Annotated in this window: 43 protein-coding genes, 1 tRNA gene and 1 rRNA gene (1 of these 45 running past the window's edge); 27 read left to right on the top strand and 18 right to left on the bottom strand. The window is 45.3% G+C overall.

Features of this window, described 5'->3' with window-relative positions; translation table 11 throughout:
* The 15 genes from H8706_RS04570 to H8706_RS04500 form a co-directional block, all read right to left on the bottom strand.
* Positions 1-3218, bottom strand: partial view of a hypothetical protein gene (locus tag H8706_RS04570; RefSeq protein WP_262431683.1) — the 5' portion only. Its footprint begins 463 nt before the window's first position; the window shows 3218 of its 3681 coding nt (coding positions 1-3218); its start codon is at positions 3216-3218; the stop codon falls past the left edge of the window.
* 11 nt (positions 3219-3229) lie between these two features.
* Entirely contained in the window at positions 3230-4465 is a 1236-nt protein-coding gene (locus tag H8706_RS04565; protein WP_262431682.1) for a hypothetical protein, read from the bottom strand.
* A gap of 18 nt (positions 4466-4483) precedes the next feature.
* Positions 4484-5791: a hypothetical protein gene (locus H8706_RS04560; protein ID WP_262431681.1), complete on the bottom strand. Its 1308-nt coding sequence runs from the start codon at positions 5789-5791 to the stop codon at positions 4484-4486.
* A 114-nt stretch (positions 5792-5905) separates the two neighbouring features.
* A complete protein-coding gene (locus tag H8706_RS04555) occupies positions 5906-9367 on the bottom strand; it encodes a stalk domain-containing protein (protein ID WP_262431680.1) in 3462 nt (1153 codons plus the stop codon).
* A 15-nt stretch (positions 9368-9382) separates the two neighbouring features.
* A complete protein-coding gene (locus tag H8706_RS04550; protein ID WP_262431679.1) occupies positions 9383-12001 on the bottom strand; it encodes a hypothetical protein in 2619 nt (872 codons plus the stop codon).
* A complete protein-coding gene (locus tag H8706_RS04545) occupies positions 11998-13782 on the bottom strand; it encodes an S-layer homology domain-containing protein (protein ID WP_262431678.1) in 1785 nt (594 codons plus the stop codon). Before H8706_RS04545 ends, H8706_RS04550 begins: the two co-directional genes overlap by 4 nt.
* 25 nt (positions 13783-13807) lie before the next feature.
* On the bottom strand, positions 13808-14665 hold the full coding sequence (locus H8706_RS04540; RefSeq protein WP_178347350.1) for a carbohydrate ABC transporter permease: 858 nt from the start codon (positions 14663-14665) through the stop codon (positions 13808-13810).
* A gap of 13 nt (positions 14666-14678) precedes the next feature.
* On the bottom strand, positions 14679-15629 hold the full coding sequence (locus H8706_RS04535; protein WP_262431677.1) for a carbohydrate ABC transporter permease: 951 nt from the start codon (positions 15627-15629) through the stop codon (positions 14679-14681).
* Positions 15630-17012 carry an ABC transporter substrate-binding protein gene (locus H8706_RS04530; RefSeq protein ID WP_262431676.1) on the bottom strand — a complete coding sequence of 461 codons (1383 nt, stop codon included), beginning with the start codon at positions 17010-17012 and terminating at the stop codon, positions 15630-15632.
* A 15-nt stretch (positions 17013-17027) separates the two neighbouring features.
* The gene (locus tag H8706_RS04525; protein ID WP_262431675.1) at positions 17028-19205 is read right to left on the bottom strand and encodes a polysaccharide deacetylase family protein; all 2178 of its coding nucleotides are present in this window, start codon (positions 19203-19205) and stop codon (positions 17028-17030) included.
* Between the two features lie 185 nt (positions 19206-19390).
* On the bottom strand, positions 19391-20068 hold the full coding sequence (locus tag H8706_RS04520; RefSeq protein WP_262431674.1) for a response regulator transcription factor: 678 nt from the start codon (positions 20066-20068) through the stop codon (positions 19391-19393).
* 37 nt (positions 20069-20105) lie between these two features.
* Complete coding sequence (locus H8706_RS04515) at positions 20106-21575, bottom strand: sensor histidine kinase (protein ID WP_262431673.1); 1470 nt, start codon at positions 21573-21575, stop codon at positions 20106-20108.
* A gap of 100 nt (positions 21576-21675) precedes the next feature.
* The gene (locus H8706_RS04510; RefSeq protein ID WP_262431672.1) at positions 21676-24414 is read right to left on the bottom strand and encodes a glycosyl hydrolase family 2 protein; all 2739 of its coding nucleotides are present in this window, start codon (positions 24412-24414) and stop codon (positions 21676-21678) included.
* Between the two features lie 14 nt (positions 24415-24428).
* Entirely contained in the window at positions 24429-24980 is a 552-nt protein-coding gene (locus H8706_RS04505; RefSeq protein ID WP_262431671.1) for a TIGR01440 family protein, read from the bottom strand.
* 37 nt (positions 24981-25017) lie between these two features.
* A complete protein-coding gene (locus tag H8706_RS04500; protein WP_262431670.1) occupies positions 25018-25521 on the bottom strand; it encodes a DUF1836 domain-containing protein in 504 nt (167 codons plus the stop codon).
* Between the two features lie 253 nt (positions 25522-25774).
* On the opposite strand from H8706_RS04500, the gene H8706_RS04495 reads away from it, so the two are divergent.
* The 9 genes from H8706_RS04495 (at position 25775) to H8706_RS04455 (ending at position 36256) form a co-directional block, all read left to right on the top strand.
* On the top strand, positions 25775-26860 hold the full coding sequence (locus tag H8706_RS04495) for a PucR family transcriptional regulator (RefSeq protein WP_178347341.1): 1086 nt from the start codon (positions 25775-25777) through the stop codon (positions 26858-26860).
* 10 nt (positions 26861-26870) lie between these two features.
* Complete coding sequence (ftsE, locus tag H8706_RS04490) at positions 26871-27557, top strand: cell division ATP-binding protein FtsE (RefSeq protein ID WP_178347340.1); 687 nt, start codon at positions 26871-26873, stop codon at positions 27555-27557.
* Positions 27547-28449: a permease-like cell division protein FtsX gene (gene ftsX, locus H8706_RS04485; RefSeq protein ID WP_178347339.1), complete on the top strand. Its 903-nt coding sequence runs from the start codon at positions 27547-27549 to the stop codon at positions 28447-28449. Before ftsE ends, ftsX begins: the two co-directional genes overlap by 11 nt.
* Positions 28449-29585 (top strand): murein hydrolase activator EnvC family protein, encoded by a 1137-nt coding sequence (locus tag H8706_RS04480; RefSeq protein WP_262431669.1) that lies wholly within the window; start codon positions 28449-28451, stop codon positions 29583-29585. Before ftsX ends, H8706_RS04480 begins: the two co-directional genes overlap by 1 nt.
* A 65-nt stretch (positions 29586-29650) precedes the next feature.
* On the top strand, positions 29651-30844 hold the full coding sequence (locus tag H8706_RS04475; protein WP_262431668.1) for a S41 family peptidase: 1194 nt from the start codon (positions 29651-29653) through the stop codon (positions 30842-30844).
* A 207-nt stretch (positions 30845-31051) separates the two neighbouring features.
* The gene (locus H8706_RS04470; RefSeq protein ID WP_262431667.1) at positions 31052-32419 is read left to right on the top strand and encodes an MATE family efflux transporter; all 1368 of its coding nucleotides are present in this window, start codon (positions 31052-31054) and stop codon (positions 32417-32419) included.
* 71 nt (positions 32420-32490) lie between these two features.
* The gene (locus tag H8706_RS04465; RefSeq protein ID WP_394354519.1) at positions 32491-34422 is read left to right on the top strand and encodes an aconitate hydratase; all 1932 of its coding nucleotides are present in this window, start codon (positions 32491-32493) and stop codon (positions 34420-34422) included.
* Positions 34423-34443: 21 nt separating this feature from the next.
* Positions 34444-35604 (top strand): isocitrate/isopropylmalate family dehydrogenase, encoded by a 1161-nt coding sequence (locus H8706_RS04460; RefSeq protein WP_262431666.1) that lies wholly within the window; start codon positions 34444-34446, stop codon positions 35602-35604.
* A 19-nt stretch (positions 35605-35623) separates the two neighbouring features.
* Complete coding sequence (locus tag H8706_RS04455) at positions 35624-36256, top strand: redox-sensing transcriptional repressor Rex (RefSeq protein WP_262431665.1); 633 nt, start codon at positions 35624-35626, stop codon at positions 36254-36256.
* An 81-nt stretch (positions 36257-36337) separates the two neighbouring features.
* On the opposite strand, the gene H8706_RS04450 is transcribed toward H8706_RS04455, so the two are convergent.
* The gene (locus H8706_RS04450) at positions 36338-37366 is read right to left on the bottom strand and encodes a 3D domain-containing protein (protein ID WP_262431664.1); all 1029 of its coding nucleotides are present in this window, start codon (positions 37364-37366) and stop codon (positions 36338-36340) included.
* A gap of 916 nt (positions 37367-38282) precedes the next feature.
* Here H8706_RS04450 and H8706_RS04445 point away from each other — a divergent pair.
* From H8706_RS04445 to H8706_RS04360, 18 genes are all read left to right on the top strand, one after another.
* Complete coding sequence (locus H8706_RS04445) at positions 38283-40004, top strand: MGH1-like glycoside hydrolase domain-containing protein (protein ID WP_262431663.1); 1722 nt, start codon at positions 38283-38285, stop codon at positions 40002-40004.
* Positions 40005-40085: 81 nt separating this feature from the next.
* Positions 40086-40739 carry a bifunctional 2-keto-4-hydroxyglutarate aldolase/2-keto-3-deoxy-6-phosphogluconate aldolase gene (locus H8706_RS04440; RefSeq protein ID WP_262431662.1) on the top strand — a complete coding sequence of 218 codons (654 nt, stop codon included), beginning with the start codon at positions 40086-40088 and terminating at the stop codon, positions 40737-40739.
* 111 nt (positions 40740-40850) lie between these two features.
* On the top strand, positions 40851-41978 hold the full coding sequence (gene recA, locus H8706_RS04435; protein ID WP_262431661.1) for a recombinase RecA: 1128 nt from the start codon (positions 40851-40853) through the stop codon (positions 41976-41978).
* A complete protein-coding gene (locus H8706_RS04430) occupies positions 41978-42589 on the top strand; it encodes a regulatory protein RecX (protein WP_262431660.1) in 612 nt (203 codons plus the stop codon). The genes recA and H8706_RS04430 overlap by 1 nt, the downstream gene beginning before the upstream one ends.
* A 12-nt stretch (positions 42590-42601) precedes the next feature.
* Positions 42602-43930 carry a 30S ribosomal protein S12 methylthiotransferase RimO gene (gene rimO, locus H8706_RS04425; protein ID WP_262431659.1) on the top strand — a complete coding sequence of 443 codons (1329 nt, stop codon included), beginning with the start codon at positions 42602-42604 and terminating at the stop codon, positions 43928-43930.
* A complete protein-coding gene (gene pgsA / locus H8706_RS04420; RefSeq protein WP_262431658.1) occupies positions 43927-44469 on the top strand; it encodes a CDP-diacylglycerol--glycerol-3-phosphate 3-phosphatidyltransferase in 543 nt (180 codons plus the stop codon). Before rimO ends, pgsA begins: the two co-directional genes overlap by 4 nt.
* A gap of 157 nt (positions 44470-44626) precedes the next feature.
* Positions 44627-46120, top strand: a complete 1494-nt coding sequence (gene thrC / locus H8706_RS04415) for a threonine synthase (protein WP_262431657.1) — start codon at positions 44627-44629, stop codon at positions 46118-46120.
* 224 nt (positions 46121-46344) lie between these two features.
* Complete coding sequence (gene aroB / locus H8706_RS04410) at positions 46345-47397, top strand: 3-dehydroquinate synthase (RefSeq protein ID WP_316636531.1); 1053 nt, start codon at positions 46345-46347, stop codon at positions 47395-47397.
* The gene (gene aroA / locus H8706_RS04405) at positions 47385-48647 is read left to right on the top strand and encodes a 3-phosphoshikimate 1-carboxyvinyltransferase (protein ID WP_262431655.1); all 1263 of its coding nucleotides are present in this window, start codon (positions 47385-47387) and stop codon (positions 48645-48647) included. Before aroB ends, aroA begins: the two co-directional genes overlap by 13 nt.
* A gap of 3 nt (positions 48648-48650) precedes the next feature.
* Positions 48651-49709 carry a chorismate synthase gene (gene aroC, locus H8706_RS04400; protein WP_262431654.1) on the top strand — a complete coding sequence of 353 codons (1059 nt, stop codon included), beginning with the start codon at positions 48651-48653 and terminating at the stop codon, positions 49707-49709.
* A gap of 15 nt (positions 49710-49724) precedes the next feature.
* On the top strand, positions 49725-50825 hold the full coding sequence (pheA, locus tag H8706_RS04395; protein WP_262431653.1) for a prephenate dehydratase: 1101 nt from the start codon (positions 49725-49727) through the stop codon (positions 50823-50825).
* Positions 50822-51595: a shikimate dehydrogenase family protein gene (locus tag H8706_RS04390; RefSeq protein WP_262431652.1), complete on the top strand. Its 774-nt coding sequence runs from the start codon at positions 50822-50824 to the stop codon at positions 51593-51595. The genes pheA and H8706_RS04390 overlap by 4 nt, the downstream gene beginning before the upstream one ends.
* Entirely contained in the window at positions 51592-52035 is a 444-nt protein-coding gene (aroQ, locus tag H8706_RS04385) for a type II 3-dehydroquinate dehydratase (RefSeq protein ID WP_262431651.1), read from the top strand. Before H8706_RS04390 ends, aroQ begins: the two co-directional genes overlap by 4 nt.
* Entirely contained in the window at positions 52028-52528 is a 501-nt protein-coding gene (locus H8706_RS04380; protein WP_262431650.1) for a shikimate kinase, read from the top strand. Before aroQ ends, H8706_RS04380 begins: the two co-directional genes overlap by 8 nt.
* A gap of 28 nt (positions 52529-52556) precedes the next feature.
* A complete protein-coding gene (locus H8706_RS04375) occupies positions 52557-54065 on the top strand; it encodes a 2-isopropylmalate synthase (protein ID WP_262431649.1) in 1509 nt (502 codons plus the stop codon).
* Positions 54066-54081: 16 nt separating this feature from the next.
* Complete coding sequence (gene cimA, locus H8706_RS04370; protein ID WP_262431648.1) at positions 54082-55662, top strand: citramalate synthase; 1581 nt, start codon at positions 54082-54084, stop codon at positions 55660-55662.
* 1 nt (position 55663) lies between these two features.
* Positions 55664-56206, top strand: a complete 543-nt coding sequence (locus H8706_RS04365) for a ComEA family DNA-binding protein (protein ID WP_262431815.1) — start codon at positions 55664-55666, stop codon at positions 56204-56206.
* Positions 56207-56558: 352 nt separating this feature from the next.
* Positions 56559-57200: a CatB-related O-acetyltransferase gene (locus tag H8706_RS04360; protein ID WP_262431647.1), complete on the top strand. Its 642-nt coding sequence runs from the start codon at positions 56559-56561 to the stop codon at positions 57198-57200.
* Between the two features lie 275 nt (positions 57201-57475).
* Here H8706_RS04360 and H8706_RS04355 read toward each other — a convergent pair.
* Both H8706_RS04355 and rrf read right to left on the bottom strand, forming a co-directional pair.
* Positions 57476-57551 (bottom strand) — tRNA-Asn (locus H8706_RS04355).
* 7 nt (positions 57552-57558) lie between these two features.
* A 5S ribosomal RNA gene (gene rrf, locus H8706_RS04350) occupies positions 57559-57671 on the bottom strand; the annotation flags it as partial.

The raw sequence follows: 57671 nt of genomic DNA, 5'->3' as shown, positions 1-57671 counted from the left end.
GAAAACGCGGTGATAATGTCCGCACCTGCCTTGAAATTCTGAAGATACGACACCGCAAACGCCCTCGCGCCGTCGTATTTGTCGGTCAAAACTCCGCTTTTATAGTAATTTGCAAAATATCCCTCGCTGTTCCACCACTTTTTAGGTGCAAGTCCGTGCGCGCCCGCAATCTCATTGTTCAGCTTGGTGTTTACGTTATACGTCCCGTGAAAAGCCATTACGTCGTAATAGTTATAAATATCCGCGTCGTCCAAAAGATTGTCGTAAAAAGAGTAGTACAAACTGTGATTTGCCATTCCGCCGAGCGAAACGACAATATTTTCGTCCGCCGATTTTATGCTGGTGTACGCGGTTTTGAGCATCTTTGAAAAATTTTCGGTGCCGTCCGCCCAAAACGCAGTATTGCCCGACTGCGGTTCGTTCCAAAACTCTATAATGTCGGTATCCTTTCCATAACGCTCAACAAACGCGGTGAGAAATTCGTCAAGATATTCCTGTTTTTCGGGCGCAAAATTGTTGTAGCGTATGCTCCCTGCAATGGTGTAATCGGTCTTGTTTCGGTTTTCCGCCTTAACCGCCCAGCGCGGTGTGCCGTAAATGTTCGCCGCAATTTTGCGGTATCCGCTGTTTTTCACGTTTTGATACTGCTTGTCGATGTTCGTCCAGTCAAACGTACCCGGTGCGGTGTGCGCGCCCTTCACCGTCGCACTGTCGCCCCACCTTATCCAGTGTATGCGCGCGCCGTAAAATCCCAAAAGCACGCCTGCCTCCAAGTCGTCGCTGTCGGTCGAATGTGATGATACAAAAAGTTTTTGATTGCGTTCGTCAAAATCCTTTGCCATACCGTCGGTCACCGCAAAACTGCGGCGCGAAAGTTCAAAATCGCCCGAAATACCGTCGTAAACCTTGTTGTAATAGCTCACAATCGGCACCTTTGCGCCGTCACTGCGCACGGCGAAAAACTGCACCTCGTAATATCCCGGTTTGTCGGGCGTATAAACAAATCCGCTGTTTGAAAACGTGTATGCCGACACGGTTTTTCTGAAAATTTCCGCACCGTCGGAATAAATAACTCCCTCGATTTTGTCCGTTCCCGAAAGGCCGGCGTCGGTCGTATAAATAACGTTTTCGCCGAGCGTGTACCACGAAAATTTGTCGTTCGCGGTGACATTTATCTTGTACGCGTCGGATATGTAATCGGTAAATTTCATCCTTGCGTTGTCAACGTAAATTCCGCCCGACACGCTCTCCGCCGACGCGTCCCTGCGCGTGTAAATCAGCACACGGAAAGAGGTGTTTCCGTTTTCCTCAACAGCGTCTTTCGCAAAATTCGCCGTGACGTGCATCCATTTTCCGTTTTGCGCCATTGTGTCAACCGTGCCCGAAATCATCTTCGCAAAGGTGTTTCCCTTTCGCATCATCAGCGCAATTCCGACATTGTTGCCGGCGTAATTTTCGCCGTAAACTTCGACGCTCACGATGTAGCCCGTGCCGTTTTTGTCAATGTTTATAACGTCGCTCTGCACACCTGCATACGACTTTTCAACCGCGCCGAGATATACGCTTTTCTCGGTATTTCCGAATTCCGAAAACGCAAAATTTCCCTTGTTCGAGCTTGTTCCCCAGTCGAAAAAGCTCCAGCCCTCGGGGATTTTCTGCCAGGTGAGTTTTCCCGAAAAATCGTCCGAAATGATGTATTTTTCAAAATATTCTTTGTATTCCTCCGCCGTTTCCTCGTTTGTTCTGTCATTTGCCGACATAACAAAAACGCCGTTTTTGTCAAAATAATGCGCAAGTCCGAGCGCGTCCGCCAATTTTTCGAGCGATACAAGCAACGCGCCGTCCGCGGAAACAAAATCGCCGTCGGACAACTCGAATTTTTCACCGTTTATGCTTAAAAATCTGCCGTCTTTAACGTCAATTCCGAAGTTTTTCCGAAGCACAAAATCCGCAAGATAAATTTTTGAATTTGCATAAAACGGCACAAATCCGTCCTCGAAATTTTTCTCATTCTCACCGCAGAAATACTTTTCGCTCCCCACCGAAAACGCGTAAAATCCGTCGTTTTTGAAAACGCAAAAACTCTCGTCGGCAAACGGCGCGCGGTATTTTCCGTCATATTCGATAAAAACGTTTAATTCGTATGCACCCTGCGAAAACGAGGTCAAATCAAGCTTTATGCCCTCGCCCTCTGCACTGCTTCGCGATACTTTTTTATTTATAATTTCCACTCCGTCTTTTTTCACCGTGTAAAAATATCCGCTCACCTTGCTCTGAAGCGGTTTTCCGGCGGTGAAAACATACCTGTTTCCGCTTTGCGAAACCGTGTAATTTTTCAAAAATACAATGTCCGACAAAAATATTCCCTCTGCGGTTTTTATATCTTTCACCGCCTCGGGCGTAAGATGCCCCGACCACAAAAACGCGCGGTATTCGCAGTCTTTGCTATAGTCAAGATACACTCGCTGAAGCGACGCTTTGTCAAAATTTTTCACCGAAACGTCCGAAACACTGCCGTCACTTGAATATTTTGCAAGCACAAGCGACTTTTCGCCGTCATTTTCCGTAACACACTCTGCTGCAGCAAACGCGCCGTTTCTGTATAAAACGGGGTTTGAACCTACGGCAAAAACATTGTGCAAAACCGTAAAACCGTCAATGTAAAAATCGCTTTCCGACACAAATCTTACCGATTTTATAACGTCATTATCCGCAATGTTAAAGCTTTTCACGCCGAATTTTTCAATGCCGATGTAAAACTTTTTTGCGTCCAAATCAGCTGAAATTCCGAATTTGTAATGCTTGCCCGAAAGGATTTTGAAAACCTCGTCATCACCGCATTTAACCGAAATTTCGCCGTTATTCTCATAAAAATCAAAAACTTTTGCGCCGTTTTCAAGATTTACGGTTATATTCGTTCCGACCGCCGTGCCGGGGATAAAAATATCAAACACCGCGGATGATTTCGCGTGCGAAATATCGGACGGAAAATCAAATACCGTGTCGGAAACTTTTAAAACTCTGCCGTCCGCGCCGAAAATTCCGTCCTTAAATTCAAAGCTTCCCGTAAAATCGGAAAGCTCTGAAATTTCGTCAAAATTTATGCTTTTGTAAACGTCGGACAGTGAAAAAATCTTGTCAAATCCGCCGTCCCCGGCAAGCGCCGAAACCGACAGAATAACGGTAAACATCAAAAGAAAAATTAACGTTTTTTTCACTTTTTCACCTCTTAATACGGCAAAAAGTCAAACAAATTATTCCATACAAAAACCTTTGCCGTGTACGGTTTTTTGTATTTTGCAGCCGAGAGATTTATGGTCTTTTTCTCGCCGCCCTGTGAGAAAACCGGCACCCTGTCCGCAGGCGTTGAGGACAATGTGCGCGTATGGTTTTCAAATCCCGCGGTTTTAACGTCAAAACCGACAAGACGGTTTGTTTCGTTATCATACACCGCGAGCACCGCCGTCGGCGATACCTCGGGCGCATTGTCACCATGACCTAAGTCGTTGTAAATGTAGTTTTTAACGTCAACGCTTGCGGTTATTTCGTCGCCCGAGTCGTCAATAACAGGCTCGGAAACCGAGAAAGCCTCTTTTGTAACCTTAACGTTGTCGATGTAATAATCACGGCACCAGCCTATGGAAATATCAAAATTCGTAAGCGCGTAACCGCATTTGTTCAAAAACGGAATTTCACCGCTGTTGCCGTATTCGGTACCGTCAGTGTCAAAGCACTGATAAACCGCCGTCTGCTTTTCAACGTCTATTGAAATGCGCAGTTTATACCATTTATTTGTATCTTCAAGTTTCGGAAAACCCTTAAACGTGTCTTTTCCGCCGTTCTTAAAACAATACGACGGATACCATGACATAGCGGTTTTGTCCCACGAATCTACCGACATTTTTGCAATGTCAACCATTTTGTTATTCTCGGTGTCCCAGCCCCAAACGCTCAAAAGACCGTTTTTGTTGTTTGAATTTGCAAAAGAATCGCTCCATTCGCCGGGCTGAAGCTTGATGTCAAGCTCATACACCGCGGTTTTGAAAATCGCACCGCCGTTTGAGTGCGACGCAGTTTTGTTTGAGCTTATGTTGTTCGAGTTAAAATAAACCGTCCCCTGACGAGTCGCGGTGTTTGCGCTCTGGTGGAAATAAAGGTAGTAATCGTCCTCCGCGCCCGAAACGCTGTCATAGATAACCTCGCCCGTTTCGGGGTCGGTGCCTGAATTTTTTATGTACGCAGTCGTACCGCTCATTCGCATAACGTTGCAGTATGTGGAAATCCACGCGCTTTTGTAGTTTACGGTGCAAGCCTCGTCTGTAAGCAGGCTTGACGGCGCAAATTCAAGCGACGTCGACCACGGCGACATTATGCTTACGGGCAAAAAGTCTTTTGCGTAAGCATTTGCCGTCAAAACCGAAATTATGATAAATAATGATAAAACAATTTTCTTGATGTTTTTCACTTTATTCCTCCGAAGATATTAGTTCGACGAACCTTTTAAATCATCGCCGACGGTATACGGGAACATATCCGTCATATTGTTCCAGACAAAAACTTTTGCGTTTATCACATCAGCTGTCTTGGGTAATGTCACGGTAACGTCTTTGTAGTCTAAATCTTTTGTGAAAAATGCCTGTCTTTCCGTATCGGTCAAACCTGATGCAAGTTCGTGACCCGTAAATTCAACGTCCGCAAAGCCGGCGTTTATAAGCGCATTGTTTTCGCCGTATGCTGCAAGTATAACTTTAGGTGATTTTGCCGCAATAGCCGTACCGACGTTTGCATTTGCATAAACGTCATTTGCGATTTTAACCGTTGCGGTAATATTGGTGTCATCTGCGGTTATGTTCTTCTCGCCGATTGCAAATATTTCTTTTGTAACAGATACGTTATCGATAGATGTGTCACACCAAGCCGAGCCTGTAACTCTCATAGTCGTTAAGACAGGAGCGTCCGCCAAATCTGCTTTTTCAAGTCCCCAGTCTTTGCTTCCGTTAAGTTTCAGCGTTCCGTCGTCATTGTACTGATACAATTCATATCTTACATTATTTTTGCCGACTTCATAAGTTACCTTCAAATGGCACCATTTATCCTTAACTATAGTTGCTCCCAAAGACTCATAACCCGGTTCAGCATTGCCCGTTTTTGAATTTACTCTGTTCGGGTTGTATGCCTGAAAATAATAAGACCCCGTATCGCCGTGCTGCATTTTTACCTTAATAAATTCGGTACGCGCGTTGTTTGACAAAGCAAAAATATCTACAACCCCAACTCCGCTGTAATCTGATTTTGTAATATTGTTCAGTCTTAAGTCAAGTTCATATGTAACCTTTCCGTGACAAATACCGCCGTTAATTCCTGTAAATTTGCTCGGGCTTTCTGCAATATTGTGGAAGAAATATCCGGGTCTGCCGGCAACACTTCTGTTGTTATCAAAATACAAATACTTGTTTCCTTCGGTTTTTGTAACATTGTCATAAACAGGTTTGCCGTCAGCATCTGCAGACGAATGATCCTGAACCACCGCTCTGCAATCTTTAACTATGCCGTAAACGGTAGAATACACCGACATATAATCATATTGTTCATCGGCTGTCAGACCGCTATCTTTGGGATAAACGTCGGTTTTCGAGGTGTTATTGGTATAATCAAACGTCACTGTGTCAAAATTAAATGTACTGTTCCAAGGAGTAATAAAACCGTCTGCCGCGAAAGAAACAACCGGCAAAACGAGCATTATACCGCAAACTGCAAGTGCGGTAAGTTTTTTAAACATTTCTTTTTTCATTATTTTTCCTCCTCAAATAATTTATGCTTATTTCATTATGCTTTATAAATTAAGAATAACATTAAGCGCAGGTTTTGCAAAGGGTGAACTTTTGTCACCCTTTGCGCATAAAATCTAATCGGCAAGCGCGCCGTAAAGCGTCGGGTCTTTTTTGTTTCCGATACCGCTCGACCATTCAAGATAACCCAGTCTGCCCTCGCCGTCGTTGTTGTTTACAAGCAGTGAGAAACGTATGCAGTCGTACGGATTGGGATAACTCATCGGATACATCTCGCTTATCGGCACAAAAACTTTATAAAGCTTGCCGTTTTCGGTGTCCGAAATGTTTACGCAACCCTCAATAGGTATGCCCTTTTTGGTGTAATCGGTGATAAGCTCCGGTCCGAAATCGGGCGTTGTCGATTTTATAAAATACGTTCCGCCCGCGGTTTTTGCGGCGGCACATTCCATTCGGTCGTCCGCACTGCCTACCCCGACGGTGTCAAACGCAAACTGTATGCCGTCGTAATTCCAGTACGACTGCATTATGCCGTCAAGGTCATTTTCACAAAATGCCTTATCCGCAACGTCAACCATAAGATAAAATCCCTTGTCGGTGTACGACGCGGCAAATTTTGCGTTAAATCCGTCCGCCTTTGCGGTGTTTTTAAACGTTCCTGTGCCGACGTAGTTAAAGCCGTCCTCAATCCAGTTTATGTTATTGTTTACAACTTCAAACGTGTTTTCGTCAAACAGTTTTCCCTGCGTGAACGCGCCTTTTGCAACTTCAAGTTCGTCAAACGGCGTGCGTTTTGCCTCCTCCGCCGTCGCCGCCGTGTAGTAAGGCTTGATATTGTTCGGGTTAAGCACGCTGTTTTCTTTGCTTTCAATTTCCGCAAGCTTATCTTCGTCAACGTCAACAAGCCAGTACAGCTTTTCGCCGTTCAAAAACACGTTGGCGCTCACCGCGTGACCCTCAAAATCCATAATTTTTGTGTTTTCGGTTATCACGGACTTAATTTTTTCGTCCATATATGCCGATTTTGTGTCGGCATTCCACAGTGCAACCGCGGTTTTGCCGCCGTTTTTAAAGCTTAATGCAACAAATGAATTGTCTAACCGATATTCCTTGTCAACGGTGAAATCTTTTCCCATAATGTCAAAGAAAACGTTTAAAATGCCTGCAAGCGGAAGGGGTTCTGTGTGCGTTCCGCAATCGTTTGAAAGTCCCCAGAAGTTGATACTTCCGCCGTTGTTTAATATCGCCGCAGCATATTCGTCCGACACGTCCGACGTTGCGCGGAATTCGTAAATTTCCTTTGCGCCGGCTTTCATATGATAAAAATAGTTCATCAGCGCCGACAGTGCATTGAGCCTGTAGTTTGTATATCCGCCCGTTTCCTTGCTTCTGCCGTCGTTCATCTGCGCAGAATACGTTTCGGAATTTATCCATTCTTTTTTGTCAAGCCCCAGTGTTTCATACGCGTAGTTGTAAACCTTTTGAGGCGGACTGTAGCTTCCGTGGATTGAAAAAATATCGTAATAGCTTTCGCTGTTTGGGTCAATCGACATAAACTTTGTAAGCCAGGTTTCCTGTGTTGTCATAAAACCTGCAAACGCGATTTTTATATCGGTGCCGTTTTCTTTGTTGTATTTTTCAACACAATCGTGCGTTGTTTTGAGCATTTGTATCAGCACCGCGTCGTTATCGTGGTCATACCAGAACGCGGACGCCGAGCCGGGCTCGTTCCAGAATTCTATAACGTCGGTGATTTTGCCGTAACGCTCAAGATACGCGTTGATGTATTCCGCGACGTATTCCTGATTTTGAATACCGTAACCGTTGTATTTCATACCGCCGGCAACCATACCGCCCGTAATGCCCTGAAACTGTGCAGGTAGCGCCCATTTCGGCGAACCGAAAATGTTAACCATAAGCTTCATATCGTTTTTGCTCATCGACTCCGCCATTTTGTCTGTCTGCGTCCAGTCAAACTGCCCTTTTGCTGTGTGCGTGCCCTTTTCAAGCTGGGAGTCGCCCCAGCGGATATAGTGATAGCGAACCGCACTGTAGCCGATTTTGTCGGCAAGACGCATACCTATGTCGGTTGTCGCGTTAATGCCGGGAAAACCGTTTCGCTCGCTTTGCGGTTTTGTTTCCTTTGACGCAACGACAAAACGGTGCTTTGTGATGCCTGCCTCATACACTTTTTCGCTCACCGGCGCGCGCTGAAAATATTCAAATGCCGACTTTGTGCCGTCGGCGCGAACACCGTAAATTTCCGCGGCGAAATTTCCCGAAAATCCGCTTGTGTCAAAGTCAAAACCGTCTTTTTTAAACTTTTTCGCCGAGATTGTGTTTTTGTAAACAATTTCGTCATCAAGGTTGTATATAAGCCCCTCAACCTTTTCAAATCCGTCCAAAACATCTTTGTCCGCGCCGGCCGCGCGATAGTTTACCGTGTCGCCCGTCACATACCACGACAAATCGCTGTTCGGAATAAGCTGCAGTGCGGTGTTTGACGTTGACGGCTCTGCAAACGAAAGACGAACGTTGTCAAAATAAATTCTGCCCGACGCTTTGCTTGTTTCGGTGACGTTTTTCGCGCGCGTGCCTATGCCGAACGAAAACGAATCGGTGGGATTTGCGCGCACAATGTCGTTTCGGTAAACATTTCGGTATATAAATTTAAACGTAATCTCGCACCACTCGCCGGGGATAGGTTCTCTGTCCGCCGACGCGTATGCAAGACGTTTGTATGCGCCGTCTTTTTTCATAGAAAACAGTGCGAACGGCTCGTTGTTTTTGTAGTCCTCGGTGACGTACACATTCGCCGTGACGTCGTATTCAAGGTGCGTTCTCTCCTCATACGGGTCGGGCTGAACGTGCGGAAACATAAATGCCGCCATACTTTTTTGCACCGCGTCTATATATCCGCTTTTTTCGCCCTCGAAAAATATCTTGCCGTCAGTGCCGTTTGAAACGCTGTCCGACCACGTCTGAAATTTTGCCGAGCCGTCCTCAAAGCCGTTTTTGTAAAATCCGTCAAAAAACATTGCCGACGCTTTTTGCAGTGCGGTGTTTTTGTAATCCGCATTTTCAATATCGTATTTTGAAATTACCGTTACTTTCTCAAAACCGTAAACGTAAAATCCCAAAAGACGCGCCGTTTCGCCTATCGGCAAAAGGGTTCTCACACCGTTGAAAACTGCAGGGTGAGTATAGCGCACATTTTTTCCGTTCACATTTGCCAAGTCCTCGCCGATTTTTACAATAACCGTGTTTCCGCCGTTTTTCAGCGTCAGCAAATTGCCCGCTTTTCCATAGGTGTAGCCTATATTCAAAAGCTTTTTAATCTGCGTTACCGACACATAAATTTCACCGTCATCATACTGCGGAGCATATTTTTTGTTTGACAAATCAAAGTAATTTTTTATGCCGTTTGCGTAGTAATACGGCTTTTTTGCACACAGAATAACGGAATTTTTCAAAAATCCGTCCGCGGTGTCATAATCTAAAGCGTTTGCAAAAACGCACTGCGAAAAAAGCATAAGCAAAAGCAGTGCAAATGCGGTAAAACGTTTTGCGTACTTCAAAAAACCACCTCCGATTTATCTTTTAACAATAAACGAATAGGACGGAACCCAGTAAGAATAGCGGATAACCACCGCGTCCGCGTCGTGTCCGAAATTTTTATATCCCTTAACCGTGTCCTGTGCCGTGTTAACGTCCAAAACACCGTATTTTACCGTGCCGTCATTTAATTTTTCAACGGTGTAATTTATGTTGCTTCGGAGCATAAGCACGCTCAAATTATCGGGATTGTCAATGTAGTAGTAAACATACGAAATTCCGCTGTTTTCGTCGGTTTCCACCGAATAAACCGTTCCCGTAACATAGCGCGCGGTTTCAATTCGGTTTACGCTGTAATTCTGACTTCCGATAAACGGAACGCCCTTTTTGAAATTATCATAGCTGAAAACCGCCTCACCTGCCGAAAGAAGTCTGTTTTTGGAGTCAAGGCTTATCGGCACAATATTTCCCTCTTTAATTCCGCTTATCGGGTGAGCCGCGAGGTCGCGCGTGTTAAAGGTAACCTCTTTTCCGCCGTACACCGCGCTCACCTTGTAAATTTCGTCCTCGTCGCTGTTGAGCGTGCGCCTAACCTTTGTGATCAGCGCAAAATTATCCTCATATTCATCCTCGCTCGCACTGCTTTCCGCAACCGCGATAACGCACTGGAGCGTGTCTGTTCCAAGCGAATACAAATCAAGCGCAAGCGCCTTTTCGTTGGGATACGACGTGTGGTAAAACTCGTCGGGGCTCGCCTTTTCGTAGCCTATATGCATAGCGTCTTTCGCGGTGTAATATTTAAGGTCAAATGTATATCCTGCGTTAAAGGTATTCATATTTTTAACAAGCATAGTTCCGTCCGCAGACGAACGGCGCCTTGTGAGAGTTTCACTGCTTTCTTTCGCACCGCGGTAGGGCGTGTCGATTGTCACAACCTCGCCGATTTCGTTCAGCGTGTAGCAAATTGCGGTGGGCGCAAACTCGGTTTTGCCCTGTGAAACGCTCCATTTTTCCAGCGCCTCCTCCGCCTTGTCGCCTTTTAGTCCGCTCTCGCCGTCTACCGTCACTTTTTTTGCCGTTTTAAACGCAACCGTGTCATCAAGCTCGGAGTCGTTCGTGAGTATTTTAAGGGTTAAAATATCCCTGTCTTTAAGGTTTTCGCCCGTGAATTTCTCGGTGAGATAACCCAAAAGTCCGCCCGAATTTTTGGTTGTGCGCATAACGCCGATTTTTCCGAACGCGTTTATATAGCAAATGTATAATCCGTTGAGATTAAGCTTGTTATTATCGTCAAAAACCTGTGTAACCTCGTAGTTTTCGCCGTCAACGGTGACAAAAGTTTTGCCGTTTGCGGTTTCTTTTTCGGTAACCGTTCCGACAATTTTTCTGTCCGAAACGTATGCTTTTGCAAATTTGCCGTTTGCGCTCTGCGCATATGTCAAAACGCACCCCGTCTTTATGCCCTCAACACCGCACTCGCCGTCCGCGTTTTCAATGCTCAAATATCCCGACGTGTCAAGACGCACCTTTTTGTCCGCGTCGTATTTATCGGCGACCGTCACAATGTCACCGCTCACATTCACCGCGCCGACCGCAATGTTTTTGTATGCCTCGATTTTTATAACCGAATAACCCTCGCCGTAATCTGTGAGGCTTACTTTTCCCTCGTTAAAGCTGAAAAGATTTGACGAATACGCACTGCCCGTCACGTTTTCGCCGTTGTAAATTATCACCGTTCCCGTTTTGGTTCTTATGTTTTTCTCTTTTCCGTTTTTGTCGGTGTAATTAAAAACGCTGTTTTTGTAACCGCCGACGTCACACGCGTCGACCTCAATAATTTTTTCGTCATCGGCATAAGCGTAAATAAGCTTTTTTGTGCCGTTTTCGTCTTTGTACGCGCCCTTAATTCTTCTGCACGCAAGGTTAACAAGCGAAATATCGTCAATTTTGTATTCCGTGCCGTCTATAACAACAAAACCGTCCTCGCAGTATGAACCCGTAAGCGACGCATAATGCGTTTTTTCCATAACGCCGTCAACGGTGTAAATGTCAAGATAATGCGCGGCAACCGATTTTCCCTTCTCGGTGCGGTAGTCGATATATCCGCCGTCGGTGCCGTCCGCGGAATAATAGTCCACTTCAAGAAGATTTGTAAGCATAGTCACAAACGCGCCAAAATCAAGATTTTTTCCGCTTACGCCCTTTGTGATTTCTCTGTACTGCGAAAGCGAAACGTAGTTTTTAACCGCCCTCGCCTTGTCGCCGTAACCTGCCGCGTTGACAAACACCTTTGCCGCAAACGCAACGGTTGAAACGGTGTCGGGCGAAAGCGCGTCGCTCTCGTCAATAAGCTTTGTGATGTATGCAAAATTTATAACGTTCAAATGCTCATAGCCCGGCACAATACCGCCGTACGGAAGATTTGCACTGTATGTAAATTCCGCGTTGTAGCCGGTAAGGCGCGACGCGGCATATATCACGTCAATCTGATTTACGTTTTCGTTTTTGCCCAAAATTCCGTCAATAATTCCCATTGCCGAAAGAAGGCGCGCGTCGTTTTGATACTCCTCGCCCTCGGCAAACGCAAAAGACGGAACTGCGGTTAAAACGAGCATAACAGCAAGCAAAACCGACGTTAATTTATTAAAAATTTTCATCTTTCCACCTCCGAAAACGAAAGCAATTTGCGGATTACAACCGCACATTCCGCTCTTGTAAGACTGTTTTTCGGTTTAAAAGTTTTATCTTCGTATCCCGAAAGAAGACCGATTTTCAAAAGGCGCTCAACACTCTTTAACGCATACGGCGAAATGTCCTGTGCGTCGGTTATTTCAGCGGTGTTTTTGATGTCCGCTTTAACGTTTTGACAGTCCAGCGCACGGCAGATGATAACCGCCGAATCCTCGCGCGTGATGTTTTGCCCCGTGCCGAATTTATCCTTTGAAATTCCGCTTATAACAGACGCTCTCACCGCCGCGGCAACAGGCGCATAAAACCAGTCGTCCGCCGAAACGTCGGTAAAACTGCACTCCGCGTCTGCGCCTTTAAGACCGATTGCGCAAGTTACCATTTTCACAAATTCCTCGCGTGTAACATAGTCGGACGGCGCAAATTCCTTTTCGTTTCTGCCCGACACAATGCCTTTTTGATAGAGATAATCAACCGCGTCTTTTGCCCAATCAAATCCCGTCAAATCGGCAAAATCAGCCTTTTTTTCCGTGTCGGGAACAACCGTTTCGGGCACGTTGTCACTCGGAACGGGAGGGAGCGTCGCGCTGATTGAGCTTCCCTTTGACGACGAGCCTTTTGACGAACCTTTAGATGATGAATTGTTATTGTTGTTTTCGTTTTTCTTTTCGTCCTCGCTTTCTTTCTGCTCCGATGCAAGACTTGCAAATTTTTCGCGGAATTTGTCCATATCCTCCGCTGTTTGAACATAGTCAAAAAGCTTTGACAACACCGCATTTTTGTTGTCCAAACCGTTATAGGTTTCAAGACTTTCCTCCGAAAATCCCCAAATGTTGTTTTTGTCCTCAACAATTTCGGAAAGACTTGCAAAATATTCAAAATTTTCGGTGTATGCCTTAAAAACCGCAAAATCGAATTTTGTCCTGAACGCACTGTCCGCCTTTGACGGAATGAGCGGATTTATAATTTCAAGCTGTTTTTCTTCTTTAAGTTTTTTAACAAACACGCTTGAAATTCCATCCGAAAACGACGAATTTTCCTTTGCGTTAACCGCTTTAATGTATTTTAAAACGTCACTGTCCGCGCACGTTTCAAAAACCGCGTCCTCAAGCGCAAGATTTTCAAAAAGCGCGTTAAAATCCTCCGCGTTGTTTACCTCGCCTTTTTCGGTGAGGATTTTTGCAAATTTCAGCTTTTCGTCCTCGCTTATAAGTGAAAAAGCGTCGTAATTTATCGGAATATACGGCGCGTTTTCCTCGATAAACGAAATCACGCCCTCTTCACCGTCTGTGAGCGCGTCGTTGTAATCGAAATAAAGCTTGGTTTCAAAATTAAAGCTTTTGTAAATCTTGTCAAAATACGGATTTGTTATCACAACGGTGTAAACTCCGCTCTTTGACGGAATACGGAACGACGCACTGCCGTAGCCCGAATCGTCCAAATCACCGCCCGTTACAAACACCGTCATATTTTTTATTTCGTCCTGCGATAACGCTGAAATATCGCTTATTTCCGCGTCGGACAAAAGGCACAGAACGGCAAATTTCTTCGCGTCCGCACCCTCGTACGGCACAAAATTTTCGCTGCCGTCTTTAACCATTGTGTATCCGAGATTTGACAGGTCAAAATCAAATGTAAGCGAAACGTTTCCCCTCTCGTTTACACTTAAATCCGCGTCGGCAAAAACGGGCGCGGACAGTGCAAAAACCAAAACCGTCAGTATAATAAACGTAAAAATTCTTTTATTCATATTCTCCCTCTTTCAGCTTTCGGATTTATCCTTTCACCGCACCGCTTGCAATGCCCTTGACAAAATATTTGTTGCCCACAGCGTATGCAAAAAGCACGGGTATGAGCGCAACCGTGGTGCCTGCAAGCATAAGGTTCCAGGACGACGCCGCCTCGCCCGAAGTTTTGAGCGCCATAACGCCGACAATAAGAGTCCTCTGCTCGGGGCGAGTCAGGGTAAACAGCGTCGGCATAAGATATTCGTTCCACGAACCCTGAAACGCAAGTATGCCGATTGTTGCGATTATCGGCTTTAAAAGCGGAAAAATTATATACACAAACGTTCTGAAAAATCCGCAGCCGTCAATCTCGGCAGACTCGTCGAGCGCGGTTGGAAGCGAATTTACAAATCCGCGCACAAGATAAATCTGCACAATGTTTATACCGAAAAATTTCATCACGATAAGTCCCCACAGCGACGACGAAAGATTTATAAGGTTAAGTACGTCAAACAGCGGATAAATCGTGATTGTGCCGATATTTACAAACATCAGCGCCGAAAAAAGCGTGAACAAAACCTTTTTTCCCTTAAATTCACCGCGCGCGAAAACGTATCCGCCCATCGACGCCAAAAATATAACCACCGCAACGCATATTACCGTGTAATAAGTCGAATTTAAAAACATTCTGCCGATGTTGAAATCTTTCGACGAAAACGCGGTTTTGTAGTTGTCAAACGTCGGCTCGACGGGGAAAATATATTCCGGGTGAACCATAATTTCGGAATTGCTCTTAAACGACGAACTTATAACGTATACAACAGGAAACAACGCAATAAGCGCGACGATAAGAAGAAAAATATGTATGAAAAAATTCGGCATCGTCTTTTTTAATTTTAAACTCACGTCATTCCCCTCCTTAATACATATTCTGCATTTTGTTGCTCAATTTTGAATATACAACCGCCGCCGCAGTCATAATCACCGAGGTGACAAGCGACATTGCACAGCCGTAGCCGATATTTACAATACCGGTGGAAAATCCGGGCACAAACTGGCTTACCTGATACGACATCACCGTGTAGGTCGAGCCTGCCGGCGCGCCGTTTGAAAGCGCAAGCACAATTTCATTTGTCTGGAGCGTTCCGTTGAGCGACAAAAGAAGTATCGTCTGAAAAACCGGCGCAATCATAGGGAGCGTCACGCTTGTGAATTTGCGCATCGCGCCCGCGCCGTCAAGTTCCGCCGCCTCATACAGCTCCTCGGGAACGTTTGAAAGCGCCGCGATAAAATACAAAACATTTATTCCGAAGGTAGACCAAATTCCTGCCGTCACCAGCACCGAAAGCGAAGTGAACGTTTCGGAAAACCACGAAATCTCCTGTTTTATAATTCCGAATTTTAACAAAATTGCATTCACAAAGCCGAAATAGTCGAACAAATTTGAAAAAATAAGTCCCACAATGGCAACGCTGACAATGTGCGGTAAAAAGTAAACCGCGCGGTAAAAGCCTTTGAATTTGATGTTTCGGTTTAAAAATATCGCAATAACCAGCGCAAGAATAATTTCAACCGGCATTTTGTAAAGCGCAAATTTAAGCGTTGTGAGCCAGGTGTTCCAATACGTCGGGTCGGAGGTGATTACCCTTTTAAAATTCTCAAGTCCCGCAAAACGGGTGTCGTTCGGAATTGTGTTGTAATAATAAAACGCTTTTTGCGCCGCCCACAGAATGGGATAAAGCGAAAACACGAAAAATCCGATAATCTGGGGCGAAAGCATAAGATACGCCATTCTCCCCTTCGCTTTTTTTCTCGACGCGAAACCGCCGTTATGTACGGCAGGATTTGCATTTTTAACCTTCAAAATCAATCAACCTTCCTGTCTTTTAACGTTGTAATCGGGATTTATCACCGTGCTTGTGTCATAGTCGGGGTGCAAATCTTTGTATTTTTTCGCACCGTCGTTGTAAACCTTGTTTGCGTCGGCAATAAGCGCATCAATGCTCATTTTGCCCGTCCAAACGCTGTTTACAAAGTTGTTTGCAATGGTGGTTTTGCCGTCTGTGTCGGTTTTGATTGTGGGTGAAAGGTCAGTGGAAATTTTTAAAAGCTCACCGAATTCCTTCCAGCCTTTTTTAACGTCCGAACCAAGCTCAATACCGTCTATAACCGAATAATCAAACGGAATCTGCACGCCGCGCTTATAAAGCTCGCGCGCCAAATCGTCACCGACAAACCATTCAAACACCGTCATAATCTTTTCTTTGTCCTTTGTTTCGAGCGACTTTTTGCTTATGCTCGGCGACCAGCTCGGCTGTGTCGGCTGAAGATATTTTTCGTCCGCGGTGTATGTGGGAATGGGCGCAACACCCCAGTCGCATTTTGCCGGGAACTGGTCGTTCAAAACGCCGACGTCCCAAGAATAGCCGATTTTCATACCGATATTGCCCTCTGCGAAACGTGCGCGTGCAGGGTCGTTGTCAATGCCCTCCGCACCGGGATAGTAGCTTTCGTCGCTCTTAATCTGCATAATTGCCTCCAAAAGCGGTTTGTAGCCCGAATAGTCAAACGTGCCGTCTTTGGGATTGTAGCCCGAAAAACCGACCGACGGCATAACAACTCTGTCAACGTCGTAGCCGAACCAAGCCGACCATTTGAGCGGAAGAATAATTCCGTATTCTCTCTTTTTCGCGTCGGTGAGTTTTTTTGCATTCTCAACCATTTCCGCAATGGTTTCGGGGGCTTTCGCCTCGCCCTTTTCGTCTACAATGCCTGCCGATTTAAACATATCTTTGTTGTAAATAAGTCCCATAGTTGTAACCGATACGGGAAGTCTGTAGGTTTTGCCGTTGTATGTATGCCAGCCCTCGGTAAGTCTGCCGTCATATTTTTTAATAAGCTCGTCACCGCCGGGCAAATCCTCGATAGGCGCAATGTAGTCGTTCTGCACACCCTTTTCAAGGTCAACACCGCCGAAAAAGTCGGGCGCCTGATTTGTGGAAAGCGCGATTTCAACTTGTTTTGCAAGGTCGTTTTCCTTTATGATATACTCAAATTCAATGCCTTTTTCCTTGCCGATTGTGCGGTTAAATTCGTTCACCAAATTTTCCATTTCAAGCTTTGAGTGCGAATTTGCCGTCCACATTGTGATTTTTGTTACGTCCGTTTTTGATGTTTCCTTGCTTTTGCAGCCGCTCATACACGAAACCGCGGTAAATCCTGCAAGTATAACCGCCAAAATTCTTTTTTTCATTTTAAAATCCCCCTTTTAATTAAAATCGGCAAAACCGCCTGCCTCAATTTTGATGTTTTCACCGTTTGCAATTACATAAACGTCGGTATCCGACGGATTGTATAAAATATTGTTTTTCATATTAAGCTTTTTCATTGCCGTTGTGTATTCGCATACCTCGGCGGTTGTCGCTTTCCAAACGTCGTTTCTCGCGCCTATGGTTTTGCAGAACGTTTCCATTTCGTCCCAGCCGAACGTTTCGCTTGTGTCAAGGTCGCTCGAATGTCCCCAAGCCGACAAAAGTTTTAAATCTTCACTGTCTTTCAAAAAATCGCCAAGATAGCCGTTAAGCTCGGTAATAAGGCACGTTGTCCTGAAATCGTACCAGTCGGTCGGAATGTCAAAATTCTTGCTTGTCAAAACTGCGCGTGCGTACGAATAATTTTTCTTCACCGCCGACAAAAGCTCGCTGTAGTCACTGCGCGTAATCGGCACGCCGTACGGCCACGCAAAGCCCGTGCACGAACCCGTGCCGAACATACTCTCAACCAGCGTTTTGCCGTTTTCTATGGCGGAAATGCATTCCGCCGTCGTCTTAACCTCCGACGCGTTCGCGCTCATATTTATATGACCGTCCGAATGGCTCGCAACCTCGTGGCCGGCATATCTTTTTGCATAATTTCCGTTTTTGTAGTAGACGTTAAACGTCGCCTTTATGCCGTTTTCATTAAAAATTTCCGCAAGCTTTTCATCTTGAGGCTTGCCGTCGTCAATGCTCAAAACAAGCGCCTTTTTGCAGAAATTCGGGAAAACTGCGGTGTATTCGGTTTTGCCTGTTCCGCCGTAGTATGTTTTTCCTGCGCCGACAACCGTTTCAACTCCGTCCGCATTGATATACAAATCAACGTTTGACGGATTATACACCGCACCGCCGTTGACAACGAGCTTTTCGCTCGCCTTAACGTAGTTGTAAATTTCGGAATTTGTCGCTTTCCAAACGTTGTAGTTTGAAATAAACTCTGCAAAATCTTCTATTAAATAACGGTTGTTGTTGTAATTTTCGTTAAATTCAAAGGTGTGTCCCCAAATGTAGAAAAGTTTCAAATCTTCGCCGTCGCCGTTAACAAAATCGTTCGCATATTTAAACATATCGTCGTGATGGCACGTCGGGTTCCACTCATACCAGTCGCCGGGGAGGTCAAAACTTCCCGTCGATTTCACCGTGCGCGCCCAGTCGTAGTTTTGCTTGACGGTGTTTAAAAGCGTGCTGTAGTCGGCGCGGTCAACGGGCGCGGTGTAGGGCCAGACAAATCCCTGACACTTGCCGAACATTTTTGCAACCGATTTTTTGCCGTCGGTTATAGCCGAAATGCAGTCGTCGGTTGAATACTTTTCGTCGCGCATATCAATGTGCCCGAACGAATGACTCGCCGTTTCGTGGTTTTTGTAAATTTCCTTGTATTCGTCTTTTTCGTCAATAAGATTGAACGTCGATTTTATGCCGTATCGGTCGAAAAGGCTGATAATTCCCGCGTCGGACGACGGGCCGTCATCGTAGCTGAATGTAAGCGCCTTGTTTGTAAATCCGGGGAACTGAACCTTTACGTTTCGGACAATTCCCTTTCTTATTCTGTGCATTTTCATATACGGAACAAGCGTGCCGTTTTGCCAGACGAAAATTTTTGCAGTATCGGTATTTTTGGGAAAAGCAACGCTTCCGTCACCGTCAAAAATATTTGCCGACAAAAGAAGTCCGTCGTCGCCGAAAAACGCAATGTATGCCTGTTTGCCGTTCGTGCCGTCTGTTTTGTAAACGACGTTTGCACCGTCGGAATATGCCGTTACACTGCCGTATTTTTCAGTGACGTACGATTTTTGCAAAAGTCCCGTAACGTCGCGCCCGTTGCAGTTTACGAAAACCTCCAGATTGTCAAAATCGAGATCTTTCCCTGCCGAAAAATTAAAACTGTATTCGCCGTTTGAATTTGCGGTTGTCTGCCCTATGTACGCAAGGTCGGACGGTTTTAGATTTTCGCGTTCGGCGCCGGATTTTATAAGCATCGCGGTGACAAAATCACCGTCGGTGCAGTTATCCGCCGTGCCCGACAAAACAACCGTCCTGTCGGTGTCTTTGTAAGAAATATCCGACGCAAACACGCACGGGAATGTATTTATCAGTAATATGAATGTCAAAAGCAAACAAATTTTTTTCATAAAATCCTCCTTCAGCCTGTTTTATATAATAATGATAGCATTTCGCGCATTTTTTGCAAAGGGTGATATTATCTCACCCTGCCGAACAAAACATTGTGCAAAATTCTTACGATACGACACACGAATTTTGATAAAAAAACGGGGCGATGCGGGCATCGTCCCGTTAAATATTCAATTCAAACTCCTCACACATCAAATTCGTCGAAAATTTTGATTTTCTTCAAAAACGCCGTAAGCTCGGCGGCGGAATGAAAACCTAACTTTTTAAGAATATGGCTGATATGCGTTTTCACCGTTTCCATCGACACAAACTCCGCCTCTGCGATTTCGCGCCGTTTCTTGCCTGCGTAAAGATGTTTTGTAATGCGCTTTTCCGCGTCGGTAAGACGCGAATAGTTGTTTATAAAAAACAGAAGGCTCTCCTCGCGGTTACGCGCAAGGGTAAGACTTTCTTTTAACTTTTTCGCAAGCAGAGGGCCGAGAAAAAAGTCATTTTTGTAAACCATTCTTATGGTGCTCAAAATATTCGCGCCGTCGTCATTTTTCAAAATGTAGTCCGACGCACCGGCAAGGTATGCGTCCATCATAAATTTGTCGTTGTTGTGCACCGTCAGAATAATCACTTTAGCGTCGGGCATAATCTCTTTAATTCGCTCCGTTGCGCGTATTCCGGCGGTTTCGTCCTCAAGCTGAATATCCATTAAGATGATGTCGGGTTTTGCCGATTTTGCGCGCTCTATTGCCTCTCTTCCGCTTTCCGCCTCGCACACAAGCGTCATATCGGCGCACTCCGACACAAGTGTGCAGAAATGCTCTCTTATGCTTTCAAGGTCGTCAACCACCATACATTTTATTTTTTCCATTTCAATCTCCTTTTGTGCGAAATTGCAGAGGATTTTTCTAATCCGCCGGCAGAATTATCTGAAATTCGGTGTATTCCGAAAGCTTGCTGTCAACGTCGATATATCCCAAATGAGCCTCGGCAACGTTTTTGACGTAAGCAAGCCCCAGCCCCCAGTTTTTGAACGACTTTTTGGTAGAATTAAACGGCTTGAAAATGCCGTCTATATCCTTTTTCGCAATGCCCGTGCCGTTGTCCCTCACACTCACGCAAAGCCACGGCTTTTCAAACCAGATTTTAATTTCGATTTTCTTTTCGTCTTTCGGCACTGTTTCCAAAACCTCTTTCGCGTTTGCCAAAAGATTGTAAAACATCTCCTGAAGATAGTCAAAATCGCCGTACACCGCCGCCATATCGTCATAATACGATTTTATAACTTTAATATTTGAAAAATCTATTCTTCCCACCGCAAAGTCCATACATTCGTCAAGGCAGACCGACGTCAGATTAAGCTCTAAATTATTGTTGTAAATTTCAAAAAACTTGCTTGCCTGTGCCGAAAAAGCGTCTATATTGCTCTTGATGTCGCAGAGCGCCTTTCTGCATTTTTCGGTGCCGAAATTTTTCATTGCCTTGTCCTGCAAAAAATCTATCGAAAGCATAACGTTTTTGTAGCTGTGGAACAAATGGCGCATATCGCCGAACAGAATTTTAAACTTCTGATTTGCCTTTCTGCGCCGTAAAAACAGGTATTCCTCGGGAAGATTGAACCGAAGTATCACATACGACGCAACAATCAGCGATGCCGCAATAATCACCGGCACGTAGATATACAGCGTTTCGTCGTATATTAAATTTATGCTTGTATAATCGTAAATATCGGTGTTGTCCATAAAAAATTTCAGCGGTGTAAAACGTATGATAAAAACATATAAAATCTGCAAAAGCAGTATCGCCGCGAAAATTGCCTTCAGATGCCGTTTTTTGAAAAGAAGCACGGTAGAAAAATAATTCTGCATTATCGAAATGTAGGGACAGAGCGAAAAAATGAGCATATACACCGTGCCGTAAAGCGAAATAAACCGCCGTGCAACGCACGCAAATGCAAGATTTTTGTTCACGCCTATGTAAACGTATTCCGAAACGGCGGTGGAATTTACAAAAATGTATATAAGGCTCATCACCGCATAAAGCACGAAATACCGCCGTGTAACCCCCTGGCGCGCGGTGTAAACGTCGCGCACGGTGACAAGCACCATTGCAAGCTGAAAAATCACCACCGCGATAATTAAAATCCATTTTATATCGTAAAAACTTATTTTTATATTGCTGATAAAACGGTAAATTATAAACTCAATCTGAAAAAAATAGCGGTAAACCGTCATTTTCGTTATGTAGAGCATAAGCGACAAAAGCAGGAGAACAATGGAGAAAAACGCCGTGACAAATCCGAGCGTATATCTGCCTTTTATTTTCGTTATGCCCACAAGAAGAATAAGCAAAACCGCAATAATTATGCCGATAAGCACGCGTCTTTCCTCCTTTTGATATGATGTTTTCCGCCGTCTTTATTATACAATATTTGTACATAATTAACAAAGGGTGATTTTTTGTCACCCCTTGCAAAATTTATTTTTTAAATTCAACCGACGTTTCGGTTATGCAGTAATTATCGTCCCATTCGGGCGCCCTGAAATGGTTCCACAAATCGGCGGTTTTAAAGAACGACGCAGGACCTACGCTGTAGCTCTCGCCTGCCTTTAAATGGTGCGGTCCGAGAAGATTTCTCAAGTTGTTTGTAATCGTTATTTCAAGCTCGTTTGCACCCTCTTTCACATACGGCGAAATATCCGCCTCGTACGGGTGCCAGATTATTTTTGACGCACTTTTGCCGTTAACGCCGACCTCGCAGACGTTTATGCCGTGCGCAGTGTATTTAAGTTTGAGATTTGTATTTTTCGCGTCAAACTTTTTCGCAAGCGTGATTTTTCCGGCAAAGAACAAAAATCCCTGCTGTTCGATATTCTGCAAATTCACGCATTTTTGCGGTGCGTCAATGTAAATTTCGCCTTTCGTTCTCACTGCGTTTTTGTCAAGCTTTTCAAACCCTCCGCGCGCCTTTGCCGAAAAGTTTCCGACAAGATACATCGCCTCGATTTCGTTGTCATATGTAAGCTTGTTTTTCTCGCTTTCAAAAATACGCGATTTTTCAAGATTTTCGTAAATTTCATCGCGCTGAACAAAATCGCACTCGGTTTCGATAACGTTTCCGCCCGTTTTAAGATGCTTTGAAATGTCCGATTTTCTAAAGGAAATGTCAATGTAATTTCCAACATCGCAAAACTTGTATTCCGCGCCGTTGACGGTAAATTTGAACTTTTCGGGAGTTTCGCATACAAGAAAAATTTCGTCGGGAACAGCGTCGCACACAAAATCGAAAACGCACTTAACGTTTACGCGTTTTTTAAATCCGCACGCAATTTGCTGAACCGAATTTATATGCACTCTGCCGTAGGATTTTCCGTCTATATAAAGGTCGCAGAAATCGAGCACAAACGCGTTTTCATCCGCCTTTTTTATCTCCCATTCGCCGTTTAAAACAAGGTTTTCAAGCGGTTCTTCCTCGGTTTTTTCTGTTTTTTCGCCCGTATCGAAAAGCACAATGCTGTCGGTCGGCGCAAAGGTGTATTCACCGCAAAAATCCTCGGTTTTGCCCGTCATAATGTCAAATTTTTTGTTTCCTGCAAAGAATTTGCACTTTTGCTCTTTGCCCGTGCTGTTCACAAAATAGTGCATTGTAAAACCGTCAAATTCGCGCTTTGTATAGGTGATTTCCGCGGTGTCGCACACCCTGTTTTCAGCTAAATTTTCAATGTCCTCAAAACGCACGATTTTACCGCCGTTTTTCTCAAACTGTGCAAGAAGATTTTTCGTATTTTCAAAAAAGTCTTTGTGCGCCGGCAAAACCACCGTTTTGTAGCGCTGATTGCCGATAATAAAGGTGTTGCCGTCAACGCGCGCGTGACGCTCCATCATAATTTCGTCGCCCAAATCAAACAAAATGTGCTTTTGTTCAAGCACCGAAATTGCCTTATCCAGTGCGTCCTGATAATATTCCAAACCCTCATTTTCACCGTTGTCAAACGTAATCCACGCGCTTGTCTGGGGGTGGATTAAAAGCGTGTCAAATTCCGCACCGCCCTCCGCCAAAAGCATACCTATTCTGCTCATTGCCGAGGTGAACATTTCGTAATCGCCCCACCACGGCTGTTGATAATACATAGCCGGCGGATAGTCGCGCTTGCGTATTCCGCGCAGAGAATATCCTTCAAGATGCGGACACAAAAGATTTACACCGCGCACCGTCTGCCACTCGACAATCCATCTTAACTCCGCAAAACTTACGCTGTGACCGCACAGCCCGAAAACCTCGGTCAGCACCTGTTTTTTGCCCGTCTGGCGCGCAGCCGACGCAACCTGAATTTGAGGAAGAGGCGACGAAATGCGTCTGCCCAGCCAATCCATTGCAGGAATGTGATAATACTCGTAACTCGGCATAACCGCGCCGTTTGCGTTAATCTGAATACGCATATTGTCCTCAAGCACCAAATGCCCCGTAAATTTCAAGCCGTGCTTATCGCACCACTCAAAAATCTGCTTTGAATAGCTCTCGCTGAACAGCTTTGCAATAAGACGCCAAAACTTTTTGCGCGTATCCTCATATCCGTCCGTCTTTTTAAAAAGATGAACAAGCCTGTCGCACAAATTTTCGCCGTATTCCTTAAAATACTCGTCCGCAAGCACAAAACTCCACGGAATACCCTTTCGCGACACCTGCGGTTCGTCGGTGAAAATTCCCTCCAAACGGCCGCCGAACCTGTCGTAATACGGCTGATAAATCCTTTTTATAAACTCGGCAACCACGTTTTTGTCCAGTGTGTCAACGTAGAACGGGTTTATTTCATAGTAAAAATGATAGCCGTCCCTGTTGCAGATTGTGTGCTCGGTCTGTTTTTCGCCCTCCTCCATTCGGAGGTATTTCTGCTGATATTTTATACCCAGTCCGTTCACAATTCCACCGCCGAATCCGCTCGGCCAGCCGTTTTCGTCGTATGCCCACGCATACATTCCGCGCTTTTGCGCCTCCGACACACCGATTTCGACGTTTTCAAACCATTCGTCACCCATATATTCGGTCAAAAGACCGCCGCGCGCGTGCATAAAATATCCGCCGAGGCCCGCCTTGTCCATAAGGTCAATCTGACGCGCGGTTTCGGTTTTGTCAAGTTTTTCGTTCCACGACCAAAACGGCACGGGACGGTATTTTTTCGGAGGATTTTCAAGCATTTTGCCGGTTATTTTCGTCATAATTTTTCCCTCGTCTACATCAAATTTTCGTCGTAATGAGCGCGCACACCGCCGATGAATTTAAGTCGAGAACGTGCGCAGATAACGTTTGCCTCGCCGATTTTTTTAACCGAAATGCGGAGTGGAACGCAAACGGGCGCAATGTGCATACCGATGAGGGTTTCGCCGATGTCAATTCCTGCTTTTGCGCTTATTTTTTCCACAACGCACGGATTTTCAAATCCGCCGTATGCCGCGGTTGCAAACGAACCGCCCGCCTTTACGAACGGTACCGCGTTAACGCACGGATAGAAATATTTTTCCGCGGTTTCTTTCTCAACTACAAGCGCGCGGTTTAAATGCTCACAGCACTGCGCCGCAAGATAAATTCCCTTTTCTTTCAGCACCTCGTATGCCGAGCCGAACACCGCTTTTCCCACTTCTTCGCTGGAATTTTTGCCGATTGTACCGCCCGTTATTTCGCTGGACGAACAGCCGATTACAAAAATTTCGCCTTTTTGTATTTTCGACGCCTCGCATACCTCGCGCACCGCCGATTTTACCTGTTCTTTTATTGTTTCAAGCATAAAAACACTTCCTTATAATGTATGTTGATATTTTATTTTATCTTCGTTCCTCAATCAATTTCTGCGAATACAACTTATACGCCGCGGCGAGGGATACCGATTTTAACAACGGGTCAAATCCGTCAAGACGGGGAATTTTTTTATCCCCGAAAACCGACGCGCACGCACACTCCGCCGAGTCGCAGAAATCGTCGTAAACCGTGCTTGCTATGCCGTTTGCCGTCATTTTTTCGATAATCATTTTTATTTCGGACATCGTAAACACTTTTTTGAGCGTGATTATCACAAACAGATACGCGAGATGCTCGCGCGAATATTTCTTTTTGACGGGCGGCATAATCAGCTTGTGCTTGACGTAATTGTTAATCATTGTGGACGTGACGCCCTTTTCGTCCTTATCAAACAAAAACGCAAGCTTTTTTTCAAAAAAACTTATAAGCTGGTCCATATAAAGGTCGATTTCGGGCAGTTCCGCCCACCTGGGAAACACAATTTTTTCGTTTTTTTCTTCCAAAATCATCACCGCCTTATTTTCGCCCATTATACCACCAACACCCGAAAAAGTCAATCGCACGGCGCATTTGCACACCCTGTAAATTTTTGCCTTTTGTGCAATTTTACCAAAAATTTCGCCTTTTGAAAAATTTACAGTTTGTTAATACATTGACATATCGGAAGTTGTATTATATAATAGACATAATGAAATAGTATATTTTCACGTTTTTTGTCAAAATTGCTTTAAAAAAGCGTAAAAATAATATTGCTATATATTTTGATTTTAGAGGTGGTACAAAGTGAACGCAAGATTTTTCCAGCAGCTTATTCTCCAGATGAAGGACGTAATGAACAGGCATCTCGGAATGATTACCGACGGCGGATTTGTTATTTCCAGCAAAGAGGGCTGCATTTCGCCCAACGACCTCAACTGCGTTTTGAGCTTCACCGAGGAAAACACGGACACATTCACTTACAACGGCTTTACATACAAGCCCGTGCTCAATATGAACAAGGTTGACTATATAATTTTCATTCAGGGCGACGACACGCTTGCAAAAAATTATATAAACATTCTTCAGGTCAGCTTTTCGGGCGTAAAATCGCTTTACGACGACAAGCACGACAGGGTTAACTTCATCAAAAACATCATTCTCGACAACATTTTGTCGGGTGATGTTTTGGCAAAAGCCGCCGAACTTCACTTCCCCATTGAGGGCAAAAGGGCGGTTTATCTTATCCGTTCGGACAAAGATACCGATTTTTCGTCGTTTGAAATTATCGAAAATATGTTTCCCGACAAGCAGAACGATTTTATCGTCAGCATAGACCAGTCGTCAATCGTGCTTGTAAAAAGCTTCCCCGACGACGCGGAAAACATTGTGCTTGAGGACATTGCGCACGAAATTCACAACAATCTTATGAGCGAAAATCTTATGAAGGTGACAATCGGCATAGGCACGCTTATAAACAACGTAAGAGAAATTGCGCGTTCGTTCAAAGAGGCACGCGTTGCGCTTGAAGTCGGCAAGGTTTTCGACAACGAAAAATCTATCATCAGCTACGACAATCTCGGCATAGGCCGTCTTATTTATCAGCTTCCCACAACGCTCTGCGAGCTTTTCTTAAGCGAGGTGTTCAAGCGCGGTTCAATCGACGATTTGGACCAGGAAATTGTGTTTACAATTCAGAAATTCTTTGAAAACAACCTTAACGTTTCCGAAACGTCAAGACAGCTTTACGTGCACAGAAACACACTTGTTTACCGTCTTGACAAAATCCAGAAAATCACGGGTCTTGACCTTCGTATTTTCGACGAGGCTATTATATTTAAAGTTGCGATGATGGTTAACAAATATTTGCAGTCGAATGCCATCAGAATTTGAGGTGTAAAAATTGATTTTATTCAACAATGTGTCTATGGTTTATGAAAACGGCACAAAAGCGCTGGAAAACATAAACTTCTACATCGACAAGGGAGAATTTGTTTTTCTCGTAGGCTCGTCCGCCGCGGGAAAATCAACCATTATAAAGCTTATTATGCGTGAACTTGTGCCCTCTGAAGGCACAATCATCATAAACGAAACAAACACGTCGTTTCTCACGCACAAGCAAATTCCGTATTTCAGACGCAAAATCGGCGTGGTTTTCCAGGATTTCCGCCTTTTGCAGAACAAAAATGCGTATGACAACGTTGCGTATGCAATGGAAATAGTGGGTGCGTCGCGCCGTGAAATACGCAAAAACGTGCCGAACGTCTTATCGCAGGTAGGACTTACGGCAAAAGCAAAAATGTTCCCGTCACAGCTTTCGGGCGGCGAACAGCAGAGGGTTGCGCTTGCAAGGGCGATTGTAAACAGTCCGGCGGTGCTTATCGCGGACGAGCCTACCGGCAACCTTGACCCCGAAACCACAATGGAAATTATGCAGATTTTGGACGACATCAACAAACGGGGAACGACGGTCGTTATGGCAACACACGCGGAAAAAATCGTTAATATGATGCAAAAGCGCGTTATAGAGGTTGACCACGGCGCAATTTCCCGTGACGAGAAAAAGGGTGGCTACAATTATGTTAATTAGAAATTTAAAGAGAATGTTTACCGACGCGGTGCGCTCGGTTGTGCGCAACGGCTTTATGTCCATTGCGTCAATTCTCGTTTCGGTTGCGTGTCTTTTTGTGTTCGGCGTGTTCACAATGCTCACCATAAACATCAACTATATGGGCGAGCAGGCAGCAAACCAGTGCCAAATTCAGGTTTTTGTGGACGAGTCAATCACCGATGAGGCTGTTATAAACGGCATACGCGACCAAATAAAGAAAAATCAATATGTAAAAGACTTAACCTATCAGTCGGGCGACGACCTTTTCAACGAATATGTCGCAAGTATTCCAAAAGACCAGCAGGCATATTTTTCGGGCGTTCCGTCCAGCATTATAAGCGATATTTTTAAGGTTACGCTCACCGATATTTCGCAGACAAAATCGGTTGCGGACTACATTGCGAAAATCGACGGCGTAAAATCGGTTAAAAGCTTCGACAAACTCACGACAAACGTTCAGCGCATAACCAAAACCGTGCGCAACATTTCAATCTGGGTTGTAATAATTTTCGCATTTATAAGCATATTTATTATATCGAACACAATTAAACTCACCGTTCACAACCGACGAAAAGAAATCAACATTATGAAATACGTCGGCGCGACCGATTCGTTCATACGCGGGCCTTTCGTGACCGAGGGTATGCTGGTCGGCTTTATCGCGGCGGTTATCGCGTTTTTCCTCACCGAATACTGCTACAATTCGCTCCTTAAATTTATCGGCGGTTCGGCGGTTTCGGGAACGACAATTATCGCGTTTAAAACGTTCTCCGATATGGCTCTCATTATTGCCGGCGGATACCTCGCAATCGGCATAGGACTGGGCGCTATCGGCAGTGCGGTGTCTATGAGAAAATATTTGAAGGTGTAATGATGAAAAAAATGCAGACAAGAAAAATTTTAATAAAAGTTTGCGCGTGGATTGCTCTTGCCGCGTTTGCGGGGCTTACCATTTTAAGCGCGGCAATGTCGTCGGTTTACGCGGCAAAATCGTCGTCGCAGATTAAAAAAGAAATGGACGCGGCAAAAAAAGAAAAAAGCGCGGCGGCGTCACAGCACGAGGCTTTGGACGCGGAAATCACAAAAGTTTCCGAAAAAATTCACTCGCTTGAAGTGGATATTGACGCAAACCAGGTGAAAATCGACCAAACCGCGAAAGAGCTCGAAGAAGCAGAGGCGAAAAGCGCCGAGCAAAACGAGTCGTACATAACGCGCGTCAAATATATGATTGAAAACGGCGACCAGACGTATCTTGAAATGCTTTCAACGTCGAGCTCGCTCACTGATTTTTTGAACAGAATGGAAATCGTCAAAATGGTGTCGGAATACGATAAAAACCTTTTGGACACATTAAAAGCGACGGAGGAGAAAATCCGCACGCTCAAAGACGATTTGGACAAAACACAGGCAACGCTCAACGCAAATAAATCAAGCCTTGAGTCCAGCAAAGCGACGCTAAATACGAAAATAGCGCAGAATGAGGAACGCCAGAAAAAGCTTGAATCGGACATCGCGGCATATCAGAAAGCCTATGAGGCGGCGCAGAAACAAGAGGCGGCGGCTTGGGCGAGCGCACAGGCAAAAGTTTCAACAAACACAAAATTCGTCGGCGGACGGTTCGGCTGGCCGTCAGCGTCGTCAACGATTATCACGTCGCAGTACGGCAGACGTCTGCACCCTGTTCTCGGTACATACCGCGGACACGCCGGCATTGACATCGGCGCAGGCTACGGCACAAACGTTCTCGCCGCAAACGACGGAACGGTTATCGTTGCCGGCTACAATTCGGGCGGTTACGGCAACTACGTAATCATCGACCACGGCGGCGGATACACCACGCTTTACGGTCACAACAGCTCGCTTTGCGTGTCGGCAGGACAGAAAGTTACGCGCGGAACAGTCATTGCAAAATGCGGTTCTACGGGACTTTCAAGCGGTCCGCACATTCACTTCGAGGTGCGCGTAAACGGTTCGCCCGTAAATCCGCTTCCGTACGTTCAGAAGTAACACAAAATTAACGCAAACGCATTGCAAATGCAATGCAAATATAATTTCGGGAGATTTTATTTTTAATGACTAACAAACAAAAAACAGTCTATACAGTGCTGATAACCGCAGTTTTGACGTTTATCTCGTCAACTGTTTTGTACTTTGCGCTCGGCAGTAATATTGTTTATTTTCTCTCAAATAACCAAACCGCCGACGGAATTGCAAAGCTGAACCGTATCGATAAGCTTGTGGATAAGTATTTTTACGGCGACATCGATAAAAAAGAAATGCAGGACTGGGCATATGCCGGCTATCTTGCAGGTCTTGACGACCCGTATACCGAATATATTTCGTCCGGCGAATACGATTCGTTTACCGAAACCAGCACAGGAAATTACACAGGCATCGGTGTTGAGGTGACGAAAAACGGCGAAGAAACGGTGATTTCGGACATTTTCGAGGGCACTCCTGCCGAAAAAGCAGGATTTTTGCCGAATGACATAATCAAAAAAATCGACGGCAAGGATATGGCCGGCAAAGCTCTTTCGGAGGTTTCGTCGGCAATTAAAGAATACGCAGGTAAAACTTTTGCCGTTACCGTTGAACGCGGCGGCAAAATGATTGACATAAATGTTGAGCCGGGCGAAATTGAAACGGTTCAGGTTTCGGGCAAAATGCTGGACGGCGGTATTTCGTACATCAGAATTTCTATGTTTGAAGGACACTGTGCGGAACAGCTTAAAACCGCGCTTGACAACGCAAAAAATTCGGGCGCAAAGGGAATTATTTTCGATGTCAGAAACAACCCCGGCGGTGCGCTCGATATTATCACAAACTGCGTCGACCAAATTCTCGACGAGGGAATAATTCTCACTGTCCGCGACAAAAACGGAAAGGAGAACGTCTATAAAGCGAAAGACAAAGAAAAAATTGATTTGCCGATTGTAATTCTCACAAACGCGCAGACCGCAAGCGCGGCGGAGGTTTTCACAAGCTCTCTGCACGACAACGGCAAGGCGTACACCGTCGGCACAAAAACCTACGGAAAAGGCGTTGTTCAAACGATTTTTGACCTCGGCGACAAGTCGATTGCAAAGATTACCACGGCGAAATATTTCACGCCGAAAAATGTTTGTATCGACAAAATCGGTCTTGAACCCGACAAAAAAGTCGAGCTTGACGAAAAATATAAAAAAATGTCGGTAAAATATATCCCCGACGGCGAAGACGCACAGCTTATCACCGCCGTGGAGGTTATGAAAGAAAAAATAAAATAGGTAAAATAGTTTTAAAAAAGACGGGTAATACCGTCTTTTTTGTTGTTTTTAAACCGAAAATTCTTTAAATCCAACGGGGCTTTTGCGGGCATCGCCCCTACAGCACAAATATCTCCTCCGCTTTACAAATTTTATCAAATTTAATATTTACAAAATATCAAAAATATGCTATAATATAACGATAAATCTTACGAAAGGAAAAAACTGATGAAAGAAAACAAAATGGGCACAATGCCCATGACAAAACTAATTTTTTCGATGTCACTGCCCGCAATGTTTTCAATGCTTATACAGGCGTTATACAACATTGTCGACAGTATCTTCGTATCGTTTCTCGGCGAAAATGCGCTCACCGCGGTATCGCTCGTATATCCAATGCAAATGCTTATAATCTCGTTCGCGGTCGGCACGGGCGTCGGCGTAAACTCGCTCATATCGCGCAGACTCGGCGAAAAAGAATATGACGAGGCGTCGCACGCGGCAAATCACGGGCTTGTCCTCGGCTTTATCACGTGGATAATTTTTGCGCTTATCGGAATTTTCTTCACAAAACCGTTCATATCGTCTATGGCAAAAGGCGCGTCGGACGTATCTGCCGACATCATCAACTGGGGAGTAGACTATATGTGGGTTGTAATGGTGTTCTCGTTCGGTGTGTTCATCGAAGTCAGCATCGAAAAATCAATCCAGGCGACGGGAAATATGCTCTACCCTATGATTTTTCAGCTTATCGGCGCGGTGATAAACCTTATTTTCGACCCGATTTTCATTTTCGGATTCGGCTTTATCCCTGCAATGGGCGTAAAAGGCGCGGCAATCGCAACGGTTATGGGGCAGATTATCGCAATGTTCTATGCGCTCTATATCGCGCTGAAAAAAGATTTCCACGTTAAATTTACGCTGAAAAACTTCAAATTCCGCTTAAAAACGGTCAAAGACATCTACGTTGTCGGCATACCGTCAATCGTTATGCAAAGCATAGCGTCGGTGCTGATAACTTTCTTAAACAAAATCCTTATCGTGCTCACACCCACGGCGGTTACGGTTCTCGGCGTTTACTACAAACTTCAGTCGTTTGTGTTTATGCCTGTTTTCGGACTTACACAGGGTGTTATGCCGATTATGGGTTACAACTACGGTGCTCGCAACCGCAAACGTCTTGTTGATGCGGTTAAAAAAGGCACAATTATCGCGGCGGTTATTATGGCTGTCGGAACGGCAATTTTCTCGCTTTTCCCAAGACAGCTTCTTATGATTTTCAACGCGAAACCCGATATGCTTGAAATCGGTATGCCGGCACTTCGCATAATTTCGCTCAACTTTATACCGGCGGCAATCGGCATAATGTTCGGCACGTTTTTCCAGGCAATCGGCAAGGGCGTTTATTCGCTCACGGTGTCGTTTCTGCGTCAGATTGTACTCATTCTGCCGGTCGCAAAGTTTTTGTCGCAGTTCGGCGTTATAAACGTTTGGTTTGCTTTCCCGATAGCAGAGTCGTTCTCGCTGATATTCTGTATATTTATGTATATGAACGTGTATAAAAAGCAAATCAAAACAATGCAAACTTCTGTATAATGTGCATATTGACGTATTTTATAAAAATGTATAAAATATAATATGTATTGTATAAAAATTCACAGAAAGGAATGATTTTTTTGAACATCACACAAAAAATTATAAAAAGCCACCTTGTTTCGGGAAATATGATTGCGGGCGAAGAAATTTCAATCAAAATCGATCAGACGCTCACACAGGATTCCACGGGAACGATGGCGTATCTTGAGTTTGAGGCAATAGGTATTCCGCGCGTTAAAACAAAACGTTCGGTTGCGTATATCGACCACAACACACTCCAGTCGGGATTTGAAAATGCCGACGACCACAAATACATTCAGACGGTTACAAAAAAACACGGCATATATTTCTCGCGTCCCGGCAACGGCATCTGCCACCAGGTTCACCTTGAAAGATTCGGTATTCCCGGTCAGACGCTTCTCGGCTCGGACAGCCACACTCCCACAGGCGGCGGACTCGGTATGCTCGCAATCGGCGCGGGCGGTCTTGACGTTGCGGTTGCTATGGGCGGCGGTGCGTACTACATAACAATGCCGAAAGTTGTAAAAGTTAACCTTGTCGGCAAACTCAAACCGTGGGTTGCGGCAAAGGACATCATTCTTGAAGTTCTGCGCCTTTTGACCGTAAAAGGCGGTGTTGGCAAGGTTATTGAATATTCGGGCGAGGGCGTTAAAACCTTATCCGTTCCCGAAAGAGCGACCATCACGAATATGGGTGCGGAGCTGGGCGCAACAACGTCGGTTTTCCCCAGCGACGACATCACAAAAGAATTTTTGAAAGCACAGGGCAGGGAAAGCGACTTTTCGTACATTCTCCCCGATGATGATGCAGCATATGACGAGGAAATCACAATAGATTTGTCAAAACTTGTTCCGCTTGCGGCAAAACCGCATATGCCCGACAACGTTGACACCGTTAAAAATATCGGCAAAATCAAGGTTGACCAGGTTGCAATCGGAAGCTGTACAAACTCGTCGTATATGGATATGATGAAAGTTGCGAAAATCCTCAAAGGCAAAACCGTCGCCGAGGACGTGAGCCTTGTAATCTCACCGGGTTCGCGCCAGGTGCTCAATATGCTTTCGCAAAACGGCGCTCTTGCCGATATGATTTCGGCAGGCGCAAGAATACTCGAAACCGCGTGCGGTCCGTGTATCGGTATGGGTCAGTCCCCCAAAACCGACGCGATTTCTCTGCGTACGTTTAACAGAAACTTTGAGGGCAGAAGCGGAACAAAATCGGCTCAGGTTTACCTTGTAAGCCCCGAAACCGCGGCACTTTCGGCGATTAACGGATACCTTTCCGACCCGACCGAGCTTGACATTTCAAACGAAATCGAGATGCCAGAAAAATTCCTTATCAACGACAATATGGTGGTTGAACCTGCGCCCGAAAACAACGATGTTGAAGTTGTGCGCGGTCCGAACATCAAGGAATATCCCGTAAACGGCAAGCTTGAAATGAGCGTTACCGGCAAGGCGCTCATTAAGGTTGAGGACAACATCACAACCGACCACATTATGCCGTCAAACGCAAAACTTTTGCCGTTCCGTTCAAACGTTCCGTATCTTTCAAACTTCTGTCTTGCGCCGTGCGACGACAAGTTCCCCGAGCGCGCGAAAGAGAACGGCGGCGGATTTATCATTGCAGGCTCAAACTACGGACAAGGCTCGTCGCGCGAGCACGCGGCGCTTGCACCGCTCTATCTCGGCATAAAAGGCGTTATCGCAAAATCGTTTGCGCGTATTCATATGGCAAACCTCATCAACTCGGGCATTTTGCCTATGACCTTTGCCGACGAGGCGGACTATGACAAAATTGATATGATGGACACGCTCGTAATTGACAACCTTTTGGACAGCGTTAAAAACGACAATTCGCTCGTTGTGAAAAACGTTACAAAGGGCACGGAATTTAAAGTTAATTTTGCGCTTTCCGACCGTCAGAGAGATATTATGGCGCTGGGCGGATTGCTCAATTACACAAAAGAAATGTCAAAATAACAGATATTTGGGAGAGAAAAAATGAACGATTACATAAACAATGCAACCGAAAAATTCGCAGAACTTTTGAAAAAACAGCTTGAAAGAGCCGAAAAACTCAATCAAAACGAAGATTTCACCGATTTTACCGCGCTTGACAAAATCGTTATCGGCATAATCCCCGGCGACGGAATTGGTCCGATAATTCTCCGCGAGGCGGAAAATATTCTTAATTTTCTGCTCAAAGACGAAATTAAAAGCGGAAAAGTTGAGCTTAAAAAAATTGAAGGTCTTACCATTGAAAACCGCGTAAAACAACTTAAATCAATCCCCGACGACGTTATGGCGGAGATTAAAAAATGCAACGTGCTCCTGAAAGGTCCGACAACCACCCCCAGCAAGGGCGACGGCTTGCCCAATCTTGAGAGCGCAAACGTTACAATGCGCCGTGAGCTTGACCTTTTTGCGAACGTGCGCCCCGTTAAAGTGCCCGAAAAAGGCATTGACTGGACGTTCTTCCGCGAAAACACCGAGGGTTCGTATGCGGTAGGCTCACAGGGTATCAACGTCACCGACGACCTTGCGGTGGACTTTTGCATACACACCACGGGCGGTTGTGAGCGAATTGCGCGCGCGGCGTTTGAGTTTGCAAAAAACAACGGCAAAAAGCGCGTTTCCGCCGTTACAAAGGCGAATATCATAAAAACCACCGACGGCAAGTTTTTGGACATCTGCAAAAAGGTTGCCGAGGATTATCCCGGCATAACGCTCGACTCGTGGTATGTTGACATTATGACGGCAAATCTCATCAACGAGGACATCAGAAGTTCGTTTGAAGTGTTCGTTCTGCCCAACCTATACGGCGACATCATCACCGACGAGGCGGCGCAGATTCAGGGCGGTGTCGGCACGGCAGGAAGCTCAAATCTCGGCAAAAAATATGCTATGTTTGAGGCTATTCACGGCTCTGCTCCGCGTATGGTTGAGGAGGGCATTGCGGAATACGCAAACCCGTCCAGCATACTGCGCGCGGCTGAAATGCTCCTTCGCCACATCGGCTTTGCCGACAAGGCACACCTTCTCGACGAGGCGCTCACAATCTGCGCCGAAAAAGAGAAAAAGGTTGTCGTAACCGGCAATAAAGACGGTGCGACAGCAAAGGAATTTGCCGCATACGTTATGGAAACAATAGAAAAGCTTTGATTTTTTCGGGGGTATTGAGATGAAGGAAAGGAAAGTTCCCGACGTAGTTGCACGCAGACTGCCGAGGTATTACCGATACCTTGACGACCTTTTGAAAAAACAGATTTACAGAATATCATCAAGTGAGCTAAGCCGTAAAATGGGCGTCACCGCATCGCAGATAAGGCAGGATTTCAACTTTTTCGGCGGTTTCGGTCAGCAGGGGTATGGGTATAACGTCGAAATGCTTCACAAGGAAATAGGCGCAATTTTGGGCTTATATTCGGGCAGAAAGACAATTATCGTCGGCGCCGGATATTTGGGCCACGCGCTCGCCAACCATACAAATTTCAAAAAAAGAGGTTTCATGCTTGTCGGCGTGTTTGACAACGACAAGGCGAAAGTCGGCAGAAAGATAAGCGATTTAACCATTTCGGACTATGACGGCATTGCAGATTTTATAAGCGAAAATCAGCCGGATATTGCCATTCTCGCCGTTCCGCGTACGGCGGTGAAATCGGTCGCGGAAAACCTCATTTCGCTCGGAATTAAGGCAATTTGGAATTTTTCGTATACGGAATTGGACGAACAGGAAAACGTTGTTATCGAAAACGTCCACCTCTCCGACAGTTTGATGATGCTGTCGTATAAACTCAACGCGTTGGACGATTGATTTTTCGGACAATACAAATCAACAGCAAACAAAAAATCAGACGGAAAAATCCGTCTGATTTTTTTATATCATATTCTCATTTTAACCCAATATATAAACATTAACCGTGCGTCTGCCGAACGAGAGCGCCTCGGAATGTGACGGGAAGAACAAATCGACTTTGTTTCCCTTAATCGCACCGCCGGTGTCTGCCGCGATACATTCGCCGTAAACAAACGAACCGTCCGACGCTTCTATATAAAGACGCGTTCCGAGCGGAATAACCCTCGGGTCAACCGCAACCGTGCCGTACTGCGCCTTCATTCCCGACGCGGTAATTCCCGTCGATTTTCCGCAGCAAGCACTGCACGCGCAATATGCCGACGCTTTAAACTTAATCGGCGCAGGAAGCGTTTTTTCTTCGCTCACGGCACCCACGCTCGCAATCGGTTCAACCACTTCGGGCATAACCGGCTCATATTCGAGCGTGCCGATTTTCACGATTTTGTCTTTCTTTTCCTTTATAACAGTCTGCGAACAGTTTTTTGTAAACTCCGCTCCGTTGTGATAAATAACCTCAACGGTGTTTTCAGCAACGCCGTTTTCGCCCTCCTGAACGACGATTGTTTCGCCTTTTTTAAGCGTATCGTCATACTCGGTGATGGTTTTATACGGCACATCAAACGTTGTTTTGTAGGTTTTTGAGGTAACGTGCGTAACCTCAATTTTTAAATCGTTTGTGATAAGCGCGTCCGACGCAACGTTTAAAAAGTCGAAATCGCTTGTAAGCTTGATGACATTTTCATCAATAAGCTCCTGCACGTAAGTTGCCTCTGTGTAGAGCTCCTTAATTTCTCCTCCGTCGTCAACGGTAATCCTTTTCGTTTTGCCGAGAGCAAAGCTTCTCGCGTCGGTAAAAGACTTATCCGTTTTTCTTACGGAAAGATTGTTTTCGAGCAAATCGACAACCTTCTGCCTTGTAATAAAGCTTGAATACAAAGCTTCGGTGCCGTCCGTAACGTTTGCGGTGTAATCTGACGCCGCGTAAACCGTCACAGTCAAGAGAACAGACACTAAAAGGCCTGAAATAACAGCAATTCTCTTGTTGCCCCTTGCTGTTTTTTGTAACATAATATCCTCCTAATTCCTCATACCTGTTTTATTTTGCCGAAGATTTTGAAACCGAATTTCGCCGTGCTGAAAAATAAACTGTCATAAAACCCGATTGCCAAAACTTGTATTTCCGGCAATTTAAAGTCTGCGAAAAAATATCGCTTCGGTATTTGGACTTACAGTTTAACTCTTAAAACGTGCATTTGTCAACTTTTTTACAAAATATGGAAAATAATTATTGTTAATTTTCACAAAGTTTTTTAACTTTTTTGTAACTTTTAAGACTTTTAATTTTGCGTGTTTTGAGGTTAAAAAGTGTCCAAAAATGCCTTTGTAATACAGTATATCGCCTTTTTAAGCCAAAAATACCCGTTTTGCGAAATTGTTAAAAATTTAGTGCAAATTTAACAAAATTTTAACAACTTGCACTTTTCCGCCCCGTTTTTTATGATTTTTGCGCCGTTTTTGAGTGATATTTTTTAGTTTTACGCAAAAAATGCAATATTAAAATTTGCCTTAACAAAGGCAAATTTCAAGGTTTGATAAATTTAATGTGCAGATTTGCACAAACAATTTGTAAAATTTTTAAATTTTACATTTGTTTGCTGAAATTTTTTGCAATTTTGCATAAAATTACTCAAAAATCCCCCTTTTTCGACATGTTTTGCACGTAAAATCACTTAAAATCGTATCAAAGTGGGGAGAGAATACCGTTTTTATAAAAAACCGAAGCACATTTTCGGGTAAAAATTATCGTTCCAATGTATTATTTTCACGTCTTTTTCGCCCAAAAATGCGGTTTATATATGGTTTATACACGGATAATGTTGCATAATTTAAAAAAATATGGTACAATAAAAAGCAGTTAGCCGAAAATAGCACATTTTACCCGTGCAAAACGGCATAATTTCGGCTGTTTTAAGGAGGAAAAACTATGGCACTTCCAAATGTTTGGGGCGGCGGCGCGTCGTTCGCGTTTTCCGCACTCGACGGCAATAATATATATAATGAAGCAATTTCGGCAAATCTTTTGTCGGACAGGCTCGGATTAGGCTTTAACACGGCGCTTAAGGCATATTTGTATATCGCGTTTGAAAATGTGTCCGACATAATTTTCGAGGTGGTTTCGTCTGACCTTATAAAGGCAAGCATTGTGGCAAACGACGGCTCGATAAGCTCTGCTGAATTTATATTCGTGCGTCAGAACGCCGTGCTTGTTCGCCGTCTTAAAGCATACAAGCTCAAATGCGTTTTTGACGGCGACGTTGAATATATAAGGAAAGGAAACACCGAAATATACACGGGCGAAAACGGCACTTTTGCGCTTTATTCCGAAGAAAACGAAGCATACCGCGTGTCTGCGTTCGCGTGCGGAAAAAATGCGCCTGCCGACGCGGAGGAGGCATTCACAACCGAGGTTAACCGCGAAATTTCGGGCAAGCTCGACTTTTTCGCAAAACTCCCCATTGTGGAAGATATGCCTAAAAACATCTCGGCGATTTTCGGCAAAAGTATGTCGGTTTTAAAGTCGCTCGCCTACTCGGCGGACGGCAGTTTCAACGGTATGTGGTGCACTCCGTCGCGCCTTAACGGCGAAAAAATGTCGCCGTTCTGCACGGCAATGTGCGCGTATTCAATGCGCTGTATCTCGCCCGATCTTGCGAAACAGTGCCTTATGTCGGCGCTTGATTTACAGGATGAAAACGGATTTATTCCAAGCTCGGCAACACCCGATTTCAAGGGCGAAAACATCGAACCGCCGATACTTGCGTATCAAACATTACAGCTTTTCAAGTCACAGGGCGACATTTCAATTTTGTCCGAAAGCTTTGAAAAACTGAAAAAATATTTAAACTATATTATAGAAACGCGCGCCTGCGAGGACAAAATGCTTTTTGAGTGGAAAATAAGAATTTCCGAAACCGAAAACCGCTGTGAGGAAAGCAGAATGGACTCGTCACCGCGCTTTGACGGCATTTCCAAAATTTATGCAATCGACTTTTCGTGCTGTATGGCAAACGAGGCAAAGGCGCTGTCGGAGATTGCGGAAATTCTCGGAAAAGCGGGCGAACACCTTTACTGGAGCGTGATTTACGACCGTATCAAAGACGCAGCAAACCGTTATCTTTATGACGAGGACGACGGATTTTACTATGACAGATGCGCCGCGACCGACAAGCTTATAAAGGTTAAAACCCCGGCGTCGCTCCTGCCTCTTTTTGCGGGATTTTGCGATAAAAAGCGCGCCGACTCAATCATAACAAAGCACCTATTCAACACCGACGAATTTTTTACGCCCTTCCCCGTTCCGAGCCTTGCAAAGAACGAAGAAAAATTCGACGGCAGTATCCACCGCGGTGCGGCGCACCCGTATTTTGCGTATTTCACCGCGCTTGCACTGCTTGATTACGGCTACAAAAAAGAGGCGCAGAAAGTTATGGCGGACGTTGTGTCAAACATCGCGCGCCAATACGAAAACAGCGGTGTTTTGTATGAATTTTACGATTCGCGCTCTGTAGTTTCGCCGTCGAAAATAAAATGCTCGGGCGAGGCGCCGTTTGCGTACATTCCCGAAATTAAGCGCGTAAATATCCGCGACTACGGCGTTACCGCCGCGGTTTTCGCCGAGATAATTATGATGCTCTGCCGTATGTAAAATTTATTTGCTCACCTATTGCAAAAATCAAAAATATGTGGTATAATCAAACCATATATAAGTGAAAGGAAGTATAAGCAAATGGATAAACAAACAGTTATTCAGAAAATCAAAGACGCAGGCATTGTGGCTGTTGTCAGAGCAGAAAACGGAGAGAGTGCAAAAAAAATATCGGACGCGTGTCTTGAGGGCGGAGTTCCCGCAATCGAGCTTACATTCACGGTTCCCGGCGCACACAGAGTTATTGAGGAGCTTGCCGCGGAATACAAAAACGGAGAGATGATTTTGGGCGCAGGCACGGTTCTCGACGCGGAAACCGCACGAATTGCAATTCTTTCGGGCGCGCAGTACATAGTAAGCCCCTGCTACGACGAAGCTACGGTTCGCCTTTGCAACCGTTATGCAATTCCCTGTATGCCGGGCGTTATGACCATTAAAGACGTTGTGGCGGCGCTTGAAATGGGCGTTGACATCATTAAACTTTTCCCCGGCGACTCTTTCGGCCCCGGAATGGTTAAAGCTATCAAAGGACCTATCCCCCAGGCAAACATTATGCCGACGGGCGGTGTTGACGTTAACAACGTTGCACAGTGGATTAAAGCAGGTGTTGCTGCGGTAGGCGCAGGAAGCTCGCTTACAAAGGGCGCAAAAACAGGCGACTACAAAGCAATCACAGAAACGGGCAGGCAGTTTGTTGAAAACATCAAAAACGCACGTGCGTCGCTTGCAAGATAATTTTACAAAACACGGTCAAAGTGTACGTTTTATCGTACACTTTGTTTGATAAAATGTATATATGATTTAATTTTTCAAGACATACGAAAACTGTATGCCGGGAGGCTCAAAATGGCAAAAAAAGAAGATAAGAAAATAACCGTCATCGACGCCAACGTTGAGGGCAGAGAAAAGGCAATCGCCGAGGCGATACGCCAGATAGACAAAAAATACGGCGAAGGCGCGATTATGCGTCTGGGCTCGGCACCGCTCAAAGAGGTGGACGTTATCCCCACCGGCGCGCTTTGCATAGACATCGCGCTCGGCATAGGCGGTATTCCGCGCGGCAGGGTAACCGAAATCTACGGTCCCGAATCGTCGGGTAAAACCACCGTTTCGCTCCACATCATCGCAGAGGCGCAAAAACGCGGCGGCGAGGTTGCGTTTATCGACGCGGAGCACGCGCTTGACCCTGTTTATGCGCGCAAACTCGGCGTAGACGTTGACAAGCTTATCGTTTCACAGCCCGACTCGGGCGACGACGCTCTCGAAATATGCGAGGCGCTCGCGCGAAGCAACGCGTTCGACCTTATCGTTATCGACTCGGTTGCGGCGCTCGTTCCGAAAGCCGAAATTGCAGGTCTTATGGGCGATTCGTTCGTCGGACTCCACGCGCGCCTTATGTCGCAGGCACTCAGAAAGCTTACGCCTATTTTGAGCAAAAGCAACACCGCGGCTGTTTTTATAAACCAAATCCGCGAAAAAGTGGGCGTTATGTACGGCAACCCCGAAACCACAACGGGCGGACGTGCGTTAAAATTCTATTCGTCCATACGAATTGAAATAAGGCGCGGTGAACCGATTAAGGTCGGCGACCAGAAAATCGGAAACATCACAAAAGCTAAAATCGTTAAAAACAAAATGGCGCCCCCGTTTAAAGAGGCAGAATTTGACATCATCTACGGCGAGGGCATTTCAAAAGAGGGATGCGTAATCGACGTTGCGGTTGCGTACGACATCATCAAAAAAAGCGGTTCGTGGTTCTCGTATGAGGGCGACAGAATCGGTCAGGGCAAAGAAAAAGTTAAGCTCTACTTAAAAGAACACGAGGGACTTATCGACGAAATCACTCAAAAGGTTATGGCGGCTCACAACGAGGAAATGGAAAAACAGCGCCAGGCAAACAAGTATGCCGAAAAAACCGTTGAGAAAGAGGAAGAGGCAAAGCCCGAGGAAAATTATGACGGTGACGGCGAATAATGAAAATCACCGACATCACACCTCAAAAAAATAATAAAAACCGTGTATCGGTGTTTGTTGACGGAAAATATTCGTTTTCGCTCGACGACACCGATATGGTGCGTTTGAAGGTTAAAATCGGCAGCGAAATAACCGAGAACGAAATTGAAATTTTTAACAAAGAATGTAATCTTTCCAAAGCGCGTATGCGTCTTATGCAGGTGATAAACCGCAAAGCGGCGAGCAGAAAAATGCTTTTCGACGACCTTGCAAAGCACGGATACGACAGGGAAATTATTGATATTGCGCTGGACGAATTCGAGCGTTTGGGATATATCGACGACGAGGTTTTTGCACTTGAATACGCAAAATCGGCTTATTCGTTCAAGCGTCACGGGAAAATCCGCATTGTGTCCGACTTAACGCACAAGGGCGTTCCGCGCGAAATTGCGCAAAACGCGGTTGACGATTTGGACACCGACGAGCGCTCAAACATTGAGGAGATTATCCGCGAAAGGTTTATGCACATTGATTTTTCCGACTACAAAGAAAAACAGCGCGTGGTGCGCTATTTTGCGTCGCGCGGATTTAATTTTTCGGATATTTTCGCGGTTATCGACCGTTTTAAATAAGGAGTTTTCAATTTGAAGAAGAAAATCGGTTTTGTTTCGCTCGGGTGCGCGAAAAATCTCACCGACACCGAAACAATGCTTGCACTTTTGCAGAACGACAATTACATAATCACGTCTGACGCGGACGACGCGGACGTTATCGTGGTGAACACCTGCGCGTTTATCGACAGTGCGAAAGAGGAGTCCATCAACGCGATACTTGAAATGGCACAGAAAAAAGCGGACAAATGCGAGGTTTTGGTTGTCACGGGCTGTCTTGCGCAAAGGTATGCCGACGACATTAAAAACGAAATCCCCGAGACGGACATAATTCTCGGCACAAACGATTATCCGCGCATTGCCGAGGCGATTGACGATTTTTACAAAAACGGCAGAAAAGACGTTTTTGTGAGCGACGCAAACGCGCACGTGACAAATGATTTGCCCCGCGCGCTTTCAACGCCGAAACACTACGCGTATCTTAAAATTGCCGATGGGTGCGACAATCACTGCACCTACTGCATAATTCCGAAACTTCGCGGAAAATACCGTTCGCGCGCGGAAAAAAGCATTATTGCCGAGGCGAAAGCGCTTGCGCAAAGCGGTGTGAAAGAGCTTATCCTGGTCGCGCAGGACACAGCTTATTACGGTTGCGACAACGGCTGTTACGCGCTCGCAAATCTTCTTGAAAAACTCTCGGAAATCGGCGGAATTGAATGGATAAGACTGCAATACTGCTATCCCGAAAACATCACCGATGAACTGATTGACGAAATTGCGAAAAACGACAAAGTTGTAAAATACATTGATATGCCCCTCCAGCACGTGAGCGACAGAATTTTGAAGAAAATGGGAAGAAAAAGCAGTTTTGATGAGATAAACGCTCTTATTGACAAACTGCGTGCTAAAATCCCCGATATTGCAATCAGAACGTCGCTTATTTCGGGTTTCCCCGGCGAAACGGAGGAGGACTTTGAAATTTTGAAAAAATTCCTTACCGCCAAAAAGCTTGATAAGGTCGGAATTTTCACTTATTCCCAAGAGGAGGACACCGCCGCGGCAAGATTTGAAAATCAGATTGACGAAAATGTCAAATCCGCTCGGCGCGGTGCTCTTATGAAGGTGCAGAACGGCATTTCGCTTGCGAAAAACAAGGTGAAAATCGGAAGTGAAATTTTTGCGATAATCGACTCATACGACGAGGGCGAGCTGTGCTATATCGGCAGAACGTATGCCGACACGCCCGAGGTTGACGAGGCGGCGTACATTTACAGTGCGGACGAATTAAACAGCGGTGACATTGTGAAAATAAAGGTGCTTGACGCACACGATTATGACATTACGGGGGAGGTAATCTTTTGAACTTGCCAAACAAAATTACACTTGTGAGAATATTTTTAATTCCGCTTTTCATAGCGGTGCTTATGACGCGCGGTTTAAGCTGCTGCGACATTGCCGCGGCGGTGATTTTTGCGGTTGCGGCGCTCACCGACGGTATTGACGGCTACCTTGCGCGCAAAAACAATCAGGTGACCGACCTCGGCAAATTTTTAGACCCCATTGCGGACAAACTTCTCATTGCGTCGGCGCTCATCTGCCTTGTTGAATTGCAGAGAATTCCCGCGTATATGGCAATAATCATCATCGCGCGCGAGTTTATCGTGACGGGACTGCGAATTGTGGCAATATCAAACGGCGTTGTTATGGCTGCGGAAATGACGGGCAAAATCAAAACAGTAATTCAGATTTTCGCGACAATAATTGCGCTTCTTTTCCCGACCGTTTCTGTCGGCAGCTTTACGCTCGGCTGGATTGTTATGCTCATAGCCGCGCTTTTCACCATATATTCGGGCTATGTTTACCTCTCGAAAAACTGGGATATGGTGATAAATTCCAAGTAAATTTTATACAAAGTATATATTAAAGTGATGTTTTTCAAGCGAAAAATATCACTTTTTCACATAATAAAACAAAAAATTTGATTTTTTCGGTTTTATGTGATAAAATTAGCGTAATTAAAAGGAAAAATGTTTTTATTATCTGAAAGGACGATATAAAATGAAATACATCAGCACCCGAAGCGATAAATATAAAGTTGACAGTGCGGAGGCTATCAAAACGGGAATAGCGCCCGACGGCGGTTTGTTTGTTCCCGAAGAAATTCCGCAGGTTGCGCTCGGCGAAATTGAGGGTTTTGCCTCTCTTTCATATGCAGAGCTTGCGAAAAAAATCCTCTCGCTCTATCTTACCGACTACACCGATGAGGAGCTTTCCGACTGCGTTGCCGGCGCGTATACAAGCGCAAAATTCGAGTCGGATGAAATCGCGCCCCTTCACAAGCTGGACGGTAAAGCGTCTGTTTTGGAGCTGTGGCATGGTCCTACCTGCGCGTTTAAAGATATGGCGCTTCAAATTCTCCCCCATTTTTTGGTTAAAGCAATCAAAAAAACGGGCGAGGACAGAGACGTTATCATTCTTGTTGCAACGTCGGGCGACACGGGAAAAGCCGCTTTGGAGGGCTTTAAAGACGTTAAAAACACAAAAATTCAGGTGTTCTACCCCGTTTGCGGTGTTTCAAAAATTCAGAAACTGCAAATGGCAACACAGGACGGCTCAAATGTCAGCGTAATTTCGGTTGACGGCAACTTTGACGACGCACAGACAGGCGTTAAAAAGATTTTCGGCAACGAGGAATATATAAACGAGGCGTCGGATTTGGGCTATGTTTTCTCCAGCGCAAACTCCATAAACTGGGGCAGACTCGTTCCACAGATTGTTTACTATTTCTACGCATATTCGCGCCTTGTGAAAACGGGCGAAATAAAGTGCGGAGATAAAATAAATATCGTCGTTCCCACGGGCAATTTCGGCAACATTTTAGCGGCGTACTACGCTAAAGAAATGGGACTTTGCGTTGACAAGCTTATCTGCGCGTCAAACCAAAACAACGTCCTCACCGACTTTATAAAAACGGGCGTTTACGACAAAAACCGCAAGTTTGAAACCACAATTTCGCCGTCTATGGACATTCTTATTTCCAGCAACCTTGAAAGACTTTTGTTCCATATGTCGGGCAAAAATTTCAGGCTCGTGAAAGAATATATGACGTCGCTTTCGGAAAACGGCAAATACAGCGTTGATAAAGATATTTTCGATAAAATTTCAAGCGTTTTCCGTGCAGGATACTGTGACGACGAAGAAACAAAAGCCACAATCAAATCGACGTTTGAAAAATATAACTACACAATCGACACGCATACCGCGGTTGCGAAAAACGTGTACGACAAATACACAAAAGAAACCGGCGACACTACCAAAACCGTTATCGCGTCCACCGCAAACCCGTATAAATTCAACAAAGCGGTGCTTGAGGCAATTTCAGACGGCGAGCTTCCCGAGGGCGAATTTGAACTTATTGACCTTCTGCACCAAATCAGCGGTCTTGATGTTCCCAAATCGCTTGCCGGATTAAAGAGCAAATTTATCCGCTTTAACACCACCTGTGCGAAGGACAATTTGTGGAGCGAAACCAAAAAATTCTTGACAAAATAGCGCCTTTCATTTATACTGTTTATATAAAAAACACGGAGATAAAACTATGACTGCTTACTCTTTTACAATTTACTTTATTATCAGCCTAATTCTTTTCGGATTGGGTTACTTTATGATAGAAAAAAGTATATGCGAATGAGTTTAAGCGTATAAATATTTTGCATTGCAAAAGCTCATTTACATTGCGTAAATGGGCTTATATTTTTATAAAAGGATTTGATAAAATAGTGATTAACGTTAAGGCAAGCACGCGAAATTATGACATATTGATTGAGGACGGAATTTTCGGAAAAACAGGCGAAATCATCAAAAATTTTGCAAACGGCACAAAGGTGTTTTTTGTAATCGACCAAAACGTTTTTGACATTTTCGGCGAAAATTTAAAGAAAATGCTCGAAAAAAACGGCATTGAATTTTTATATTTCGTTTTGCCGTCGGGCGAAAAATCCAAATGCGGAAAAATGCTTTTTAAAATTTATTCCTGCCTTGCCGAAAACAAAATTTCGCGCAAAGATACCGTTGTTGCGCTCGGCGGCGGTGTTTGCGGAGATTTAACGGGTTTTGCCGCGGCGACGTTTCTGCGCGGTGTGCGCCTTATTCAAATCCCAACAACTCTGCTCGCACAGGTTGACAGCTCGGTGGGCGGAAAGGTTGCAATCGACCTTCCCGAGGGCAAAAATCTTGCCGGCTGTTTCTATCCGCCCCACCTTGTCGTTATCGACCCGTTTATGCTCAAAACCCTCCCCGAAAGCGTGTTCAACTGCGGTATGGCGGAGGTTATAAAGTACGGCGCAATCTACGACAAGGTGCTTTTCGACACCCTTTGCGACAGGGAAAATTTGAGCGCAAATCTTGAAAAAGTCATTGCACGGTGCGTGGATATTAAGCGAATTATCGTGGAAAATGACGAGTTTGACACGGGCGAGCGAATGTTGTTGAATTTCGGTCACACCTACGGTCACGTGGTTGAAAAATATTTCAACTACGAAAAATACAGCCACGGCGAGGCGGTGGCAATCGGTATGGCGCATATTACAAAAATTTCGGAGGAAAACGGAATTTGCGAAAAAGGCACATACGATGCGCTCAAAAATCTTCTCGAAAAATACTCGCTTATGTTTGACGAACCCGAAATTCCGCGCGAAAGCGCCGAAGAAACGCTTCTTTTGGACAAAAAAAGCGGAACCGATTATATAAATTACGTTGTTTTGGAAAAAATAGGAAAAGCAAAAATTTTAAAGCTTAATAAAAAGGAAAATTTCTTATGGAAAAATTGATTTTATCAGGCAAAAAAGACTTTAAAAAGCGGATTTCCGCGCCCCCGTCGAAGTCGTATTCGCACAGAATGATACTTTCCGCGGCACTGTCCGACGGAATTTCGCGCATAGACAATCTGCTCTATTCAAAAGACGTCACCGCTACGCTCGATTTTGCCGAAAAGTGCGGTGCGTCGGTTTTCCGCGGTGAAAATTTCGCCGAAATAAAGGGCGGAAAATCGCCCGAAACCGCCGATATTTTCTGCAGCGAATCCGCGTCAACGCTCCGTTTTGTCATTCCCATTCTGGCGGCGAAAAACATAAAAGCGCACATCACGGGTGCAGGACGGCTTATGCACCGTCCGCTTGACGTTTACACCGAAATTTTTGACAAAAAAGGCATTTTGTACGACTACAAAACCGGCGAATATTTCGATGTTAAATCAAAACTTCCGAGCGGAATTTACGACGTACGGGGCGACGTTTCGTCGCAGTTTGTGACGGGCCTTTTGTATGCGCTCGCGCTCACTCACGGCGACTCGGAAATTAACATCACAACTCCGCTTTTGTCAAAACCGTATATCGGCATCACGCTGGACGTTTTGAAAATGAGCGGTATTGAAATTGAAAACGACAATTACAAAACATTTAAAATAAAGAAAAATCAAAAATTTATGCCAATAAACGTGTCCGTCCCCGGCGACTTTTCGCAGTGCTGTCCGTTCGTTGCGGCAGGGCTTTTCGGCGGTAAGGTTGAAATGCTCAATCTCGACATAAAGTCGCTCCAGGGCGACAAAAAAATTATCGAATACTGCAAAGAGCTCGGCGGAAAAATCACCGTTTACGAAAGCAAAATCACGGCGGAAAAGTCGTGCCTTAAATCGGGCAAAACGTTCGACGTTTCGGACTGTCCCGACATCGCTCCCGTTTTTGCGGTGATATGCGCGCACGCCGATGGCGAAACGGTTTTAACAGGCACAAACCGTTTAAAAATCAAGGAATGTGACCGCGAACAGGCGATTGTCACAACGCTTAACAAGCTCGGCGCGAAATGCGTTTCGGGCGATAATTTCATAAAAATAAACGGTGTAAAAACCTTTAACGGCGGTGAATTTGACTCGTTCAACGACCACCGCACGGCAATGGCGCTCTGCGCCGCGTCGCTTTGCACGGACGGGAAAATCACCGTTTCAAACCCTATGTGCATTGAAAAATCGTACCCCAATTTTTATGACGACTACAAAGATTTTACCTATCAGACGAGGTGTTAAAAGATGAATATTTTCGGCAATAACATTAAATTTTCCATTTTCGGCGAGTCGCACGGCGTTGCAATCGGCGGAATTATCGACGGAATAAAGCCCGGCACAAAGCTGGATTTTGAGAAAATAGACCAGATGATGAAAAAACGCAACCACCGCGCGGTATACTCCACACAGCGCGCCGAGGCGGACAAATACGAAATTCTGTCGGGCGTTGTTGACGGCATAACGACGGGTGCGCCTCTTGCGTTTGAAATCCGCAACGCCGACACAAAAAGCGGTCACTATTCCGAGCTTGCAAGCGTTATGCGTCCGTCCCACGCGGACTACGGCGCATATGTGAAGTTTAAAGGCTTTGCCGACCACCGAGGCGGCGGACATTTTTCGGGCAGAATTACCGCGCCCCTCACCTTTGCCGGCGCGATTTTCAAAAATGAACTTGAAAAAAAGGGAATTTTTATTTATCCGCACATTCTTTCAATCGGAAATATCCGCGACAAAAGTTTTTTGGAAGATGACGGAGCATCTATCGGCGAGCTCGGATTTTTCCCCGTAACAAGCGAAAAAATCAAGGACGAAATGCTGTCGTACATCGAGAGCGTGCGCGCGGACAAAAACTCGTGCGGAGGTATCGTCGAGGTTGCGGTGTGCGGTGTTGACGCAGGGTTCGGCAACCCGTTTTTCGGCTCGGTTGAGAGCGAAATTTCAAAAATGATGTTCTCAATTCCGGCGGTCAAGGGCATTGAATTCGGCAGAGGCTTTGACATCACGCACCTTACGGGATTTGAGGCAAACGACAATTATTACTACGACGAAAACAAAAACGTGCGCGTTAAAAAGAACAACAACGGCGGAATTGTCGGCGGAATTACAAACGGCGCGCCGATAATTTTCAGAGTTGCGGTAAAACCCACGCCGTCGATTTTCAAAACGCAGGACACGATTAACGTTAAAACCAAAGAAAACACCGCGCTCACGCTGGAGGGACGCCACGATTCGTGCATTGTTCCGCGCGCGGCTGCGGCAATCGAGGCGGCAACGGCTATGGTCATTTACGATATTATCAGCTAAAAGGAGTTTTTTAAAATGGACAAGCTTGACGAATACAGACAAAATATCGACAAAATCGACAAGGAAATGGTGCGTCTTTTTGAAGAGCGTATGAAAAACGCGCAGAATATCGGAAAATATAAAGAGGAGCACGGCTTGCCCGTCCTTAATGCAGGCAGAGAAAAAGCCGTAATCGAAAAGGCGGCGGCGAATTTGAAAGATAAAAATCTCGCGCCGTACACCGAGGATTTTTTTGAAAATATGATGCGCATAAGCCGAAAATATCAGGCGGACAACGCAGGTCACGCGGTGAAAATCGCGTATTTCGGCATTGAGGGGAGCTTTACATACGAGGCGGTTTTAAAATATTCCGAAAATCTTTTGTCGGTAAAACCCGTCGGCTGTGCCACCACCGAGGATGTTTTCCGTCTGCTTTTAAACGACGGCGCCGACCTTGCGGTAATTCCGTTTGAAAATTCCACCACAGGCGCGGTTGTGGACGTTTACGACCTTTTGTGCAAGTACGATTTCTACATCAAGGACGAAATTTTCCTGAAAGTTTCACAGCATCTTATGGCGAAAAAAGGCGTGAAAAAAGACGAAATTAAAACGGTTTACTCCCATCCGCAGGCAATTTCGCAGTGCAAAAAATTTATAGATTTCAACGGATATAACGCCATTCCCTACCTTAACACCGCGCTTTCGGCAAAATTTGTGAGCGAGAGCGAAAAGACCGACATTGCGGCGCTGGCAGGCGAGAGCGCGGCGAAAATTTACAATCTCGACATTCTTGCCGCGAACGTAAACACCGACCTTGACAACTACACGAAATTTATCGTGCTTTCAAAAAAGTTTGACAAAAACGAAAACGCCGACAATAACAGCGCGGTTGTGTCGCTGGACGACAAAACGGGTATGCTTTACAAACTTATCAAAATTTTTAAAGACGAGGGCATAAATCTTACAAAAATCGAGTCGCGCCCCGACCACAAAAACCCGTTTGAATATATGTTTTTCATTGATTTTGACGGAAATATCGACGACGAAAACGTAAAAAACGCGGTGGACAAGGCGAAAGAATTTGCAAAAGCGTTCAAATATCTCGGAAACTACAAAAGAAGGAGCGTTCATTCGTGAAATACGCATTGATAGGCGAAAAACTCGGACATTCACTTTCTAAAATTCTGCACGAAAAATATTTTGAAATAAAGGGCAGTAATTCAACCTACGATTTAATCGAAATCAAAAAAGAAAATTTCGATTTGGAGTTTAAAAAGCTTCTCGCGAAAGGTTATGACGGAATTAACGTCACAATTCCGTACAAAAAGGACGTTATCCCCTACCTCGACTATCTTTCGCCCGAGGCGGAAAAAATCGGCGCGGTGAACACAATCAAGCCCGAAAACGGCAGACTTTGCGGATACAACACCGATTTTTTCGGCATTATAAAAACCTTTGAACGGTATAAAATTGAAATTGAAAACAAGGACGTTGTAATTCTCGGCACGGGCGGTGCAAGCGCGGCGGTAAAAGCGGCGTGTCTGCATCTTAATGCAAAGTCGGTGGTTTTCGTGTCGCGCAAACGCAAAATCCACGACGGAATTTTGACCAAAACCTATGACGACATCATTTCGGGCGACGTGCTGATTAACGCAACTCCCGTGGGAATGTATCCGGACATTGACGCCTGCCCGATTGAAAAAGTCAACTTTTCGGCGGTGTTCGACCTTATCTACAATCCCGAAAAAACGCTTCTTCTGCGCCGTGCGGCGGCCGAGGGCAAAAAGGCGGTAAACGGGCTTTATATGCTGGTTTCGCAAGGTATTTACGCGCAGAGCATCTGGCAAAAAATACCGTTTGAAAAAGAGATAAACGAAAAAGTTTTTGACGAGGTGAAAAAATTATGAAAATTATGGTAATCAACGGACCCAACATTGATATGCTCGGTATCCGCGAGCCTGACATTTACGGCGAAAACACGTATGCAAACCTTTTGGAGATGTTAAAGAAATACGCGGAGGAGAAAAATATTGACATTGTGCCGTTTCAGTCCAACATTGAGGGCGAAATCGTCAACGCGATACACACCGCGTATTTTGACGGCTTTGACGGAATTGTGATAAATCCCGCGGCATACACGCATTACAGCATTGCAATCGCGGACGCGATAAAGGCGGTGGACACGCCGTGCGTTGAGGTGCATTTGTCAAATATTTCGGCGCGCGACGAGTTCAGAAAAATTTCGTACACCGCGCAAAACTGCGTCGGACAAATTGCCGGATTTGGATTTTTCGGCTACAAAATGGCGGTTGACGCGCTTATAGACAGGATTAAAAACTATGAATAATATTTATTTTATCGGTATGCCGGGGTGCGGAAAAACCACGCTCGCAAAATCGGCGTCGAAAGAATTTTCAAAAGAATACACCGACCTCGACGAATATATCGAACAAAAATTAAAAATGACAATTCCCGAAATTTTTGAAAAGCACGGCGAGGATTTTTTCAGAAAATGCGAGAGCGAATGCCTTTCGGAAATCGCGGAAAAAGACGGTATTTTCGTTGCGGCGGGCGGAGGAATTGTCAAAAACGCAAAAAACATTGAAATTATGAAAAACAGCGGAAAAATTGTGTTTATCGACACACCGCCCGAGAATATTTTGAAAAATTCCGCCCTTTTGAACCGTCCTCTTTTAAAGGATAAGACCGCGATTTTCAAGCTGTACGGCGAGCGGAAGGATTTGTATTTTTCCGCCGCGGATTTCGTGTGCGTCAATACCGGCAGTGAGGACGAGGCGAAAGAAAAAATTTTTGAAATTTTGAGGAAAATTGTTAAATGACAAAAAATTTGCAAAGGAGAAATTTGCGATGACGGAAACTGTAAAAATTTTTGACACAACATTGCGCGACGGCGAACAGTCGCCCGGATGCACAATGAATTTGAAAGAAAAACTTCAGGTTGCGCGCCAACTCGAAAAACTCAACGCCGATATTATCGAGGCAGGCTTCGCGGCGTCCAGCAAGGGCGATTTCACGTCGATTGAGGAAATATCGAAAATCGTGACAAACGCGACCGTCGCAGGACTTTCGCGCCTTGTGGAAAACGACATCGACCTGTCGTTCGACGCGCTTAAAAATGCGCAAAATCCGCGTCTGCACCTGTTCATCGCAACATCTCCCATACATATGCAGTACAAACTCAAAATGTCGCCCGACGAGGTTTTGTCGAGCATTGAAAACTCGGTGAAATACGCAAAAACCAAGTTTTCCGACATTGAATTTTCTGCCGAGGACGCGACGCGCAGTGAATTTGACTTCCTTATCCGAGCGCTCAACACGGCGATAAAAGCAGGCGCAACGACCATAAATATCCCCGACACGGTGGGATATTCCACACCGCTCGAATTTTCCGCGTTTATATCAAAAATCCTTGAAAACATTGTTTCGCCCGAAAAAATCACCCTTTCGGTGCATTGCCACAACGACCTCGGTCTTGCGACGGCAAACTCTCTCGCGGCGGTGAAATCGGGCGCGCGACAGGTGGAATGTACCATAAACGGCATAGGCGAGCGCGCCGGCAACGCGGCTATGGAGGAAATCGTTATGGCATTAAACGTCCGCAACAATTTCTACAACGCGAAAACGGGCATAAACACGCAGTTTATCGTGCCGTCGTCGCGCACGGTCAGCGCGGTTACAGGCTCGGTCGTTCAGCCGAACAAGGCAATCGTCGGCAAAAACGCGTTTCTGCACGAGGCAGGCATACATCAGCACGGCGTGATGGAAAACAAGGCGACCTACGAAATTATGACTCCCGAAGAAGTCGGCTACAAGGAACAACAGCTTATTCTCGGCAAACATTCCGGCAGGCACGCGTTTGAAAACTGGCTCGCCGAGAACAATCACGTTGTGACAAAAGAGGAAGAAAAGGAACTTTTCAAAAAATTCAAGCAGTTGTGCGACAAGAAAAAAACCATCACCGAGCGCGATTTGGAGGCGCTCGTTCAAAATAAAATTTCGGTCGGCGAGGAAAAATACAAGCTCAAGCGCTTTGTTATCAACGTCGGCAACACCATCACAAGCACCGCGGTTCTCACCGTTTCGGCCGGCGGAAAAGACGTTGAGGACGTTGCAATCGGCGACGGCCCTGTTGACGCGTCATTCAAGGCGATTGAGAAAATCGCAGGCGTTACGCCCGAGCTTGACGACTACAATATCCGCTCAATCACACAGGGCGTGGATTCGCTCGGCGAAGCGCTCGTCCGACTTAAATACAACGGCCGCTATTTCAAAGGCAGAGGATTGAGCACCGACGTTATCGAGGCGAGCATTTTTGCGTATATCGACGCTGTGAACAAGCTTGAGGCGGTGATTTAAAAGGAGGGTACTGAAAATGAAAATTGAAATCTTCGACTGTACTCTGCGCGAGGGCGTTCAGTCGCAGGGCATAAGTATGAGCAACGAGGACAGGCTGAAAATCGCGAAAAAATTAGATGAGCTGGGAATTAGCTATATTGAGGCGGGAAATCCGGCGTCAAACCCCAAAGAAACGGCATTTTTCAAGGAACTGAAAAGCGAAAATTTTATAAATTCGAAAATCGTTGCATTCGGCAGTACACGCCGTGCGCACACCGAGGTGTCGGAGGACGAAGGACTTAAAAACCTGATTGCCGCGAACACCGATATTGTCACTGTTTTCGGCAAGTCGTGGGATTTTCACGTCACCGATATTTTGAGCGCCGAGCTTTACGAAAATCTCAATATGATTTACGACACGGTCTGCTATCTTAAAGAAAACGGCAAAGAGGTTTTCTACGACGCGGAGCATTTTTTTGACGGCTGCAAACATAATAAAGAGTACGCGCTGAAAACGCTTGAGGCGGCGTATTTCGGCGGTGCGTCGAGGATAATTCTGTGCGACACCAACGGCGCGGCATTCCCCGACGAGGTGGAAAAAATCGTTGCTGAACTTGCACCGAAATACAAAAATATGCTCGGAATACACTGCCACGACGACTGCGGAATGGCGGTTGCAAACTCAATCTCGGCGGTTCGGGGCGGTGCGGTAATGATTCAGGGTACGCTCACGGGGTGCGGAGAACGTTGCGGAAACGCAAATCTTGCTACGGTTATAGGCAACCTTCAAACAAAAATGGAACATAACGTTATCGGCGAAAATTTAAAAAATCTCACCTCGGCGTGCGTTTACGTTTCAGACGTCGCAAATCAGACGCTTTCGCCCAACGCGCCGTATGTCGGCAGAAACGCATTCGCGCACAAAGGCGGTATGCACATCGACGCGGTATGCAAAGAGCCGTCGTCGTTTGAACACATTCCGCCCGAAACGGTGGGCAACAAGCGCCGTATTCTCGTTTCGGAGGTGAGCGGAAAAAGCGCGGTTTATTCAAAAATTCAGCGCCTTTTCCCCGAAATCAAAAAAAGCGATCCGAGCGTTGCCAAAATTACGCGCAGGTTTAAAGAACTTGAACACCTCGGCTATCAGTTTGAGGCGGCAGAGGGCAGTGCGGAGCTGGTTATACGCAAAATTATCGGCAAATATTCCACCGTTTTCACGCTTAATATGTTCAGAATTTTGAGTGAGCAGGACAGCAGCAGGAGCAGTAATCTCACCACCGCGCTCATCAGCATAAGCGTGGACGGCAAGTCGGAAATCACCGCGGTTGAGGGCAACGGTCCTGTCAATGCGCTGGACAAGGCTCTGCGAAAGGCGGCGGAGGTGTTTTATCCGCAGATTAAAAACGTTAAACTTTTGGACTACAAAGTTAGGGTTATCGACTCCAACGCAACCGCGTCGAAAGTCCGCGTGCTTATTGAATCGGCGGACGGCAAGGAACGCTGGACGACGGTCGGCGTGTCGGATGACGTTATCAAGGCAAGCTGGATTGCGCTTGTCGATTCGATTGAGCTGAAAATAATCAAGGATTCCGAAAAGGAGAAACAAAAAATTGAATAAAATGAACAAATGGCTGAAACTTCTTTTGGTGATAGTTTTGTTCATCGCCGTCGGCATCGGCGGAACGGCTGTGCAGAAATTTTCCGGAAGATATACCGACTTAAACCGCAAATCAAAACTTGTTTCAACCGAAATTAACGACAGCGCAACAGTGCACGTCAAAGGCGCCGTGAAAAACGCGGGAACGTATACCCTCACCGAAGGCGACCGCGTGAGCGACGCGATAAAATCGGCAGGCGGTGCAAGTGATGGCGCCGACCTTGACAGGATAAATCTTGCACGCGTCATAAAGGACGGCGACGAGATTTTCGTGCCGAAATCGGGCGAGGATTTTTCAATTACGCCGAGCGGTGCGGTGAATATCAATTCTGCCGACGTCGAAACGCTTAAAACAATCCCGGGAATAAGCGACACTCTCGCACAGAAAATTTACGATTACCGCGCGCAAAACGGCAATTTTGAAAATCTTGAAGATATTATAAAGGTTAAAGGTATCGGCGATAAAACTTTCGCAAAAATTAAAAGTTATATAACAGTGCAGTAACCCACGGTGAAAAATCACCGCGGGTTTTGCATTTTCACATTTTTAATCAATATCCCTCATCATTTCTCTCTTGTTCGAAGTCAGAGGGCGTGTCACTTATTGCATCTAAATTTCCGTTTTTGTCATTTCCAAAATTCTCAATGTACCTATGGAAAGCTTGTTTGAAGATGAATAAATTTTTTATCGGCTTGACCGTCCGTATATTTTTATGATATACGCAAAATACAATTTTCATATAGCGTCAAAAATGTATTGTGCAAAAGCAAGAAATTTATATCACCCCATTGTTTTAATCTGCAATGTGTGATAGAATTATTGAAACAATAAATCGTAATTTGAAGAGGTAGTTAAGATGAAAGACGGAAAACACCCAAACCCCAATACAATCCATCCAATTGCAGGGTATGATAAAGAAATATATGTGAAGCCGACGATTACAAATCCGAATATTATTGTCGGGGACTTTACTTATACTGCCGATTCGGATTTTGAAAGTCATGTTTCACACTTATACGAGTGGAATGATGACAAACTCATCATCGGAAGGTTCTGTCAAATCGCCGCCGGAGTTGAGTTTGTGATGAACGGTGCAAACCATCAGATGAACGCCGTCTCTACATTCCCGTTCTATACCTTGGAGGGATGGGAAATGTCGCCGCTTGCAAAGACGGATCTGCCATTAAAAGGAGATACCATTATCGAAAATGATGTTTGGATCGGGCAAAATTCGGTAATCCTTCCCGGCGTTCACATTGGAGATGGTGCAATCATTGGTGCAAACAGCGTTGTGGGAAGTGATGTTCCACCATATACGAAGGTCGTTGGGAATCCTGCAAGAGCAATTCAAAAACGCTTTGACGATGAACTGATTGAATTGCTGCTGAGATTCAAGTGGTGGGATAGGAGCATTGACGAAATCAACCGGCTGATTCCAATCTTGACTTGCAGTGATTTGGATAAAGTGAAAGCTGAAATCAAAAAGCAATTAGGCTGACAAATTTCGGTTTATCAGCAGATTAAAATTTAATATCGCAACTCAGAGCAATCGCAGGGTTGCTCTTTTTTGTTGCCCGAAAGGAGTAAAAGCTGTTTCCGTGTCAATGGTATACAAAAAGATACAAAAGTGTTAGTATTTAGTAGTTTACTGATTGAAAATGCGAATTTATATGCATACCCCTGACACGCACAAAGCCGACAAACCGCACGGTTAAGCCGTTTTGTGCACAAAAAAAGAACAACAGTCTTTGTATCAAAACTATTGTCCTTATATGGCTCCCCGTGTTGGACTCGAACCAACGACCCTGCGGTTAACAGCCGCATGCTCTACCGGCTGAGCTAACGAGGAATGTTTGTCTTAGCAGCTTCCTATGTTCCCGGGCCGTCGCCAGCCAAGTATTTTCGGCACTACAAAGCTTAACTGCCGTGTTCGGTATGGGTACGGGTGTTTCCTTTGCGTCATCGCCGC

The sequence above is a fragment of the Qingrenia yutianensis genome, from assembly GCF_014385105.1.
In the GTDB taxonomy this organism is placed as follows: Bacteria; Bacillota; Clostridia; order UMGS1810; family UMGS1810; genus Qingrenia; species Qingrenia yutianensis.
This window is presented reverse-complemented; position numbering and strand designations above follow the sequence as displayed.

Coding starts and splice junctions, on each gene's coding strand:
- H8706_RS04380 (WP_262431650.1), top strand. CDS start 52,028: ATGAATAATATTTATTTTATCGGTATGCCGGGGTGCGGAAAAACCACG.
- aroA (WP_262431655.1), top strand. CDS start 47,385: ATGGAAAAATTGATTTTATCAGGCAAAAAAGACTTTAAAAAGCGGATT.
- H8706_RS04480 (WP_262431669.1), top strand. CDS start 28,449: ATGATGAAAAAAATGCAGACAAGAAAAATTTTAATAAAAGTTTGCGCG.
- aroC (WP_262431654.1), top strand. CDS start 48,651: ATGAATATTTTCGGCAATAACATTAAATTTTCCATTTTCGGCGAGTCG.
- ftsX (WP_178347339.1), top strand. CDS start 27,547: ATGTTAATTAGAAATTTAAAGAGAATGTTTACCGACGCGGTGCGCTCG.
- H8706_RS04505 (WP_262431671.1), bottom strand. CDS start 24,980: ATGCTTGAAACAATAAAAGAACAGGTAAAATCGGCGGTGCGCGAGGTA.
- H8706_RS04560 (WP_262431681.1), bottom strand. CDS start 5,791: ATGAAAAAAGAAATGTTTAAAAAACTTACCGCACTTGCAGTTTGCGGT.
- H8706_RS04470 (WP_262431667.1), top strand. CDS start 31,052: ATGAAAGAAAACAAAATGGGCACAATGCCCATGACAAAACTAATTTTT.
- H8706_RS04465 (WP_394354519.1), top strand. CDS start 32,491: ATGATTTTTTTGAACATCACACAAAAAATTATAAAAAGCCACCTTGTT.
- thrC (WP_262431657.1), top strand. CDS start 44,627: ATGAAATACATCAGCACCCGAAGCGATAAATATAAAGTTGACAGTGCG.
- H8706_RS04440 (WP_262431662.1), top strand. CDS start 40,086: ATGGATAAACAAACAGTTATTCAGAAAATCAAAGACGCAGGCATTGTG.
- H8706_RS04460 (WP_262431666.1), top strand. CDS start 34,444: ATGAACGATTACATAAACAATGCAACCGAAAAATTCGCAGAACTTTTG.
- H8706_RS04445 (WP_262431663.1), top strand. CDS start 38,283: ATGGCACTTCCAAATGTTTGGGGCGGCGGCGCGTCGTTCGCGTTTTCC.
- H8706_RS04520 (WP_262431674.1), bottom strand. CDS start 20,068: ATGGAAAAAATAAAATGTATGGTGGTTGACGACCTTGAAAGCATAAGA.
- H8706_RS04360 (WP_262431647.1), top strand. CDS start 56,559: ATGAAAGACGGAAAACACCCAAACCCCAATACAATCCATCCAATTGCA.
- H8706_RS04450 (WP_262431664.1), bottom strand. CDS start 37,366: ATGTTACAAAAAACAGCAAGGGGCAACAAGAGAATTGCTGTTATTTCA.
- pheA (WP_262431653.1), top strand. CDS start 49,725: ATGGACAAGCTTGACGAATACAGACAAAATATCGACAAAATCGACAAG.
- H8706_RS04545 (WP_262431678.1), bottom strand. CDS start 13,782: ATGAATAAAAGAATTTTTACGTTTATTATACTGACGGTTTTGGTTTTT.
- H8706_RS04430 (WP_262431660.1), top strand. CDS start 41,978: ATGAAAATCACCGACATCACACCTCAAAAAAATAATAAAAACCGTGTA.
- aroQ (WP_262431651.1), top strand. CDS start 51,592: ATGAAAATTATGGTAATCAACGGACCCAACATTGATATGCTCGGTATC.
- H8706_RS04475 (WP_262431668.1), top strand. CDS start 29,651: ATGACTAACAAACAAAAAACAGTCTATACAGTGCTGATAACCGCAGTT.
- H8706_RS04375 (WP_262431649.1), top strand. CDS start 52,557: ATGACGGAAACTGTAAAAATTTTTGACACAACATTGCGCGACGGCGAA.
- H8706_RS04365 (WP_262431815.1), top strand. CDS start 55,664: ATGAACAAATGGCTGAAACTTCTTTTGGTGATAGTTTTGTTCATCGCC.
- cimA (WP_262431648.1), top strand. CDS start 54,082: ATGAAAATTGAAATCTTCGACTGTACTCTGCGCGAGGGCGTTCAGTCG.
- H8706_RS04530 (WP_262431676.1), bottom strand. CDS start 17,012: ATGAAAAAAAGAATTTTGGCGGTTATACTTGCAGGATTTACCGCGGTT.
- recA (WP_262431661.1), top strand. CDS start 40,851: ATGGCAAAAAAAGAAGATAAGAAAATAACCGTCATCGACGCCAACGTT.
- H8706_RS04500 (WP_262431670.1), bottom strand. CDS start 25,521: ATGGGCGAAAATAAGGCGGTGATGATTTTGGAAGAAAAAAACGAAAAA.
- H8706_RS04455 (WP_262431665.1), top strand. CDS start 35,624: ATGAAGGAAAGGAAAGTTCCCGACGTAGTTGCACGCAGACTGCCGAGG.
- H8706_RS04510 (WP_262431672.1), bottom strand. CDS start 24,414: ATGACGAAAATAACCGGCAAAATGCTTGAAAATCCTCCGAAAAAATAC.
- H8706_RS04550 (WP_262431679.1), bottom strand. CDS start 12,001: ATGAAAATTTTTAATAAATTAACGTCGGTTTTGCTTGCTGTTATGCTC.
- H8706_RS04525 (WP_262431675.1), bottom strand. CDS start 19,205: ATGAAAAAAATTTGTTTGCTTTTGACATTCATATTACTGATAAATACA.